The 56,508-nt window shown below is 58.8% G+C and carries 54 protein-coding genes (2 of these 54 running past the window's edge); 19 read left to right on the top strand and 35 right to left on the bottom strand.

Translation table 11 applies throughout. The features are described 5' to 3' along the window. Positions 1-698 carry the 3' portion of an efflux RND transporter permease subunit gene (locus ACVWXF_RS00530; protein ID WP_457473350.1) on the top strand. It extends 2,512 nt beyond the left edge of the window, so 698 of the gene's 3,210 nt are visible here — the last part of the coding sequence; its start codon lies beyond the left edge, outside the window; its stop codon occupies positions 696-698. Between the two features lie 246 nt (positions 699-944). Here ACVWXF_RS00530 and ACVWXF_RS00525 read toward each other — a convergent pair whose 3' ends face one another. The 4 genes from ACVWXF_RS00525 to ACVWXF_RS00510 form a co-directional block, all read right to left on the bottom strand. Continuing rightward, positions 945-1,202, bottom strand: a complete 258-nt coding sequence (locus ACVWXF_RS00525) for a DUF2949 domain-containing protein (RefSeq protein WP_414381293.1) — start codon at positions 1,200-1,202, stop codon at positions 945-947. Between the two features lie 193 nt (positions 1,203-1,395). Beyond that, the gene (locus ACVWXF_RS00520) at positions 1,396-2,190 is read right to left on the bottom strand and encodes a hypothetical protein (protein ID WP_414344360.1); all 795 of its coding nucleotides are present in this window, start codon (positions 2,188-2,190) and stop codon (positions 1,396-1,398) included. A gap of 128 nt (positions 2,191-2,318) precedes the next feature. Beyond that, positions 2,319-3,062, bottom strand: coding sequence for a low-complexity tail membrane protein (locus ACVWXF_RS00515; protein ID WP_414330836.1), 744 nt, complete (start codon positions 3,060-3,062; stop codon positions 2,319-2,321). Between the two features lie 34 nt (positions 3,063-3,096). Beyond that, the gene (locus ACVWXF_RS00510) at positions 3,097-3,321 is read right to left on the bottom strand and encodes an NAD(P)H dehydrogenase subunit NdhS (RefSeq protein WP_011432364.1); all 225 of its coding nucleotides are present in this window, start codon (positions 3,319-3,321) and stop codon (positions 3,097-3,099) included. A gap of 214 nt (positions 3,322-3,535) precedes the next feature. On the opposite strand from ACVWXF_RS00510, the gene ACVWXF_RS00505 reads away from it, so the two are divergent. Continuing rightward, positions 3,536-4,123, top strand: a complete 588-nt coding sequence (locus ACVWXF_RS00505) for an FHA domain-containing protein (RefSeq protein ID WP_457473349.1) — start codon at positions 3,536-3,538, stop codon at positions 4,121-4,123. A 1-nt stretch (position 4,124) separates the two neighbouring features. Here ACVWXF_RS00505 and ACVWXF_RS00500 read toward each other — a convergent pair whose 3' ends face one another. Both ACVWXF_RS00500 and pth read right to left on the bottom strand, forming a co-directional pair. After that, the gene (locus ACVWXF_RS00500) at positions 4,125-5,624 is read right to left on the bottom strand and encodes a cation:proton antiporter (RefSeq protein WP_457473348.1); all 1,500 of its coding nucleotides are present in this window, start codon (positions 5,622-5,624) and stop codon (positions 4,125-4,127) included. Positions 5,625-5,910: 286 nt separating this feature from the next. Next, on the bottom strand, positions 5,911-6,585 hold the full coding sequence (pth, locus tag ACVWXF_RS00495) for an aminoacyl-tRNA hydrolase (RefSeq protein WP_457473347.1): 675 nt from the start codon (positions 6,583-6,585) through the stop codon (positions 5,911-5,913). A 187-nt stretch (positions 6,586-6,772) separates the two neighbouring features. Here pth and ACVWXF_RS00490 point away from each other — a divergent pair, with 187 nt between their 5' ends. Both ACVWXF_RS00490 and ACVWXF_RS00485 read left to right on the top strand, forming a co-directional pair. Continuing rightward, positions 6,773-7,990, top strand: a complete 1,218-nt coding sequence (locus tag ACVWXF_RS00490; protein ID WP_457473346.1) for an HD domain-containing phosphohydrolase — start codon at positions 6,773-6,775, stop codon at positions 7,988-7,990. A 282-nt stretch (positions 7,991-8,272) separates the two neighbouring features. Continuing rightward, the gene (locus ACVWXF_RS00485) at positions 8,273-9,394 is read left to right on the top strand and encodes a methyl-accepting chemotaxis protein (protein ID WP_457473345.1); all 1,122 of its coding nucleotides are present in this window, start codon (positions 8,273-8,275) and stop codon (positions 9,392-9,394) included. Between the two features lie 60 nt (positions 9,395-9,454). On the opposite strand, the gene ACVWXF_RS00480 is transcribed toward ACVWXF_RS00485, so the two are convergent. Next, positions 9,455-9,778, bottom strand: coding sequence for a DUF4359 domain-containing protein (locus tag ACVWXF_RS00480; RefSeq protein ID WP_414419846.1), 324 nt, complete (start codon positions 9,776-9,778; stop codon positions 9,455-9,457). 247 nt (positions 9,779-10,025) lie between these two features. Continuing rightward, positions 10,026-10,148: a hypothetical protein gene (locus tag ACVWXF_RS00475; protein ID WP_457473344.1), complete on the bottom strand. Its 123-nt coding sequence runs from the start codon at positions 10,146-10,148 to the stop codon at positions 10,026-10,028. A gap of 245 nt (positions 10,149-10,393) precedes the next feature. Here ACVWXF_RS00475 and prfB point away from each other — a divergent pair. Continuing rightward, positions 10,394-11,525 (top strand): peptide chain release factor 2 gene (gene prfB, locus ACVWXF_RS00470; protein WP_414406725.1). Its coding sequence is split into 2 segments (ribosomal slippage): positions 10,394-10,465 and positions 10,467-11,525, totalling 1,131 coding nucleotides; the frame shifts between segments, so codons are not numbered across the junction. On the opposite strand, the gene ACVWXF_RS00465 is transcribed toward prfB, so the two are convergent. Then, a complete protein-coding gene (locus ACVWXF_RS00465) occupies positions 11,522-12,562 on the bottom strand; it encodes an o-succinylbenzoate synthase (RefSeq protein WP_457473343.1) in 1,041 nt (346 codons plus the stop codon). The genes prfB and ACVWXF_RS00465 overlap by 4 nt on opposite strands. 316 nt (positions 12,563-12,878) lie before the next feature. Between ACVWXF_RS00465 and cynS the strand changes: the two genes are divergently transcribed. Further along, the gene (gene cynS, locus ACVWXF_RS00460) at positions 12,879-13,325 is read left to right on the top strand and encodes a cyanase (protein WP_457384078.1); all 447 of its coding nucleotides are present in this window, start codon (positions 12,879-12,881) and stop codon (positions 13,323-13,325) included. 3 nt (positions 13,326-13,328) lie between these two features. Here cynS and ACVWXF_RS00455 read toward each other — a convergent pair whose 3' ends face one another. The 3 genes from ACVWXF_RS00455 to ACVWXF_RS00445 all read right to left on the bottom strand — a co-directional run bounded on the left by ACVWXF_RS00455 (position 13,329) and on the right by ACVWXF_RS00445 (position 17,392). Continuing rightward, the gene (locus ACVWXF_RS00455; protein WP_457473342.1) at positions 13,329-14,618 is read right to left on the bottom strand and encodes a M16 family metallopeptidase; all 1,290 of its coding nucleotides are present in this window, start codon (positions 14,616-14,618) and stop codon (positions 13,329-13,331) included. Positions 14,619-14,678: 60 nt separating this feature from the next. Further along, positions 14,679-15,983 carry a M16 family metallopeptidase gene (locus ACVWXF_RS00450; RefSeq protein WP_457473341.1) on the bottom strand — a complete coding sequence of 435 codons (1,305 nt, stop codon included), beginning with the start codon at positions 15,981-15,983 and terminating at the stop codon, positions 14,679-14,681. Between the two features lie 194 nt (positions 15,984-16,177). Next, positions 16,178-17,392 (bottom strand): site-2 protease family protein, encoded by a 1,215-nt coding sequence (locus ACVWXF_RS00445; RefSeq protein ID WP_414418684.1) that lies wholly within the window; start codon positions 17,390-17,392, stop codon positions 16,178-16,180. 391 nt (positions 17,393-17,783) lie between these two features. Between ACVWXF_RS00445 and nrdJ the strand changes: the two genes are divergently transcribed. Next, entirely contained in the window at positions 17,784-21,170 is a 3,387-nt protein-coding gene (nrdJ, locus tag ACVWXF_RS00440) for a ribonucleoside-triphosphate reductase, adenosylcobalamin-dependent (RefSeq protein WP_457473410.1), read from the top strand. A 133-nt stretch (positions 21,171-21,303) separates the two neighbouring features. Further along, positions 21,304-22,305 carry a phenylalanine--tRNA ligase subunit alpha gene (gene pheS / locus ACVWXF_RS00435; protein WP_011432376.1) on the top strand — a complete coding sequence of 334 codons (1,002 nt, stop codon included), beginning with the start codon at positions 21,304-21,306 and terminating at the stop codon, positions 22,303-22,305. 61 nt (positions 22,306-22,366) lie between these two features. Here the strand turns inward: pheS and ACVWXF_RS00430 are convergent, their stop codons facing one another. From ACVWXF_RS00430 to ACVWXF_RS00370, 13 genes are all read right to left on the bottom strand, one after another. Further along, entirely contained in the window at positions 22,367-22,663 is a 297-nt protein-coding gene (locus tag ACVWXF_RS00430; RefSeq protein ID WP_414407870.1) for a PipX family protein, read from the bottom strand. Positions 22,664-22,854: 191 nt separating this feature from the next. Next, complete coding sequence (locus ACVWXF_RS00425; protein WP_457473340.1) at positions 22,855-23,430, bottom strand: TIGR04376 family protein; 576 nt, start codon at positions 23,428-23,430, stop codon at positions 22,855-22,857. Positions 23,431-23,626: 196 nt separating this feature from the next. After that, the gene (locus ACVWXF_RS00420) at positions 23,627-24,382 is read right to left on the bottom strand and encodes an ABC transporter ATP-binding protein (protein ID WP_011432379.1); all 756 of its coding nucleotides are present in this window, start codon (positions 24,380-24,382) and stop codon (positions 23,627-23,629) included. Between the two features lie 54 nt (positions 24,383-24,436). Next, a complete protein-coding gene (locus tag ACVWXF_RS00415; protein WP_457473339.1) occupies positions 24,437-26,224 on the bottom strand; it encodes an MBL fold metallo-hydrolase in 1,788 nt (595 codons plus the stop codon). A 256-nt stretch (positions 26,225-26,480) separates the two neighbouring features. Further along, positions 26,481-27,953 carry a cellulose synthase gene (locus ACVWXF_RS00410; protein WP_457473338.1) on the bottom strand — a complete coding sequence of 491 codons (1,473 nt, stop codon included), beginning with the start codon at positions 27,951-27,953 and terminating at the stop codon, positions 26,481-26,483. A gap of 244 nt (positions 27,954-28,197) precedes the next feature. Next, positions 28,198-28,467 carry a 50S ribosomal protein L27 gene (rpmA, locus tag ACVWXF_RS00405; protein ID WP_011432382.1) on the bottom strand — a complete coding sequence of 90 codons (270 nt, stop codon included), beginning with the start codon at positions 28,465-28,467 and terminating at the stop codon, positions 28,198-28,200. 76 nt (positions 28,468-28,543) lie between these two features. Continuing rightward, entirely contained in the window at positions 28,544-28,969 is a 426-nt protein-coding gene (rplU, locus tag ACVWXF_RS00400) for a 50S ribosomal protein L21 (RefSeq protein WP_011432383.1), read from the bottom strand. Positions 28,970-29,227: 258 nt separating this feature from the next. Next, positions 29,228-29,977 (bottom strand): PRC-barrel domain-containing protein, encoded by a 750-nt coding sequence (locus ACVWXF_RS00395; RefSeq protein ID WP_457473409.1) that lies wholly within the window; start codon positions 29,975-29,977, stop codon positions 29,228-29,230. Between the two features lie 43 nt (positions 29,978-30,020). Next, positions 30,021-30,302 (bottom strand): chaperone modulator CbpM, encoded by a 282-nt coding sequence (locus ACVWXF_RS00390; RefSeq protein WP_457473337.1) that lies wholly within the window; start codon positions 30,300-30,302, stop codon positions 30,021-30,023. Next, positions 30,299-31,234, bottom strand: a complete 936-nt coding sequence (locus tag ACVWXF_RS00385) for a DnaJ C-terminal domain-containing protein (RefSeq protein WP_011432386.1) — start codon at positions 31,232-31,234, stop codon at positions 30,299-30,301. Before ACVWXF_RS00385 ends, ACVWXF_RS00390 begins: the two co-directional genes overlap by 4 nt. 153 nt (positions 31,235-31,387) lie before the next feature. Next, positions 31,388-32,149 carry a ChaB family protein gene (locus tag ACVWXF_RS00380; protein WP_457473336.1) on the bottom strand — a complete coding sequence of 254 codons (762 nt, stop codon included), beginning with the start codon at positions 32,147-32,149 and terminating at the stop codon, positions 31,388-31,390. 244 nt (positions 32,150-32,393) lie between these two features. After that, positions 32,394-33,248, bottom strand: a complete 855-nt coding sequence (locus tag ACVWXF_RS00375; protein ID WP_457473335.1) for a M28 family peptidase — start codon at positions 33,246-33,248, stop codon at positions 32,394-32,396. Continuing rightward, entirely contained in the window at positions 33,245-34,027 is a 783-nt protein-coding gene (locus tag ACVWXF_RS00370) for an HAD family hydrolase (protein ID WP_457473334.1), read from the bottom strand. The genes ACVWXF_RS00375 and ACVWXF_RS00370 overlap by 4 nt, the downstream gene beginning before the upstream one ends. 125 nt (positions 34,028-34,152) lie before the next feature. On the opposite strand from ACVWXF_RS00370, the gene lpdA reads away from it, so the two are divergent. From lpdA to ACVWXF_RS00345, 5 genes are all read left to right on the top strand, one after another. Further along, positions 34,153-35,535, top strand: coding sequence for a dihydrolipoyl dehydrogenase (gene lpdA / locus ACVWXF_RS00365; protein WP_457473408.1), 1,383 nt, complete (start codon positions 34,153-34,155; stop codon positions 35,533-35,535). A 197-nt stretch (positions 35,536-35,732) separates the two neighbouring features. Then, entirely contained in the window at positions 35,733-37,028 is a 1,296-nt protein-coding gene (locus ACVWXF_RS00360) for a class I SAM-dependent methyltransferase (RefSeq protein ID WP_457473333.1), read from the top strand. A 233-nt stretch (positions 37,029-37,261) separates the two neighbouring features. Further along, positions 37,262-37,399 carry a hypothetical protein gene (locus ACVWXF_RS00355; protein WP_011432392.1) on the top strand — a complete coding sequence of 46 codons (138 nt, stop codon included), beginning with the start codon at positions 37,262-37,264 and terminating at the stop codon, positions 37,397-37,399. Between the two features lie 85 nt (positions 37,400-37,484). Continuing rightward, positions 37,485-38,570 (top strand): A/G-specific adenine glycosylase, encoded by a 1,086-nt coding sequence (gene mutY, locus ACVWXF_RS00350; RefSeq protein ID WP_457473332.1) that lies wholly within the window; start codon positions 37,485-37,487, stop codon positions 38,568-38,570. An 87-nt stretch (positions 38,571-38,657) separates the two neighbouring features. Beyond that, entirely contained in the window at positions 38,658-38,933 is a 276-nt protein-coding gene (locus tag ACVWXF_RS00345; RefSeq protein ID WP_099812344.1) for a hypothetical protein, read from the top strand. A gap of 325 nt (positions 38,934-39,258) precedes the next feature. Here ACVWXF_RS00345 and ACVWXF_RS00340 read toward each other — a convergent pair whose 3' ends face one another. Beyond that, positions 39,259-39,591 carry a hypothetical protein gene (locus ACVWXF_RS00340; RefSeq protein WP_457473331.1) on the bottom strand — a complete coding sequence of 111 codons (333 nt, stop codon included), beginning with the start codon at positions 39,589-39,591 and terminating at the stop codon, positions 39,259-39,261. A 154-nt stretch (positions 39,592-39,745) separates the two neighbouring features. Between ACVWXF_RS00340 and rnc the strand changes: the two genes are divergently transcribed. Together rnc and ACVWXF_RS00330 are read left to right on the top strand one after the other, a co-directional pair. Beyond that, entirely contained in the window at positions 39,746-40,468 is a 723-nt protein-coding gene (gene rnc / locus ACVWXF_RS00335; RefSeq protein ID WP_457473330.1) for a ribonuclease III, read from the top strand. Further along, positions 40,465-40,692 (top strand): hypothetical protein, encoded by a 228-nt coding sequence (locus ACVWXF_RS00330; protein WP_457473329.1) that lies wholly within the window; start codon positions 40,465-40,467, stop codon positions 40,690-40,692. The genes rnc and ACVWXF_RS00330 overlap by 4 nt, the downstream gene beginning before the upstream one ends. A 72-nt stretch (positions 40,693-40,764) precedes the next feature. Here the strand turns inward: ACVWXF_RS00330 and ACVWXF_RS00325 are convergent, their stop codons facing one another. The 3 genes from ACVWXF_RS00325 to ACVWXF_RS00315 all read right to left on the bottom strand — a co-directional run bounded on the left by ACVWXF_RS00325 (position 40,765) and on the right by ACVWXF_RS00315 (position 43,728). Continuing rightward, a complete protein-coding gene (locus ACVWXF_RS00325) occupies positions 40,765-42,018 on the bottom strand; it encodes an AI-2E family transporter (protein WP_457473328.1) in 1,254 nt (417 codons plus the stop codon). Positions 42,019-42,163: 145 nt separating this feature from the next. Further along, entirely contained in the window at positions 42,164-43,276 is a 1,113-nt protein-coding gene (locus tag ACVWXF_RS00320; RefSeq protein ID WP_457473327.1) for a hypothetical protein, read from the bottom strand. 119 nt (positions 43,277-43,395) lie between these two features. Further along, a complete protein-coding gene (locus tag ACVWXF_RS00315) occupies positions 43,396-43,728 on the bottom strand; it encodes an OmpA family protein (RefSeq protein WP_414389111.1) in 333 nt (110 codons plus the stop codon). Between the two features lie 26 nt (positions 43,729-43,754). Between ACVWXF_RS00315 and ACVWXF_RS00310 the strand changes: the two genes are divergently transcribed. Beyond that, positions 43,755-44,285, top strand: a complete 531-nt coding sequence (locus ACVWXF_RS00310; RefSeq protein WP_011432401.1) for a hypothetical protein — start codon at positions 43,755-43,757, stop codon at positions 44,283-44,285. Positions 44,286-44,388: 103 nt separating this feature from the next. Here ACVWXF_RS00310 and ACVWXF_RS00305 read toward each other — a convergent pair whose 3' ends face one another. The 4 genes from ACVWXF_RS00305 to ACVWXF_RS00290 all read right to left on the bottom strand — a co-directional run bounded on the left by ACVWXF_RS00305 (position 44,389) and on the right by ACVWXF_RS00290 (position 50,097). Next, on the bottom strand, positions 44,389-44,592 hold the full coding sequence (locus tag ACVWXF_RS00305) for a hypothetical protein (RefSeq protein ID WP_041436260.1): 204 nt from the start codon (positions 44,590-44,592) through the stop codon (positions 44,389-44,391). A 178-nt stretch (positions 44,593-44,770) separates the two neighbouring features. Beyond that, on the bottom strand, positions 44,771-46,174 hold the full coding sequence (locus tag ACVWXF_RS00300) for a 1-acyl-sn-glycerol-3-phosphate acyltransferase (protein ID WP_457473326.1): 1,404 nt from the start codon (positions 46,172-46,174) through the stop codon (positions 44,771-44,773). A gap of 139 nt (positions 46,175-46,313) precedes the next feature. After that, positions 46,314-46,766, bottom strand: coding sequence for an AbrB family transcriptional regulator (locus tag ACVWXF_RS00295; protein WP_011432404.1), 453 nt, complete (start codon positions 46,764-46,766; stop codon positions 46,314-46,316). Positions 46,767-47,331: 565 nt separating this feature from the next. Beyond that, positions 47,332-50,097: a cation-transporting P-type ATPase gene (locus ACVWXF_RS00290; protein ID WP_457473325.1), complete on the bottom strand. Its 2,766-nt coding sequence runs from the start codon at positions 50,095-50,097 to the stop codon at positions 47,332-47,334. A gap of 394 nt (positions 50,098-50,491) precedes the next feature. Here ACVWXF_RS00290 and ACVWXF_RS00285 point away from each other — a divergent pair, with 394 nt between their 5' ends. Beyond that, a complete protein-coding gene (locus tag ACVWXF_RS00285; RefSeq protein ID WP_457473407.1) occupies positions 50,492-51,823 on the top strand; it encodes an NAD(P)/FAD-dependent oxidoreductase in 1,332 nt (443 codons plus the stop codon). 54 nt (positions 51,824-51,877) lie between these two features. Here the strand turns inward: ACVWXF_RS00285 and ACVWXF_RS00280 are convergent, their stop codons facing one another. Together ACVWXF_RS00280 and ACVWXF_RS00275 are read right to left on the bottom strand one after the other, a co-directional pair. Beyond that, entirely contained in the window at positions 51,878-53,482 is a 1,605-nt protein-coding gene (locus ACVWXF_RS00280) for a serine/threonine-protein kinase (protein WP_457473324.1), read from the bottom strand. A 66-nt stretch (positions 53,483-53,548) separates the two neighbouring features. After that, on the bottom strand, positions 53,549-54,790 hold the full coding sequence (locus ACVWXF_RS00275; RefSeq protein ID WP_457473323.1) for an HhoA/HhoB/HtrA family serine endopeptidase: 1,242 nt from the start codon (positions 54,788-54,790) through the stop codon (positions 53,549-53,551). Between the two features lie 198 nt (positions 54,791-54,988). Here ACVWXF_RS00275 and ACVWXF_RS00270 point away from each other — a divergent pair, with 198 nt between their 5' ends. After that, positions 54,989-55,522: a nucleoside deaminase gene (locus ACVWXF_RS00270; RefSeq protein ID WP_457473406.1), complete on the top strand. Its 534-nt coding sequence runs from the start codon at positions 54,989-54,991 to the stop codon at positions 55,520-55,522. A 273-nt stretch (positions 55,523-55,795) separates the two neighbouring features. Next, positions 55,796-56,508: the 5' portion of a SpoIID/LytB domain-containing protein gene (locus ACVWXF_RS00265; RefSeq protein ID WP_457473322.1), read on the top strand. It continues 472 nt past the right edge of the window; only the first 713 of its 1,185 coding nucleotides appear in the window; the start codon lies at positions 55,796-55,798; the stop codon falls past the right edge of the window.

The raw sequence follows: 56,508 nt of genomic DNA, 5'->3' as shown, positions 1-56,508 counted from the left end.
TTAGCTCAGGGCAAGCGATTCGGGCTATGGAAACTCTAGCCGCCCAGTTGCTGCCCCAGGGGTTTGGCTTCGAGTGGTCGGGCCTGTCGCTGGAAGAAATCGAGTCGGGAGGACAGGCGCCGCTGATCTTTGCTTTGGGCTCGGTGTTCGTCTTCCTGGTGCTGGCGGCGCAATTTGAGAGCTATGTGGATCCCTTGATCATTTTGTTGGCGGTGCCGCTGGCGGTTCTTGGGGCTCTTTTGGCGCAACTGCTGCGGGGCTTGACCAACGACGTCTTCTGCCAAGTCGGGTTGGTGATGTTGATCGGGCTGGCCAGCAAAAACTCCATCTTGATTGTGGAGTTTGCCAACCAGTTGGTTGCCCAAGGGATCCCACTGCTCAAAGCTGCCACCCAAGCAGCCGAGACGCGCTTCCGCGCCATTCTGATGACCGCCCTGAGCACTATCCTGGGTATTTTCCCTCTGGCAGCGGCCACGGGCGCAGGGGCAGCCAGCCGTCAGTCGCTGGGCACGGCGGTGATCGGCGGCATGTTCGTCTCGACAATGCTCAGTTTGCTGGTGGTGCCGGTGCTCTATGTCGTGATCAAGGGGATCCAGGTGCGAATTTTGGGGGGATCCCCTTCGCCTGTGGATCTGGCGCATCTGCCCCCACCGGAGGATCCCAAGGATCTGCTGCCTGGTGGCGACAGCGTTGGGTAGGTAGCCAGGGGAATCTGCTTGATGCTTGTCTTTTGGCGGAAAAGTTCCGTTGCCTTGCTTCCTAGCTCTCCCTTCGGGAGAGATTGGGGGTGGTCGCGGAAGCGGCGCAGGGCGTTTGGGCGGCACCGCGGAGCAGTTGAGAAGTGTCTTAGTCTAACTTGAAATGACTGTACACCTTGGTTCCGTACTGCAAAGGACTTCCAGCGCTTTTGCACAGGTTTGGGGAGGCTCTCGTTCATCGCTTTCTCATCCACCGCAGGCCCTGTCTTCGAGCAGTTCGGACTCGGCTTCGCTGGGCATTTTTTCCCAGAACTGAGCCAGGTGTTGCAGGCCCACAAAGCCCAACTGCCAGAGGATCAAGGCTAGAGGGCCGTGCTGCTGCCGCTGGATCTTCAGGGCCAAAGCCAGTTGTTTGGGCTTGAGGAGCTGCTGCTGGGCAGCAAACTGGCAGAACTGTCGATCCCATTGGCTAAGGGCTTGTAAATCCGGCAGGGTCGGTTCCATAGGTTTGGCCAGGCAGGAAAGGATTGAATGTCGAGGATCGGGATCCTCGTACTGATTCTGGGGATCTTCTTGCGGATCCCTTGCAACAGGTTTCTTCCAGGGTATGTGACCACCCAGGCCCTCCCAAGGCCGGTTAGGGCAGAGAGGACTGAGCTTTGTCGCAAAGCTGGCTTATAGATCCTGGCAGGACGGTCTATCCCCAGGGGTCGTCGTCGAAGGGACTATCTGACCAATAGCCACTCTGCTGGGATGGGGGGGGCTGTTGGGGGAGAGGAGGCGTGTAGGCAGGGGGTGGCGTTGGGATGGGGGTGGGTTTTTCCAGATCCTCAAGTCGGGGCAGGTCGGCGGGCTTGGGCTCGACACCAAGGCTTCTCAGCTTGGCTTGCGTTTCTTGCACTTGCGCATTGAGCTCTTCCAGGTAGGCGCGGTAGTGGTTGGCAGCTTCCAGGTACTGCTTGGCTTTCTTTTCGTTTTCCCGGACGACCGCCTCCAGTTCTTTGGTGCGAACGGTGTAATCGGCCTCTTGATTGGTGAGGTTTTCGATGGCTTGGTTGAGTACAGCCCGCCGTCGCTCCAGTTGGGCTACAATTTCCGACAACTGTCGTTCTCGCTCGCTAAGGCTGCGTTCCCGGTTTTGAGTTTGTTCCAGTTGAAAGCTGGCCTGGCTGAGCTGCTCTCGCAAATACATCACCTGGGGCTCCGTCTCGTTGCGTTCCTGTTGCAACTCAAAGACCCGCGCTTCCAAGTGATCTTTTTCCTGCTGCAACACTTCCCGCTCGTTCAAAAGACGGGTGTAGAGCTGGTTGAGAAAGTCCACCTCCATCACCACTTGGCTAAGCTGAGTGGCGTATTCCCCAACCAAAGCCAACTCCCGAGCGAGGTTTTGGGTTTCACTGGTGGCTTGATCGGTGAAAAACTGGGGAAGTTGGGTGGTTTCTCTGAGGCGTTGGGTAAATTGCTTGAAGCGGAAAGAAAAGTTGCTCGCCATTGCCGGTGCGGTAGCCTCGAAGATCAGGGGAATGCCGATGGTTGGATTTCACAGGGCTTGGATTGCTTCCAATCTACTTGGATTGCTTCCAATCTAACATTGAGCTACAGCTTTTGCGGAAGCTTGCCTTAGGTGGGATCGGGGGGAGTTTCAGGGGCCGGCATGGCAACTTCCCCAGAGGGATCCCGCTTCTCGGATTCCGGCTGGGGGTTTTCTGCCGCTCTGTTTTTAACCTTGTCTTTTTGGTCTTTCGAGGTGCCTTCTGAATCCTGGCCGGAGATGCGGCGCAGCAGCCGTTGCAGGAGTGGGCTGCGGCGATTGCCGAGGACGGAGAAGCGGCTTTCAATCTCCTCGACGGGGACGGGATCCATTTGGGCCAGCTCCGGCTCGCTGAGGAGGAGTACCCGTATCGTTGCAATGGGGATCTGCAAGAATAGGTTGGATCCCCAAAATCCAAAGGCAGCTATGGCTAGGCCGGCCAGGCGGGTGCCGTTGCCAGGGGTGAGCGGGGCAAAGAGGGGGGCAAAGTCGTAGAGGCGCTCACCGACTTCCAGCATCAGGATTGCCGCCAACAGCGTCAAAATCTTATGTTCGGGGCTGAGGAAGGCGGCCAAGATGCGGCGCTGCTCGAGGGTGAGTTCTTCTGGGGGGACAGAGGCCACCCACACGCTAAAGATGTCAAACGGTTTGCGCCACTGCATAGCAAAGACCGGCCCAATGCCCACCACGGCCACCCAGGCCTGCTCCGCCCCCACCGGCAGGAGGGGATCCCCTGTGGCCAGCCCGATCAGGGTCAGCCCCACCCACAAGGGGAAGAGGAGGATGCCGGCGGCATGGATCCAGAGGAAAGGTTCCTGCCAATGGCTGCGCATGGGGAGATGCCAAAAGGGACGGGGGAGAGCAGGGCTAGGGGCGGGATTTGTCCACCACTTCCAATTCTGTGAGGCGGAAGGTGACTAATTTGTCCCAGTTGCCGCCTTCAAAGAGGACAGCGGCATGGTTGTCGGTAACCCGCTGTACCTGGCCCTCAAAGCAGTAGTAGGTGTCGTTGGGGTTGATGACCCGCACGGCAACGCCGGGGTAGATCGGGGGAAGGGCTTCGAGGAGGGTTGGGGTTGGAGTCGTGTTCACGTTTCAGCTATCCTCTTTTTTTGCAGAAGCTCTGCCTTACTATTATGGGGGAAAGCCCCTCTCTTGCCGAGTCTCCCCCTCGTTGAGCTTCTTCCCACAGCGGTTCGCCGAGGGTTAGGCAATGGCTGAGGTGTGGCTGCCAGCCCGCTAACGGGAAAGGAGCCTGTACTGCAACTTCGACGGTCAACCCAGCTCCCCCTCAAGGCCCCAGACCATGGCTACCGGCGCACAGTCTTCCCCCTCCCAAATCTGGCATGTGTTGGTGATCGATGATGAGCAGGGACGGCGGGCTGTGGCCCTCAGTGCTGCCACCTATTCGATTGGCAGGGATCCCAGCAATGCGATTGTCATCGATTCGGCGGCGGTTTCCCGGCAACACGCGCTGCTGCTGCGGCTACCCCAAAAAGATGGCCAGTATACCTACCGGCTGCTGGACGGCAATATCGAGGGCAAGCGCAGCACCAACGGCGTCTCGGTGAATGGGCAGAGATGTTTGAGCTGGGATCTCAAGGATGGGGATCAGATCCTGTTGGGGGATCGGGTGCGGATGCAGTACTGCATTCGTCGGTTGTCGGACGAAGATTTTCAGCGGTATCTCCAGTCTGTAAGCTTTCGCAGCGTGAAGGCGGAGGTGGTGGATCGGCGCTCCACAACCATGCAGCGGTTTGATCCGCCCTCGATGCAGGCAATTTTGCCCCAAGAGGAGACGATGGAGAGAATTGACGTGAAGCCTCAACGCCGCAATCCGCTGCGGCTGCTGTTGCAGACGCTCTGGGGGCGTTTGAGGGGAAAGCTGAGATAATTTAGCCCTCAGGAATGCCCACCCGTTCTGAGTCTGGGAGGTCTGGGAGCGATGACGCGGTCTCGTCGGCGCCGCCTTTGCGCTCTTGCTCTGACGCTTCTGCCTGCAAGTCCAGGAGGGAGGGGGGGGAGTTGGCTTCCCCAATCAACACTCCCCGCAGCCAGAGGGGAGCGACAAAGGTGGTGGCAATCACCATGACGATAATGCTGACATCGAGGGCATCGGAGAGAACCCCACTGGCGGCCCCCACACCGGCAAACACCAGGCCCACCTCACCCCGGGGAATCATGCCCACTCCGATGGCGTAGCGGTTGATGCCCGGCTTGCCAAAGGCCCCCAAGCCCGCTGCTAGCTTGCCCACAATGGCAACTCCGATCAAGAAGACGGCAATGATCAGCCCCTCTCGGTTGACGGGGAGGGTGGGGTTGAGTACGGCAAGGTTGGTTTTGGCCCCGACGCAGACGAAGAAGATGGGCACCAGTAGGTCGGAAATGGGCTTGATCTGTTCTTCCAGCTCTTGCCGTTTCTCGGTTTCGGCCAAGATCAGGCCAGCGGCAAAAGCGCCCAAAATCGCTTCTAGATGAATGATTTGCCCCACATAAGCCAGCAGAAAGGCCAGCACGAGGGCGGGCAGAAGGGGGTTACCTCGGGTCTTCAGGCTGTTGAGAAGGGCAACAAAGTAGGGGCTGAGAAGGCGCCCCAAAACAATGGAGCCGACCAAGAAGAGGATGGCACTGAGGATGATGATGCCGATATCGGAAAGGTTGACTTCTCCGTTTTTGGCCAAGCCCGCCACCACGGCCAAGATGATGATGCCCAACACGTCATCCAAGACGGCGGCGCCGATGATCACCTGTCCTTCTGGGGAGGTGAGTTTTTGCAGCTCGGCCAAGACGCGGGCGGTGATGCCGATGCTGGTTGCTGTGAGGGCAGCGCCGGCAAATATGGCGGGGATAACGGGCACATGAAACAGGTAGAGCAAGCCCAGGGTTCCGGCCAGGAAAGGCACAGCGACCCCGATGACGGCTACGGCTGCGGCTTGAGGGCCGACCCGCAACAGCTCGGCCAGATCCGACTCGAGGCCGATTTCAAACAAAAGGACGATCACCCCGATCTCGGAGAGGATGTCGATGATCTGGCTTTGGGAGGAGAACACCTGTACCAGGGATCCCTCGTCGAGTCCGGCAGTGGCTCGCAGAAATTGCATCAGTGCTGAGGATTGAGCCAAGGTGTGCAGCTCTTGGCCGGAAACTTGTCCTTCTGGGAAGACAAGCAACCCCAGAGCGGAGGCCCCTACCGCGACGCCCCCCAGCAGTTCTCCCAACACGGGGGGAAAACTCAGGCGAACGGCGATTTCTCCGGCAATACGGCTGGCCAGATAGATGACCACCAGAGCCATCAGCACCGCCGCCAAGATCAGGGGTAAAAGATTGGCAGCCCCTTCCGGTTCAAGGGGGGCAGCGGCTTCAACAGCAAGCAACACTGAATCTAGGTTGTTCAACAGCAAGATCTCACCCTCAAATGATGAACAGCTTTTTGTCTCGGGCCGGCCCTGGTGGGAACGCTGCCGTTCCCATTCCTTTCGCCCTTCTGCTGGAAGACTGTTACAGAAGCTAACCTCCCTTGGGAACTGTTGGCAACGCCCAGGTAGGCACTCTTATACTCCAGATAATTGATACTTATCTGGAGTATTGTCTCCACAGACGTTCCCATGAGCAGGACGAAGCCCTTACCACTTCCTCTCCTGGAAAACCCCTCAGAACCGGCAATCCAGGACAAGCTGCTCCTCAGGAGGAAGCCTCGCCTTGGCCCGGTGCAGGGTTGGATCCATCCAAATCGGACGATGGCCCAGACAGATCCAGAGGATTAAAGCGGTTCATGGCTGTCCTCAGTCCCTCTTGCCAGCAGCACTCCACGGCCTCTACCGCCGTATTCAACACCCGCTCCAGCACCTCTTGTTCTGCAGGCGCAAATCCCCCCAACACATGCCCGACCACATCTTGGCTGCCCTTGGGTTTGCCCACCCCCAAACGCAGCCGCGGAAACCCTTCGCTCCCCAAGTGCTGAATGATGGACTTCATGCCGTTGTGCCCACCGGCAGAACCGGATCCCCGCAGGCGCAGACGACCCAGCGGCAGATCCATATCGTCGTACACCACCAGCACAGAGGCGAGATCTAACTTGTACCAATCCAGCACCGCCCGCACCGATTGGCCGGAACGGTTCATGTAGGTTTCCGGCTTGAGCAAGCGCCGCTTCCCCCCCAGAGCCAAACCTTCTCCGTAGCTACCTTGGAATCGCTTCTCCAAAACCAACGGGATCCCCCAGCGCTGCGCCAGCCGATCCACCACCATAAAGCCGCAATTGTGGCGGGTATTGGCGTATTGAGGGCCGGGATTGCCCAGGCCCACAACGAGCTGCAGGGAAATCTCATCGGTTCCCTTGGGCTTGACCTGGGTCACAACGTTTCTCGCCTCCTCGAGCTAAAGTAAGGCATCGCTGCTTGGAGTGGTGTTGGCGTGTTTTCGGGCTGCTGATCGCCCCGGAGGTTCGGATACCCAGCCGGCGGCAGGAGAACTCTTGGGGGCGAATGACTCCGCCATTGTTTATTGTGAACGCTTAATGTGAACGCTTCTGACCAACCCTGCTATGAGCCTGCCCACCCCCTTCGGTCTTCACCCCAGCACAACCGAATTCGATGCCTCGGATGCCCTGCGCCTCAGCCAGCGTCTGATTCAAGTGGGGATCGCCCTCTCCTCAGAAACGGATCTGCAGCGGCTGCTGGAGTTGATTGTTGCTCAAGCCCGAGAACTGACCCACTGTGATGGGGCCAGCCTTTTTGTCCGAGAGGGGGAGGAACTGCGCTTTTTCGTGGTCAACCGCCATGAGGAGCTGCGGGATCTGCGCCTGCCCCTCAGCCCTTCCAGCATTGTGGGCTATGTGGTGCTCACCGGGGAGAGCCTGAATCTGCCAGATGTCTACCGCCTGCCCGCCGACCGGCCCTATGCCTTTAACCCACAGGTGGATCGGCAGACCGGCTATCGCACCCGCTCCTTGCTCACTGTGCCCATGCGGGATCCCTCAGGAAAGATCCTCGGCGCCCTACAACTGTTGAACCGCCTAAAGCCGGATCACCCCACCCCCCTAGCTCCTGACCAGGTGGCTGAGTGGAGCCAACCTTTTTCTGAGCTGGAAGTTAGCGTGGCAGAAGCCTTGGCCTCCCAGGCGGCGGTTGCCTATCAAAACGTCCAATTGCGGGAAGAGCTCAAATCTGCCCACTTCGAGACCATCTTCTGTCTGTCTGTGGCCGTAGAATACCGGGATCAAGATACCTCTTTTCACCTGAAGCGGATGAGCAACTACTCTCGCATCATCGCCAAGCACTTGGGCCTATCCAGCCATGAGCAAGAGCTGATCTTCTACGCCAGTCCTATGCACGATGTGGGCAAAATCGGGATCCCGGATGCCATCTTGCAAAAGCCGGGGCGTCTGACCCCAGAAGAGCGGCAGATCATGAACCGCCACCCTGAGATTGGCTACGAAATTCTCAGCAAGTCCGACTCCGAGCTGATGCAAAAGAGCGCCATCATCGCTCTGACCCACCACGAGAAGTTCGACGGCAGTGGGTATCCGCGCGGCCTCAAAGGAGAAGGGATCCCTCTAGAGGGACGGATTGTGGCCTTGGCCGATGTCTTCGACGCCTTGGCCAGCCGTCGCCCCTACAAAGAAGCCTGGGCTTTGAATGAGGTCTTTCAGTTTGTAGAAGACAACAGCGGCAGCCATTTCGATCCGCAAGTGGTGGCCGCCTTTAACCGAGGACGCAGCGAAATTCTGGAAATCTACCACCGCTATCCAGAAACCCGCTAAATCCAGCTCCAGATCAATCAGGGATCCAAGATACCAACCCAGAACATTCAGCTCCAAAGGGATTCATCCCCGCAAACTGCAAAGAAGGGATCCCAGGCCATCCTTCCCGCACAATTCTGCAAAATCCTATGGGCAGGAGATGGGATCCCAGGGCAAACTGAAGGTGGTCGATTTTCTGCAGGAATCACCCCATCAAAGGCCGATTTAGGGCCGACTTTTTGTGTTGCTCTACACATTAGCATCCAACCCATCTGTACCCAACGTGTGCCGAGGATCCCTGTGATGGCTACCCTGACAAATCGACCCACTCCTACCCTATCGATCAACACCAAGCTGCGCGATTTGGCCTTGGTGGAGTTTCAGGTGAGCGAGTCCACCCCTTGTGAGAACGTGGTGCGCCGCCTAGAAGATGACAGCAGCCTTTCAGGAGTCATCGTGCTGGACGAGCGGTCACAGGTGCGGGGAATGTTGACCCGCCGCGCCATTCTGGAGTGGATGCTTAGCAAGCCCTACGGCCTGGATGTGTTTTTGAAGCGGCCCATCAGCTCCATGGTAGAGTTCCATAGCCGGGATTTTCTCTTGCTCCCCGGCGACTGCGATGTCATCCAAGCAGCCGACCGAGCTTTCCAACGGCCCGAAGAGACCATCTATGACCCAGTGGTGGTTCAACTGGGATCCCAGGACTACCGCCTTCTCGATGTGCCGGTGTTGTTGGTGGCCCAGGCCCAGGTGCATCTGGCCACCCAGCGCAAGCTACAGGAGCAGCAGGAAGAGATGAAAAGGATCTTGGCAGAGCTGGAGCAGGAAAAAAACCGCAGCCTCCAGTATGCCCGGGATCTGGAGCGACAAAAAGCCGAGATCCTCAACCAAAACCTGGCCTTAGACATGGAACGTCGCCGGGCCCAACAGCGCTCCGAGGAGTTGGCTCGCCTTAACGCCCGCATCATTGAAATCAGTTCTGTGCTCTCTGAGAGAGGCAAATCCACCTTTGCCGCTACCTTTGAAGGCGTGGAAGCCGTACGCGGCCTAGTTCAGGAAATTGCCGACAACAGCCAGGAGTTGTCGCGGGAGCTCAAGGAGATCAACACCATCGTGGATTTGATCGTGGAGGTGGCAGGATACATTCGCCTGCTCTCCTTTAACGCGGCTGTAGAGGCCAACCGCAGCGGTGGTGCCGGTGGCTTTGGAGCCATTGCCCAGGAGATCCGCAAATTGGCCGGGCGAACCACTGAAGCCAGCAACCGCATTCGCGGCCTAGCAGAGCGTATCCAGCGCCAGAGCCAATCCACACTGCAATCGGCCCAGAGCAGCGCTGAGGTGGTGCAATCCCTTTACCAGCAGGCCCAGTCGGCCCAGTTGGCCCTGGAAGAGCTGCAAACCCTGTTGGAACAGGCCCAGATCTAGCCTCCCTTTTGGGTTTGAGATTCTTTTGGATCTGTCTGATCCCTAAGGTTGCCATGGTGGCTAGGGGTCAACTTTCCCCTCTCGAGTCTCATAAGTATAAAATTGCCCAGCCACGGCAAGGGTTTCAAAGTGGTAGGTGGGCAAGGAGATCCCCAGCGGGCCAAAGTTGAGCAACGACAAATCGGTGGTGTAGAGGCTGAAAAGGATAAAATTCTGCCGGCGGGTTTGGCGCATGAACAGAGCTTCTAGTTCGGGCTGGAGCTCTCGGACAAGGGCATGACATTCCTCAATCAAAGTGACCAAGAAAGACGGGATCTGAGCGCAGTATTCTCGCGTAGCGTAGGCAGCCAGTTGTTGCCCTGCATGGGTTCTGTACTGATACATTCACGCTGAACTCTCCTGAACATGGTTCAGGAAAGAAGCGATCGCATCCTGCCTATCTCTGTTCGCGTCAGCGGGACGGAGTCCAAACAGGAAGGCGGTATCCCGCAAAGCCCTGAGGAATACCCCCCGAGCGCTTTCCCCCTTCACTTCCCGGCAACCGTTGCGGTGGACTCAAGGATCAGGGGGAAACTTGGTCTACTATATCCCTCTCAATGACTTTTGCCAAACCGCCTAAAGCTCAGTAAATTCAGCAAAGTTCAGGGTTTTGGGGGTTAGAGGCATACTCTTCTAAGGTGGGATTGGTGATGGCCAAAGCAGCCACTCCTCCCGCCAAAACCAGCCCGGAAAGCAAGGAAAAGACCTTCAGCATCGCAGCCTCCGAAACCGAACTCTTTATTCTGCTATAGGCTTGAGCCACCTCAACAGGGATCTTTCGGCAGAAGCCAAAGGACTCCGTCCTGCCTCTGGCGGGGTTGTTGCTATGGACAAGGGATCGCAATGCTGTTGCAATGGGAACGGCCAGGAACTGCCCCACAGAAGGGCTCCATCCCTTGATTGAGTTGCCGGCCCACAGGTTAGGATGGGATCCGACGCGCAAACAGCTTGCTGCTCTCTATGGAACTTGCCGATCTAAGACGCACCCTAGAATCGCTCACCTTGCGCCTGAGCAACGCTCAGGACTATCTTTGACCTGCCCCACTTGGAGCAACAGATTGCCATCCTAGAGCAAGAAGCCTCGCAGCCGCAGTTTTGGAATGATGTAGAGGCAGCCCGCCGCCACCTGCAAAAGCTCAACAGCCTCAAGGCCTCCTGGGATCAGGTGCACCGCTGGAAGGATCGCCTGGAAGATGCCGCCAGCGCCCTCGAGCTGCTCCAAGAAGAGCCCGATCCAGAACTCCTAGCCGAGACAGCAGGATCCCTGGCAGCGGTGGAGCGGGAGTTGGGCCAGTGGGAGCTACAGCAACTGCTCTCCGGCCCCTACGACAAAAACGGTGCCATCCTCACCATCACCGCCGGTGCAGGGGGAACCGACGCCCAGGACTGGGCGGAAATGCTCCTGAAAATGTACACCCGCTGGGCCGAAAACCAGGGCTACAAGGTCAGCCTCTCGGAATACTCCGAAGGTGCCGAAGCCGGCATCAAGTCCGCCACCCTGCTGATCGAAGGCCCCTACGCCTATGGTTATCTCTCTGCCGAGAAGGGTAACCACCGGATGGAGCGCATCAGCCCCTTCAACGCCAACGGCAAACGGCAAACCAGCTTCGCCGGCGTAGAGGTGATGCCGATCCTGGAAGAGGAAAGCGAGTATGAGCTGAAGATGGAAGATCTGGAGTTCGAGACCTCCCGCTCGGGTGGAGCAGGTGGCCAAAACGTGAACAAAGTGGAAACAGCAGTGCGGGTGATCCACAAGCCCACCGGCATTGCCGTGCGCTGTACCGAAGAGCGCTCCCAACTGCAAAACAAAGAGCGGGCCATCCAGATCTTGAAGGCCAAGCTGATCGAGATGGAAGAAGAAAAACGCAGACAAAAGCTGGCCGAGATTCGCGGCGAGATGGTGACTCAGGGCTTTGGGGGGCGTATTCGCACCTACACCTTCGATCCCTACAAGCTGATCAAAGATCATCGCACCAACGCCGAAACCTACAATGTCGAGGCCTTTATGAACGGCGAGCCGGAGGAGCTGATGCACTTTATCCAGGCCTATCTGCGGCAGGAATACGCCAAACAACAGGCCGCCGCAGTCTAGGGCCGGCTGTAGCGCTCCCACACCGCCTGCATGAGGGCAGCCCGCTCCTGGGCTGAGAGCTGGGTCAAGGTCAGGGGATCCCCTTCCTGGAAAAACTCCCCTACCCCCCATCCCACGGCCCGGGGAGAGGCGGTTTTGGCTTGCAGGGATCCCGCCCAAGCCAACCCGTGCCAGGCGCCGATGGGAGTCTCCAGCGCCGAAGAAAAGACCAGATCCAGGCCGGGATGGCGGCTGAGATACTCCCGCAGCGCGATGCAGGAGCCCACCAAAGATGGCTTCACCACCAGGATCCCTTTCCATCCTGACCGATGGATCGCTTGCAACTGCTCCAGGCAGGCCACCGATTCATCCAAAGCAACGGGGGTTTGGTACTGGCGGCTGAGCTCCACCAAATGGGCGTGCTGATCCGGCGGCAGAGGCTGCTCCAAAAACTCAATCTTGACCGGCGAGGCCTGGTTGAGCCGATCACAAACCATCAGCCACCGGTGGGCCTCCGCAAGCCCTAGTCCCCCATTGGCATCCAAACGCAGATGGGATCCTGGTGGCAACCGCTCCAGCCATTGCTCCAGCTTCTCCAACTCCTGCTGCATGGGATCCCTCCCCACCTTGAGCTTGTACACCGACCGCGTGAGTGGGACGGAGTCCTTGTAGGAGTCCTTGTAAGATTCCGGCGGCAGGGTCTCCCCCAAAAGTTCACAGAAAGAGAGTAGAGAGAGATCCTTGTTCAACCAATCGGGATCCCGACAGGCCAGCCAAGCGCCTTCCAACCCAAACCGGCAGGCCGGCAGTGCTTCTGGGATCCCCAAAATATACGCCTCCGACAAAAGAGGGGGCAACTGCCGACAAAACGCCAGAGCCTGCTCTAAGGTCTCGCTGCCAAACCAAGGGATGGGAGCAATTTCCCCATATCCCTGACAGCCTGTCTCCCGATCTGTAAGTCGGATCAGGATCCCTTCCCGGATAGACCACAGGCCGTGGTGGGTGCGCAGGGGCTGCCGAAGGGGGCGCCGATACAGGCAGAACGCAAAGCCTAGCACCTTTTTCTCCGCTTCCAAGGATCCTCAGAGTGAGGAGCTACAAGTAGAGCATCTCAAAGATTAGAGAAATGTTGCAAGCGAGATAGCGGGACTGATGTTCTTGCTGTAGCTGAAACTACAGAATTGAGTTGAAGACATAGCGTATCTTCCTGCCCTAAGAAGTGCTTCCTTACGTATGATTAAGGAAAAAAGCAGCAGATTCTGAATAGAGCATCACTTTTCCCAATAAACCTGTGCCACTGAGGAATCGCGGGTTCGGGTTTGGGTGGTAAATCCAGATTGAGTTGCCTGCACAGCTAAAACTTAGGAGTCGATGATGAGTACAGCCATTCCCGAAATCACCAAAAAGCTTTTGGAAGCCAAAGCTGAAAGGGGATTAACTTTTGCTGACTTGGAAGAGAAAATAGGCCGGGATGAGGTGTGGATTGCAGCGGTCTTCTATCGTCAGGCCAGTGCTTCCGCAGAAGAAGCAAACAAAATTGCCGAAATCTTAGGCTTGGACGCCGCTGTCGCTAAACAATTGACCGAATGCCCACTGAAAGGCTTAGGGCCAGTGGTGCCGACGGATCCCTTAATTTACCGCTTTTACGAGATTGTTCAAGTTTACGGCATGCCAATCAAAGCCGTGATTCATGAAAAGTTTGGCGATGGAATCATGAGCGCTATTGACTTCACCCTAGACATAGAAAAGGAAGAGGATCCTAAAGGAGATCGTGTTAAGGTGATTATGTCTGGTAAGTTCCTGCCCTATAAAAAGTGGTAGCAGTTAAAACATCGGCTCTGCTTCTGCCAAGGCCGCTTCCGGCCCCACCAGAGCGATGGCCGAGTTGGTCAGGTAGGTTTTCGCAGCTTGATGGAGCTGCTCTGGGGTGAGCTCCTTGACCCTTTGCAAATACTGCTGGTCGAACTCCATGCCCAAACCCAAAATCTCGTACCAGCCCACCAGTTGGGCCACCTGGGCATTGGTTTGTTTGCTGAGGGCGTATTGGCCCAGAAGTTTGCGCTGCGCCATTTCCACCTCTGCCAGGTCGAGCGGATTGGCCTGCAGACGGTGGATTTCTGCTTGTAGGCGTTCCAGAGCCACCTGGGTGTTCTCTGCTGCAGTGCCCATGTAAACCCCAAAAGGGGCGGGGTCCCGGCGGGCGGCAAAAAAAGCCGAGACCTCATAGGCCAGGCCACAGCGCTCCCGCAGTTCCACAAACAGACGGCTGGATAGACCGCTCCCCAAGTAGGTGGCCAACAGTTTCAGGGCCGGATAATCCGCAGAAGCAGCAGGGGATCCGCGAAACCCAATCAAGATTGTTGTCTGCTGAGTGGGCTGGGGCAACCTCAGCAGTTGGGGATCCCTCAGAGGGGGTAGGGGAACATCCCGATCCTCTGGAGAGGGGCCAGGAACAACCCAGTCCCCCAAAGCCGCTTCCACCTGGGCAGCCATTTGCTCCGGCGGCTCTGGGCCGATCACCACCATCACCATTCCATTTGGACGACAGTAGGCCGCGTGATAGGCTACCAAATCCTCGCGGGTCAGGGATCCCACCGTTTCCAGCCGTCCCAACCCCGGCAGGGCGTAGGGATGATCCCCATAGAGGGCCTGTCGCACCTGATCGAAAGCCAGGCTGAAAGGCCGTTCCTGCTGGGCGCGAATGGCTTGCAGCATCAACCCCTGCTCTCGCGCCACCTCCTCTTCAGGAAAACTGGGATCCCGCAGCGTCTCCGCAAGCAAATCCAGCAACTCCGGGAAATCGGCAGCCACACAGCGCAGGCTCACCTCGAAATAGTCGGCAGAACTGTCCACCGATAGCGAGGCTCCCAGCGATTCCACCGCAGCAGCAATGGCCTGGGAGTTGCGCCGATGCGTACCTTTGGTGAGGACAGCCGCCATCAAGTGGCTCACCCCCGCCTGTTGCGGCCGCTCTGCCCGGCTACCACCGCGGAAAAAACAGTGGGCAGCTAAGATCTCCACCGTTGGGTTCTGGCCCAGCAACAGCGTGATGCCATTGGCCAAAAGGACGCGCTGTAAACGGCCACGTTGGGTGGCAAGCAGAGCAGAGTTCATGCAGGCAAGGGATCCCGTCCAAAATCCGAAAATCAAGAGTCCGGAGCGCCAAGGCGGCGCTTAACGGCAAGCCAGTTGCAGCTCCGAAGCCGCCGCTGTACCCAGGGCAGTCGGCTTGAGAACGGTGACCACATAGGCCTCCAAAGACAAGTACTGCTGGGCCAATTCCCGGATCTGAGCAGGAGTAAAGGATTGCACCAGCTCCAGGTACTCTTGAATGCGTTGCACCCCGCCCAACGTCTCGTAGTAGCCATAGATGCCCGCCAATTGGCTGGGGGACTCGGCGGAGAACAGGAACTCATGGGTGAGCATACGCCGGGTGCGATCCAACTCCGCTTGGCCGATGCCATCCTGCTGCAGCTTTTCAACCTCGTGCAGGATCGTCGCCTCCACCCGCGCCACATCCTTCGGCTCCAGCTGAGCCCCAATACAAAACAGTCCCCCCTCCTTCAGCACCAGCGAAGAACAGCCAATGGCCCTCACCCAGCCCCGCTGTTCCCGCAGCAGATGCACCAGCCGCGAAGTACGGCCATCTCCCAGCAGAGAAGCCAACATCTCCAGGCCACAGGCTTGTTGCCAATCGTCAATGCCAACGGTAGGCCAGGCCAATTTCAGGCGGGCTTGCTCCAAGCGGGCATGGTCGCTCTCCCGGCGCAGGATCCCTTGGGGACGAGGCTGGGGCGGAATGGGGGGGCTGACCGGTGCTGGCCCGGCGGCAGGGCCGCCAAACTGCTCCTCCACCAAGGCCAACGCCTGCTCAGGATCGATGCCACCCGTCACCACCACCGTCATGGATTCAGGCCGATACCAAGCGCGGTGGTAAGCGCGCATCACCTCAGGGGTCAGTTGCATCAAGCTTTCCGGTGTGCCCAACACCGGTCGTCCATAGGGATGCTCCCCATAGGCGGTCTGCATCAAAAGCTGATAGGCCGTGTAATCAGGGTTGTCGGCGGCGCGGCGAATTTCCTCCAGAACCACCTGCCGCTCCCGCTCAAACTCTGGATCCGGGATCCCGGCCCGCAAAACCACCTCTGCCAAGTAGGGCAAGGTATCCGCTAGGTCAGCAGCAGCCACCGTAATGTAGTAATGGGTGTAGTCTTGGCCGGTGGCAGCATTGGTAACTCCGCCCCGTCCTTCGACGGCCCAATCCAGCTCACCAGGGGCCAGCCGCTCGCTGCCCTTAAACACCATGTGTTCCAAAAAATGGGATAGGCCCAGCCACTCCGGCGGCTCATGGCGTCCACCTGTCCGTACCCAGACGTCAACGGTTACAGAATCGGCAATGGGGATGGGATGAAGGATAACGCCCAGCCCGTTGCTCAGTCGGTGGGTGTAGGCGGGCAAGAGACGAGGAAAGCGGTTCAAAATTCTTAATTGATGGAGAACAGTCTTAATTGTAGATGGAGAGGGTCTCCCGGAAATAGTATCTGAGACTACTTTTCTTGGTCTTCTCTCCCCGGCTTGCGGAGGCAAAACGCTCCGCCCCTTTTGGGGAACCTTTTGTGGAAGAGGAAGAACCTAGGCGCCTTGGGCCGCCCCCTGTCCACCCATCTCCCCAACTAAGGCTCTTGATGGAAATCCGGGGATCCCTGCCAAGCCAGACTGGGGGATCCCTCTCCGGCCAGATTGTCCTCCACCTGAAATCCAGGGGGCCATTCTTCGCTATCGCGCACCCGCTGCACCACCTCTTGGGGCAGCACGACCCCCAACTGCCGGGCAGCCATGGCCACCACATCCCCCCGGTCGATCAAGCCAGCAATGGCGCCGGTGGGCGTGAAAACCAAAATGCGGCGGGGTTCTGCCTGGCGCATCATCTGAATTACCTGGGGAATGGGGGTCTCTTCTCGTACCCCCTGCAGTTGCTCCATCGGCTTGAGAATAGCCTTGAGGGTGAGGCGATCCCACTGGCTGCGCTCGATGTCGTTGAGCAATTCTGGCCTGACCAGCCCACGGTAGCGGCCATCTTCCTCAGCAAAATAAACGTCCGCCGGCTGAGTTGGAGCTTCCGGCCTGAGAGAAGAAGGCACCAGATAGCGATCCACAAACTCCCGCAGGCTCATGTTCGCGTCCAAAACCCGAAACTGGCGGGTCATCACATCTGCAGCTTTCAGGCGGGCCAGCACCTGCTGCAGTTGCGCGTACTGGCTGTAGCGGCGGGCGGTGTTCAAAATAAACAGGCCGATCAACCCCACCCAGAGGCCGTTGAGGCTCCCCCAAAATACCACCAGCAGACCTAGCCCCACCAAACCCCAGCCCACCCCCTGGCCGGCTCGGGCCGCCCACAGCATACCCTTTTGCCGATCCCCTGTCCAACCCCAGATGGCCGCCTTGAGCATTTGCCCCCCATCCAGAGGCAGGCCCGGCAGCAGGTTAAACAGGGCAATCGTCAGGTTGATGGCAGCCAAGCTGGTGAGGGTTGAGGCCAGCATCGACTCCGGCACAGCCCAAGCCCGGGCCACGCTGAAGAAAACAAACAGACCCAAGCTGAGGAGAGGGCCTGCCACCGCCACGCAAAAAGCCCCAAGGGGGCGGGGAACTTCCCGCTCAATCGCCGCCATACCCCCAAAAATAAATAGGGTTATCGAGTTAACCCGTACCCCATAGGCGCGGGCCACCAAGCTGTGGGCCAACTCATGGGCCAGCAGAGAAAGAAACAACCCCATCGCCGTCAACACCCCGTAGGAGAGCACCAGCAGGAGGGCCGCCGGGAACCAGGTGTAGTCGATGAAAAAGGGGATCCCCCACAAGCTACCGATGCGCAGGCGACTGGTCATGACGATACAACTCCTTACACAGCTCTCACTGGGGAGAAGGCCCAGGAAGGTGCCGTTGAAGACGACAAGCAGCCCCTTAACTTGGGATCCCTCTTCTCCACTGTAGCCCTTCTGCCGGGCCTTCCGTTCCCTTGCGGCTCCCCCGGCAGACAGCGGGCCTGCCCTATCCCTAGAGGCTCTTAAAGATCTTCTCAGAGCACAACACTACCTACAACACCAGACCCCCGAAGATTGTGATAACGTGGTTGGACATTGAGTCGGCGGGGTTGCCAACCGGCGCTCAAGAGTCGGAACTACCGAGCTTTGCAGAAGAGGTGTGACTATGGTGTGGACTTCGTCCCACTCAGGCGAACAGAGCGAAGAAGTGCAGGGACTTGATCCCGCCCAGACGATGGGAGCCGCGCCTCCAGGCGAGTTTCCGGCCACAGCCCCAGCGGCCAGCCCGGTGTTCTACCGCACCTACAGCCGTCGCCGCCCAGATGGCAGCCGCGAGACTTGGAGCGAGGTTTGCGATCGCACCTTGGCCGATATTGCCCGGTTGGGGCGCTTCACCCCTCAGGAGCGGCAGTTGGTAGAACGTCTGCAGCGGCAGTTGAAGGCGTTGATCTCCGGTCGAGCCTTGTGGGTGATGGGCACCGACTGGATCCAGAAGCCGGAAAACTTCTCCGGTGCCTACAACTGCACCAGTTTGGCGGTGGTGGACTGGCGGGCCTTTGGCCTGATGATGGATCTGGCCATGATGGGCTGCGGCACGGGAGCGGTGCTGGAACCCCAGTTCATCCGCCAGTTGCCCCCCATTGTCAACCGCCTGCGGGTTCACGTGAAGGGATCCATCGGCACCACCCCTCCCGAAGAGCGGCAGGAGCACACCCGCATCCAACGGCAGGGATCCCAGGTGCACATCCAGGTGGGGGACAGCCGCCGCGGCTGGGTGGAGTCCTACCAAGCGCTGCTGGAGCTGGCGTCGGATCCCAGCTTTGGGGGCCAGGTGGAAGTGACAGTGGACTTGAGCGATGTCCGCCCGGCTGGGGAGCGGCTGAAAGGGTTTGGGGGCGTAGCCAACCCCATTAAGCTGCCCGGCTTGTACGAGCGCTGTGCCGCCATCCTCAACAGGGCGGTAGGTCGGCAACTGAACTCGGTGGAGTGCTGTTTGCTCATCGACGAGGCGGCGGTGGTGGTGGTGGCGGGAAACATTCGTCGTAGCGCTGGCATTCGTCAGTTTGCTGCCGACGACCAGCTGGGATCCACCGCCAAAGACAACCTCTGGCAGCAGGACGAAAACGGCAACTGGAGAATTGACCCCGAGCGAGATGCCCTGCGCATGGCCAACCACACGCGGGTGTTTCACCGCAAGCCGACGCGGGAAGAATGTGTTGAGGCCGTGCGGAAGCAGTTTTACTCAGGCGAGGGGGCCATCCAGTGGGCCGGGGAAGCCGTAGCACGGGCCAATTGCGACCTTATCCCACCCGACCTAAAACCCGACTTTCTCAAAGCCTATGAGGCAGGAACGGCCCGAGAATGGCTAAAGGGACGGGATCCCTCCCTAGGGGAAGAGGAACTTCAGGATCGCCTGTGGCGCTATGGGCTGAATCCCTGCGTGACAGCCGATACCTGGGTGCACACGGGCGATGGGCCGCGCCAGGTGAGAGACCTGATTGGGAAGCAGCACAGCACCTATGTCAATGGAGAACTATTCAGTACCACACCGGAGGGGTTCTTCTACTCCGGTACCAAGCCTGTGCTGAAGCTTTTGACCAAGGAAGGGTTCTCTCTGCGGCTGACAGGCAACCATCGGGTTCTCAAAGTCACCGCTCAAACCCAAAAGGCACAATACACCGAGTGGGTACCGGCAGAAAGCCTACAACCGGGCGACCGCATCCTGCTGCACAACCATCGCGATCTCACCCCGTGGGATGGGGCGGGTACCTGGGAAGAAGGCTGGCTTTTGGGGAATTTGCTGGGTGACGGTAGCCTTACGGCAACCCCGTGGAACGACACGGCTTTATTACGCTATTGGCAAGATACCCAAGCCGAAATGAGCCAGTATGCGATTCAGCTTTTGCAAACGGCAGTGGGTTACGAGCCCCGCCAGCCAGAGGCATATCACTATGCGCAGCTTGGGTTGCGGGTTATCGGCTCCAGGGGGTTGGCAAAACTGGCGGCCCAGTTCGGCATGAGGCCCGGACAAAAGCAGATGACAGAGGCGCTCGAAGCCACCAGCTTCCAGTTTCATCGAGGCTTCTTGTGCGGGCTCTTTGATGCGGATGGCAGCGTGCAAGGTAATCAGGAGAAAGGGGTTAGCGTGCGGCTCTCTCAAAGCCATCTGGGTACCCTCAAAGCGGTTCAGCGCATGCTGGCGCGGCTGGGCATCATTGCGGTTTTGTATGAGAATCGCCGTCCTGCTGGATATCGCCTGCTGCCGAACAGTGCTCGCCAACCTGCACCATACGCTTGCAAAGCCCAGCACGAATTGGTTATTGCCAACGACAACTTGCATCTGTTCCAGGAATGGGTCGGCTTTCGGGAACCGCACAAAGCCCAAAAGCTAGAGGCACTGCTGAATGGCTACAAGCGCCAGCTCAACCGAGAGCGGTTTGCTGTGACGGTTGCTGCCCTTGAGGCAGACGGGGTAGAGCCGGTGTATGACTGTACTGTCCCCGGCCCAGCGTGCTTTGATGCCAATGGGTTTGTTGTCCACAACTGTGGCGAGATTATTGGCCACACATTCCATTGCAACTTGGCCGAGATCCACCTCAACCGTTTGGATCCCCACAACCGGCAAGAGCAAGAGGAAGCCTTCACGGCGGGAGCCCTCACGGTGGCAGCCCTACTCCACCACCGCTTTGTGGAACCCCGCTTTCAGCGTTCGCGGGAATGGGATCCCATCGTCGGCGTCTCGTTCACAGGCCTGTTCGACTTTTGCGTCAAAGCCTTTGGGGTTGAATGGCTGCGCTGGTGGCAGGAAGGGAGACCCGATACCCCCATCGGGAAGGAATTCAAGCAGCAGGAGCGGGAATACCTCAGCCGCTGGAAGGAGATCGTCCACCGCGTGGTCTGGGACTACTGCGACCGCCACAGCCTGCGCCGCCCCAACCGCTGCACCACGGTTCAGCCCGCCGGCACCAAGTCGCTGCTCACCAACGCCTCTCCCGGCTGGCACCCGCCCAAAGCCCAACGCTACATCCGCCGCATCACCTTTGCCAAAAATGACCCGGTGGCGCTGGCCTGTCTGGACTATGGCTACTCGGTGGTACCTGCTCAGGCGGACAAAGATGAAAACGGGAACTTGCTCAACGACCCCTTTGATCCCCGCTGTACCGAATGGCTGGTGGAACTGCCTGTGGAAGTAGAATGGGCCAACCTGCCCGGTGCTGGCCAGATCGAGATCGAGCAATTCTCGGCCCTGGCCCAGTTTGACTTCTATATGCAGGTTCAGAAGTACTACACCACCCACAACACCTCCGCCACCATCGAGCTGCGGGAGGACGAGGTGGAAGCTCTGGGATCCCGTATCTACGAAGCCATCCGCGACGACGAGGGCTACATCAGCGCAGCGCTGCTGGCCCGCTTCGATGCCCCCTTCCCCCGCCTGCCTTTTGAGAAAATCGACAAGCCCACCTACGAACGACTGGTGGCCGAGGTCAAAAAGAGACGGCGGACAGATAACTTCTTCGCGGCCCTGGCCCGCTACGACCGCAACTTTACCTTGGCAGCAGAGGGACCGGCAGGGTGTGACGCTCTGGGGTGTCTGTTGCCAGATTCGGCGCCTCAGAGCTAGTTCCCCAAAAGGGTTCCCCCTGCTGCCGACCAACCCCATCGGATGCAAAGGCGCGACCGAGCTCCCTGCTGTGATACCTTTGTAGGGACTCCTCACAACCCCAGGGATCCCTTCTGCCCTTGGAATCGGCCCCATGCAAGACGAAAAAGACACGCTTCGCCAACAGCTTCTCACCCTGCAAAGCGAGGCCCTCGCCCAAGTGGAACAAGCTGACGGTCTGGAGGCTCTGGAACAGATCCGCATCGACTACCTGGGCAAGAAAGGTAAGCTCTCCAAAATCTTGGGGGGAATGGGGAAGCTGCCCCCAGAAGAACGGCCTGCCATTGGCGCTTTGGCCAACACCTTTAAAGAGGCCCTCCAATCCAGTCTGGAGCAGCGCAAACAGGCCCTTGGTGAAGCTCAACTGCTGGCCCGCCTAGAAGCAGAGCGCCTGGATGTCACTATGCCCGGGCCCCGTCGGCCTCTGGGGCGGATCCATCCGCTGCAGGCCACCATCGACCGCATGCTCGATATCTTTGTGGGCATGGGCTACACCGTGGTGCATGGGCCTGAGCTCGAGACGGAGTACTACAACTTCGAGGCCCTCAACACCCCTGCCGACCATCCGGCGCGGGATATGCAGGATACCCTCTACCTGGCCAATGGCTATCTGATGCGTACCCAAACCTCCTCGGTGCAGGTGCGCTACATGGAGCAACACCAGCCGCCGCTACGCATTGTGCATGCCGGTCGGGTGATGCGCCGCGATACCGTGGATGCCACCCACTCCGCTGTGTTTCACCAGATGGAAATTTTGGCGGTGGGCGAGAACCTCACCTTTTCCGACCTGAAGGGCACCCTCAACACTTTCATCACCCGCCTATTGGGCAAGCGAGAAACCCGCTTTCGGCCCAGCTATTTTCCCTTCACCGAGCCTTCTGCTGAGATGGACGTGCGCTTTGGCTCGAAATGGCTGGAAATCTTCGGCTGCGGCATGGTGGATCCCAATGTATTTCAAGCGGTGGGCTACGACCCGGAGCGCTACACCGGATTTGCGGCAGGGATCGGCATTGAGCGGATGGCCATGCTCCTCCACGGCATTCAGGATATCCGCCTGTTTTATACCAGCGACCTGCGCTTTCTGTCTCAGTTTTAGGTGGCTATTGGGGGACGAAACCCTCACCCTCAGCCGTGCCAGACCTTCGAAAAAACCTCTGTCAGGAAAAGGTTTGCTTGTAGATCAACTGCAATTGTTCTAGCTCATCTTGGCGGGCAGCACGGCGCAGCAGGCGCATTTGCTCTTCGATGAGCTGGCGAGCCTCATTACGGCTAATCGGATCGAAGACCAACTCCTCCATGGCAGCAGGATCCCCGCTGTTATCCGGCGGCCTGAAGTAAACCCGAAAAAAGAGCCTTTGGGCGTAAAGGGTCGTGAAGAGAGCCTGATTTTCGCCGACCTGACACAGGCTGTAGAGCAGACCAAATGTGGGGTGATTCAGATACAACTCATTCATGCCCAATAGCGTATCACTCTTGGGGGAGAGGAGAGACTTTTCTTCCCGGTCGGTGCCAGAGAAAGTTCTGGAAATGATGTGGCTATGGCTCTTGAGACCAAGGGCTTAAATCACAAGTTCCGCCCAGCTCGATTTTGGCTGTTGCGACTGGATTCAACATTAGCAAACTAACAAGATTTTGGGTCAGGCTGTTACCGCCGCTGCTGTTCCTGCACCTTCCTCTTCGTGTCATTCAATTCGTTTTCCACCTCTAGCTGACGAAATTGCTCTTCCAATTCATCCCAAGCCTCGAAAGGTTTTCCCCAAGGGCTGAAATTCCGGTCCGGGTTGTCGATGCCTTTGGCTTGCGCGGCTCTTACCTCCTGCAGCTTAGCCTTCACTTCTTGGCGGCGCTGGCGAATCTGCGGCAGCAGGGCTTCCATTTGTTGGATTTTCTCCTTTTGGGCTTTCATTTGACCCCATAGCTGGCTGCCCCTCTCCAACAGCTCAGCCTCCCGGCGTCGCGCTCCTTCGGCCAGATCGGGGCGATTGGCCCGCTGCGCCTTCTCAATGCGAAAGTGCCAGGTTTTGATCTCCTCAGCCAAGTTGAGAATGCTTTTTTGGAGAGCTTCCTCTTGGGCGCGGCTTTCCTGCAACAGCCGCAGGGTATCCGATTCCTGCTGGCGCAACTGCTCATCGAGGGCTTGCAGCTCGATCTCGGGGTGGGCCCTGAGAAATTCTTCCAGGCGGGTTTCCAAAAACCGGATGATATCTTCGATCAGTTTCATGGACGGATCCTCTTCCCAAGCCCTCAGTTGCGTTTAGAGTAGCCCAAGCTGGGCCATCCTAGATAGGGTTATCCCATGCCCGTTTAAGACATTCCCTTCGACCTTCACCCAAAGTGAGGCCAGGGATCCATCCGGCACGCCAGTTCACCGCAACTGGGAACTCTCCTGAACCCAACTGCCCCCAGGCGGATCCCTCTCAATCCAGCAAACGGCCATCTCCAACCCGGATAATGCGCTGGGCGGCCTGGGCTACTTCAAGGTCATGGGTGACCACGACCAGGGTGATGCCCTGCCGGTGGAGCTCCGCAAAAAGGTTCAGCACTTCCTGGCCGGTATGGCTATCCAGAGCCCCAGTCGGCTCATCAGCCAGCAACAGTTGGGGTCGGTTGACAATGGCACGAGCAATCGCCACCCGCTGCTGCTGGCCGCCGGAGAGTTGGGCCGGACGCTGCTGCAGTTTGCTCCCCAAGCCCACTTGTTCTAGGGCTTGCTTGGCCCGCCGGCGTTGCTCCGGCTCCGGGATCCCAGCATAGGCCAAGGGCAGCATGACGTTCTCCAGCGCTGTCAGGACGGGCAGGAGATGGAACTGCTGGAAGACAAAGCCGATTTTTTGGTTGCGAATGTGGGCCAAATCGCGATCGGTCAGGGTGGAAACTTCCACCCCATCCAGCCAGTAGCGCCCTGAGCTGGGCCGATCCAAACAGCCGATGAGGTTCATCAGGGTGGATTTGCCGGATCCAGAGGGCCCCATAATGGCGCAATACTCTCCCGGCTGGATCGCCAAGTCGATATCGTAGAGGGCCTGAAAACTGCCCTCCGGCAGTGGATAGACTTTGTTCACCCCAACCATCTGCACTACGGGCGGGCTGGCCGCAGCCAAGGCCTCGGCTGGGCGCTCCAGGGATCCGACCGGCCCACGGCGATGATTTGCCCAGGAATCTTGCTCAAGCATGGTTGGCACCGCGACTTGCCCCATTCTAGCCTTTGGGCTTCCCTGGCTTGACGGCTAACCGGAAGAGCGGATCTCCTGCGGCTGATGGTAGGGGCAGCTCCCCTGGGGATCCACCCTGAGGCGGTAGAGGGGAGAGCGTTCCTGATCGCAGCGAAAGGCTTGGGCTTGGGAAGTCAAGATCTGGCGGGCAAAGCGACAATTTTGGCACTTTTTGCCACCGTGATGACTGGATACAGAAGGCTGTTTTGGACGCGGCACGATCCCTGCTGGAGAAGGGGCAGCCTCTGCCGGGCGGATCAGCTCCCGTGGAGAAAGGCCGCGCAGCACCAGTTCGGATCCCTGCCAGCGGGCTTCCACCAGGCCGGTATCGGCCCAGGCCGGCCAACGGGGATCCTGGGTAATCTGGGGGGGCAGACGCACCTGTACCCCCGCCAAAGTCCGCGGCGACCCCTGCTCCTGCCAAACTTCTTCCACCTCCCCCTCATAGCGCAAAGGGGGATCCCTGATCTCGGCGGGGGAACCGGCCTTCAGCTCCGCGAGCCTAACTGGGGTTTGTAGGTGCCCATCGGGCAACTCCAGCCAATGCCCAGGCTGAGGGCAGTGGACATGGTAGCGATTGCACAGCTCCGGCAGATCCGCCAGATCCTGAGCCTGCTTGGGGTCGGCGTGAACCAAGACCAAATGCTGGGGGCGAAAGGTGTGGATGATCTGGGTGAGATGCCCGACATCGTTGTGGCTGTGCCAGGTTATCCATTCAACGGCAATGCGGGAGCGCAGCGGCGCCGGCCAACGCTCAAACGGGGTAGCCAGTTCCACCTCTGGCAGCCGCACCAGCAGACAGGAGCGCTGCGGTTGGGCCAACAACCTCGACCAAATTGGATCCCAAGCCTCAGGCCCGGCATCGGCGTCGCACAGCAGCAAGCCTTGGGGCAGAGGATCCGCTTCGGTAAGGGGCTGAACCCGCGGCTGCAGGCGGTCTTCCCAGAACAAGGGCTGGTAGGTGGCGAAATTGCGCACCGGCTCCGGCAGGTAGGTGAGCAAGCGCTCGTAGAGATTGCAGCCTGCCGCCAGCCCCGGCGCCACCCATATCTTGAGCTCTTGGGGGGCTTGGGTAAAGCGGTGGTGGGCTTTGAGGAGAAAGATCAGCTCCTGCCCCAACCCCAACACTGGCAGGGGAAACAGCACCGTTTGCCCCGCTTCCAAGGCGCTGAGCAACCGCTCCACCAGGCGATTTTCCAGGTGACGACGGGGTGGATGGCGGGTGGATCCCAGCGAAGCCTCGATGAGCAACACGTCCGGCTGCCAGTGGCGCAAAGCAATGAGATCCAAGCCGGGGGCAAAGCGAGTTGAGGCCAGGGAACAGTCGCCCGTGTACACGCAGGCTTGGGCCGGAGTGGTTTGGGTATTTTGCAGCAGGGTTGCCGCCGCTCCCGGCAGATGCCCAGCCGCAAAGAAAGTGAGCATCAGATGGGGCAAAATCTCTCGCGCCCGGCCCAAAGGCAGCGCCCGAAAGGGGGGAAAGCGAATGTCCCGGTCGTAGCCTGGCCAAACGCCACACTCCCACAGACCAGCGGCCAAATGAGCAGTCACCGGCGTGGCGTAGAGAGGTACCTGAGGGTAACGACGATGAAAAGCAGGTAGCCCTTGCACATGGTCAAAGTGAGCATGGCTGCAGATTACCGCATCCGGGATCCCTGGCAGAGCCTTAAAGAGGGCAGGAGCGGGCAACCCGCAATCGAGAAGCAAACGGTGGCATCCGATCTCCACCCAATAGGCACAGCCCTGTTGACGGGGATCCGTACCCAGGGGGAGCAGTCGAAGGGGGGGTCTCTCTGACTCCACAGGTGTGTCGTTCTGAACCTAGAAGACCGCGTTCAATCCTGCAAACAGGAGGGGCGACTTGGCCAGGGATCCCCCCTCTCCACCGGTACACCTCCCCGGAGAGTTGGAGACAACCTGTGCCGATCCACTTATCCTACACTTCTCACAGCATAGCGTTTGCCCACCATCTGCCGCGGCAGCCTGCCATTTCATCCATGCAGCAGCTGAATGGATGTGGGGATTTGGTTTTGCGATGAACTTGTCTTGGCTTGGCAGCCTATGGGTCGGCGCTCTCTTCTGTCGCCGCAGCGGCGCTGCTGCTGAGAAAAGCAAAGCCGGCAAAATCGTGATCGTCGGGGCGCACCGTCAGGATCATCAGGTTGTAGAAGGCCCAGACCAAGCCAAACAGCAGCTCAGGCCAAGAGGGATCCCAACTGCCGGCAAAACGCAGGGATCCCACCCCCATAGCCAGAAAAGTCAGCACAATAGCCAGAGCCTGAGGTCCTAAGGAGAGCTGGGAAGGCTGCTCGGGATAGGGGGGCACTCCCTGCAGACTTTGCACCAGCGCCTGGATGGACTGAAAAAACTGGCTGCCCGTCTGCCGTTCCGACTGCCAAGCTGCCCCCCACAAATGCGGGGGAAAGGCCAAGAGCCAACTGATGCGCCCTAGGAGAGCATAAGGCAAAAACCACGCGAAGAAGACCCGGTCAAAGGCCGGCACCGGCATCCACCCCGTGCAGAGAAAGACCATCGGCACCGCCAAGTAGACCAGCTCCGCCATCCCACCGGCAGCCCAGAGGGCCAGCCACAGGTATTGAAAGCGCTGCTGCTGTGTGGTCGGCTTGCCCCAGAAGGGATTTTCCCTCAAGGCCGAAAACAAAGCCAGCAAAGCAACGCGGCGGTTGCGCAAGGGCAACAAAACACCCGTAACCTGGGTTTGGCGAACCAATTGAGACTGCCAGCCGCGGCAGTGCATCTGACACCCCAACTGCACAGGGCGACGAATGTCGATCCGCGGGATCCCTTCCAAAGCCTTGCGCCGGATGAGACAGCCAGAACCCAACAGGGGTGCCGCCTGGTAGCCCTGGGATCCCACCGCCAAGAGCTGCTGCAGTGGGTGAACGGCTCTGGGCTGGCCTAGGGTGCGCAGCATTGCCTGCACAAAGCCAGTTCGGTTGACAATTGGAGCCCGCTCCGGCGAGTCGTAAAAGTGGGGCAAGGTCTGCCACAGGAAGTCCCGCTCGAGAAAATGGCCCGGCTGTACTAGGAGGAGATACTCCCCTTGGATATGAGGGGATCCCATCGCGTAAGCCAGGGGGTCGGCTGTGGGGCTAGGGCAGGCCCAGTATTCGCAGGGAATGGCCCGGGCCGCCTTGGCCATCTCCTCATCCTCTACCCGATCCACAATGTGGACAAACAACCGCTCCCAAGGGTAGTCGAGGTGCAGAGCCGAGAGCACCGTCTGCCGGGTTGCCTCCAGAGAATCCCACTGGCGCATCACCAGCACATCCACTCGCGGTAACTGGAAAAACGACCGCCGCAGGACCTCTGGGGATGGGATCGTCTCTCTCGGCACTTGGGGATAGCGGCTGAGGGTGAAGCCCACCGCCGCCAGCCAAACATACAGCTCTGCCCCCCAAAACAAAAGGGATCCCAAATCCATCAACCCGGCTGTCAGTCGCCAGTAGAGGTACATCACCCCGGCAATGAGGTGAAGCAACCCTGCCCAGCGAAACAAATACACCCGCATCAGCTTTCTGCCTTCCGTGCTTTTGCCATTTTCGCCCCTAAGTGGTCAGGGATCCCTAGCTCCTCTTCTCTTCCGGCTGGCCCCAATCCTCAAGAACGAAAAAAGTTCAGGAATCAGCAACAGCAAAACCCTGTCTGCTCTGGAGCAGACAGTTTTCAGCCCGGCAAGCAGCTTGGTCGACAGAAGCGAGAATCTTCTCTTGCGGAAGAAACTTTCCCAGGCAGTTTCAAAGCTGGGCCTTTCCCTACTGGGCAGCCACCTCAGCTGGGTAGACACTCACCTTTTGCCGCCACTTGCCATAGCGCTCAAAAGTCACAATGCCGGTGACCACAGAATACAAGGTGTCGTCGCCGCCGATGCGCACGTTCACCCCTGGGTGAAACTTGGTGCCCCGCTGCCTGACCAGAATGTGGCCGGGATGCACCAGCTCGCCCCCATAGCGCTTCACCCCCAGCCGCTTGGCATTGGAATCTCGACCGTTGCGAGTGCTGCCCGTTCCCTTCTTATGAGCCATAACGCCTCCTATGCAACTGCGTGATCAACAGAAACGAGATAAAAAAATCGGGATTCGGGACACCTGAGTTCAGAGTTTATTCCTCATCCGCAGGGATCCCTGTCGCCGCTGCCGAAGGGGCTGCCTCTGGGTTAGACTCTGGAGCCGCTTCCGTACGGGATGGTGCCGTGGCTAGGGGCACCCCATTGAGTTCAATAGACTCGATCAGCAGACGGGTCAGCGGTTGCCGATGACCCCTCTTTTTGCGGGTCTTTTTCTTTGGCCTCATCTTGTAGACGATGATTTTATCGCCGCGCCGATGCTGTAAAACCCGTGCCCTGACGACCGCCTCCGAAACGTAGGGATGCCCCAACGTGATTTGTCCCTCGTGGTTGATCAACAGCACACGAGACAAATCGAAGGGGCTGTTCTCCTCCACTTCCGCCAGGCGATCGACCTCGTAAAAACGCCCCGGCTCCACCCAAAGCTGCTTACCGCCGGTTTCCACAATTGCGTAAGTCATCTTTCTCCCTGCCGTACAGGTGCCCTGCGGGGGTCTTGAAACCTGATCCGAGCATTGACAGCGATCTTAGATCGTAGCCGAAAAAGCCGCCGTCCGTCAGCTGGGTTTGGTCGAGGACTGGCTTGCAACAGTTCCGGTCGAGCAGTGGGACAGAATCCCCCTGCTGCTGACCCTCACCCCCAGCCCCCTTAGAGGGAGAGGGGAGTTAAGAATCAACTTCGCAGCATCTGTAGCGACCGTAGGCTAGAGGTTGAAAAATTATTCGGTCAGCTTCTCCCAAGCAGCCTGAAGGGCAGCCTGCATGCGCTGAGCGGCGCGGCTGAGGCGATGTTGCCAGGTTTCCCACTTGTGTTGCAGAAACTCTACCGCCTCGTCCAGTAGGGAGAGATCGAACTTGCCCCCTTTGGCCAGCTCGTCCCGCACCTGCTTCACCTTGACGCGCACCACCTCGGGCGGATCCTGGGGGCCAACCAACGCCTTGAGGCGATCCCCCATGCGCTGGATAAGCTGTTTCACCTGCCGAGATTTTTCGCTCCAAAAGTTCTTCAAGCCTTCTGCTTCCGATTTCAGCCGCTGCGGAGCATCCTCCTTGACCACCACCGCGTCCACATCAATGGCTTCCACGTCCTCAGGCAGGAGAACAGCCCGCCCCCCCCAAGGCTCGGCAATGCTGCCACCCAGAATATAAGCGGCAATGGATCCGGTCTCCCAGTCAAAGAGAAAATCCTCAATCCAGCCGACCTCTCGATTCCCAATGCGCACTGTGCGACGGTAAAGAGAGCTGATGGGGGTTAGGGGGGTAGCAAAAACGGTAGAGTAGGTCAGCAGCGCGTCTGGCCCGATGAGAGAAATCTGCTCCAGGGGGGTGTACCCCTGCTGGCTGGTGAAGTAGCATACCCGCCCTGTTGGGTCAACCCAGACTTCTTCTACAGTGCCCAAGGCGGTAGCAGTGCTGCTATCGAGGGCCAGCAGGCCCACCACTTGGCTACGTCGGATGATCTGTTCCATAGGGTTCATCGAGTTATCTCCTTGATGGGTTAGCTGGGCAGCCTCAAAATCCGCGGTAGTGGCGCAGTTGCCCCCTGAGCCGGGCAATTTCCTGAGCCATGTCCAAGACCATCGCCGCCCCCGTCCAGTTAAGCCCCAAGTCTCGGTGTAGGCGGCTCATTTGCAACAACCGCCTGAGCTGTTGGGGGGTCAGGTAGCTGCTCTCGGCCTCCACTAAGCCCTGATCCAGCAGCCATTCCAGCAGGTGGGGAGGGATCCCCAGCAGTTCCGTGGCCTGCTCGAAGGTATAGAGCCGTTCTTCTACCCGCACAATGGCCAAACTCATAGACTCACCTCCTGCAAGTGGGCGCGGGGATCCCAGCTACGGCTTTGCCGCAGCTTTTCGTAGAGATCCCGTTCGGTCTGGGAAAGGGATTTGGGTGCCACCACCTTCAGCCGCACCAGCAGGTCGCTCCGCTGGCCTTGGGGATCCCGCCAGCCTTGGCCGCGCAGCCGCAGGGTTTGGCCGCTGTCTACCCCGGCAGGGATCCTCAGTTGCACGCGACCCGTAGGGGTGGGAACTTCCGCCGTCCCTCCCAAAGCCGCCTCGTCAGGAGTAATGGGCAGCTCGCAGAGCAGGTTGTCTCCGTCAAAGCGGAAGAAGGGATGGGGGGGCAGCTCCAAAGTGAGGTAGAGATCCCCTCTTGGCCCGCCAAAGGGGCTGACCTGGCCTTTGCCCTTGACGCGGATGCGACTGCCCGGCTTAGCGCCGGGGGGAATGCGGATGGTTAGCGTTTCTCCATCTAGGTTCAGCCGTTTCTGGGTGCCGTGGAAAGCTTCTGCCCAGCTGAGACCCAGAGTGCCCTCCACATCCTGCCCCGGCAAATCCACCGAAACAAACGGCCCAAAGCCGCCGGCGAAGCCCTGGAACCCGCTGCGGCGGGAGCCCATACGGCCCAGCAGCTCGTTGATAAACTCCTCGAAGCTGGCGTATTGGGCGAAGCCCTCCATGCCCGGCATTCCAGCAGCAGAACCAGTACCCACCCGCTGCCAGTACTGCCCAAACTGGTCGTAGCGCCGCCGCTTCTCTGGATCAGAGAGCACCTCGTAGGCTTCGTTGATCTCCTTAAAGCGTTCCTCTGCCGCCTTGTTGCCGGGGTTCACGTCGGGGTGATACTGGCGGGCCAACTTGCGATAGACGCGCTTGATTTCCTCGGCAGAGGCATCTCTGCTGACGCCCAGGATCTTGTAATAATCCTTGAAGTCACTCGCAGCCATAGGCTCACCCCTGCAAGGTTAGGTTAGAGTTTTTCGGGCTATTCTCAGGATATAAGGTTGCAGCTAAAAAATTGGAGCAGACCCAGAACACGTACAGGCAGAGCGGCGAGATGGCGCTTTACTGTGCTCTCGCTACTTCGGAAACTTTTTGGGCTAGGGCTTGCGTTTGGAGAAGATCCCTTTCTCATCTCGTGTGAAAATTTGCTTGACCTTTTCCCAAGCTTTGAGGAGTGCATGGGTGGAGTTATTGCTCTCTTGTTTGGCTTGGTTGTAGGCTTCCACAAAGGTTTGCTGCGCTTCTTCCGAGAGGTCAGCGCGGATTTCCGGCGAGATGCTCTCTGGGGTTAAGTCTCCCTCTGGCTCACCGGGCAAGTTCAAGTCGGCAATGGAAACTTCCTCTCCGCCAGCACTCTGCAGCAGCCAGTAAATTTCGCCCGACTTCTCTTCCGGTACTTGCACCACCAACAAGAACTCGCCCGCCTGTACCCGGGTTTGGTAGATGGCGGCTTTCTCCTGCGGCATACCCAAGGCAATCAGGGCGGATCCCAGGCCCGCTCCCAGTGCTCCGTACAAAGCGCCGCCCGTTGCCCCCAACAAAGCGGCTCCCAGAGGCCCAGCGGCCACCACTGCCCCCAAAAAGGGAATGAACAGCACCCCCACGCCAGTGAGCAGCCCCAGCAGGGATCCGAACAGGGATCCATAGATGGCCCCATTGGTCAGACCGTCCAGAACCACCTCTTTGCGGGTGATAAACCCGGTAATTTTGGCTTCGGTTTGAAAGTTGCGGCCAATAATGGAGATGCGATCGTTGGGAATGCCACGGTTCAAAAGCCGCTGGATACACTCTCGCAGCTTGCTCTCTTCTTTGAAGGTGGCGGAAACACACTTTTTGGGAGCTTGGGCAAAAGCGCTCATACGCAATCTCCTGCTGAGTTTTACAGTGCCAAGGCAGGTTTTTTAACCTTTTCCCTGCTACTACTCTCGTCTATTGTCTCCCCTCTTCAGCAAAGGACTCGGTCGCAGAATCGCGAACCCCCTGGAGAAATCTCCGTACTGAGGATGCCAATTCCATCCTTACCCCTGGCCTCCTTCCAGGAGAGGGGAGTTGGGATTCAACGCATGCTACTTGCTGCCGGAACGACTGTGGTGTTTGGAAGAGCTACAGCGAGCGGATCCCGGCCATCAAGCCCTGGCAGACCCCCGTCAGGAAGTCTTGATCTAGGGTTTCGAGGGTGTCGCTTGGCTTGTGGTAGTGAGGGTTGCGCAAGAAAGCGGTGTCGGTAACCATAACGGCAGGGTAACCCGCATCCCAAAAGGGGGAGTGATCGCTCAGGCGAGTGGCAGGTAGGATCAAGCCTCGCTGCCCGGCCAGCAGCCAGCAACAAGGGATCCCCGCTTTTTGAAAATCACGCTGCAGCTTGAGCAGATCCCCCCAGGTGGGCCAGTTGCCGATGAGACCGATGTAATCTCCCCGGTTGGGGTAGAGCTTCTCAAGGCCAGCGGGGTAGCGTTGGGATCCGGGGGTGGGATCCCGGTAGCCCAGCATTTCCAAAGACAGCATCAGCCGTAGGGATTGCCTCTGACGTTGAAGAAACTGGGCGTAAGCCCCACTGCCCACCATTCCCCGCTCCTCCAGGTCAAAAGCCACCAGCCACAGGGGGGAAGGGGCAGGGTTGGCGGCAAAATGGCGGGCCAATTCCAGCAACACCGCTATGCCGCTGGCGTTGTCGTCTGCTCCAGGGGTTGCCGGGGCAGCGTCAAAGTGGGCTCCGATGAGGATGGGTTGGCGGCCAGAACGGGATCCCGGCAATTTCAAGATCCAGTTGCGGTGCAGGCGGCCACCGGCCTCAAAGGGGAAGGACTCCAGGGATCCCCACTTAGAAAGCTGCTCTTGGATGTAGCGCTCCACTTGGCTATGGCCCAAGGGCGACCAGTCGGGATCCCGGGGCTGGGCCACTTGCTGCAGATGAGCCTCTAGGCGCTGCCGCAGGTCTTGGAGATCTGACGCCATCATGAGCTTCCCACTCCAGACCGGGCAACTTGAGCATGGATCTGTCGGGCCAACTCCAGGGTGAAGTAGCGGTGGGATCCCACCGTTCCCGCCAACACCCGAAACGGATCCTCAGGCTCCCCCAGGTGATCCAGCACCAGAGCCGCCCCGGAAAAATCCTGATCCCGGGTATAGTCGTTTACCGTCACCACAGTGGGAATACCGGCCTGCTGGGCCGAGCGCAGCCCATTCTCCGAGTCTTCAAAGGCCAGGCAGGCTTGAGGGGGCAGCCCCATTCGCTCCAGAACATAGTGGTAAATATCGGGAGCAGGCTTTTTGGCGGGGACCACATCTCCGGCAGCAATCACTTCAAACCAGCTTAGGCTCTCCGGCAGTGTGTGCTCCAAAAGGGCTGTTACATTTTCCGGCGTGGTGGTGGTGGCAATGGCCAAGCGGATCCCAGCAGCTCTGGCCTCCTGCAGGAGGCGCTTCACCCCTGGGCGGAGTGGGATCCCCCCTTGGGCCAATAGGGCAGTGTAGTGGCGGGTTTTGGCCTGGTGCAGCCGGGCAATGAGGGCATTTAAATCTTCACCAGGGGGTAGCGGCGGCTGGCAGGTTGCAACGAAATGGCGAATGCGCTCTTTGCCCCCCGTAATGGCCAGGAGTTGGCCGTAGAGCTCCACCGACCAGTGCCAGTCCAGCCCTGCCTCGGCAAAGGCAGCGTTAAAGGCCACGCGATGGCCATCCCGCTCCGTGTCCGCCAGCGTGCCGTCCACATCGAAAATCAAAGCTTGCAGTTCCATGCGTACCCCCGCTCCCCCCCAGCTACAAGCGACCCTATGCTACCCCATGGTTTGGGTGCTCTCAGCCTGGTTTCTGGGAAGGCCGACAAGATGAGAGAATGAAGCACCGGTTATCCAATCTCGCCATGAGCTTCGATTTTGACTTGATCATCATCGGTGCCGGCGTCGGCGGTCACGGCGCTGCTTTGCATGCGGTCGAATCCGGCCTGAAAACCGCCATCGTCGAAGGTGCAGAAATGGGCGGCACCTGCATCAACCGCGGCTGCATCCCCTCCAAGGCTCTCTTGGCCGCCTCAGGACGCCTGCGGGAACTGCAACATAGCTCTGGGCTGGGCATCCAAGTGGGATCCCTTCAGGTGAACCGAGAGGCTATTGCCAATCATGCTGCCCAAGTGGTGGAGAAGATCCGCGCCGACATGACCCGCTCCCTGGAGAGGCTGGGGGTAACAATCCTGAGAGGGCGGGGCAAGTTGGTGGCACCCCAGCAGGTGGAAGTCCAGGAAGAGAAGGGATCCCACACCTACACGGCACAGGATGTTATTCTTGCTACGGGCTCCCGCCCCTTTGTGCCCCCTGGCATCGAGGTGGATGGCCGGACGGTGTTCACCAGCGACGAGGCGGTGCGGCTGGAGTGGATCCCGGAGCGCCTAGCGATTATCGGCAGTGGCTACATTGGCCAGGAGTTTGCCGACATCTACACTGCCTTGGGATCCCAGGTCATCCTCATCGAAGCCCTGGAGACCCTGATGCCGGCCTTTGACCCCGATATTGCCCGCCTGGCCCAGCGGGTGCTGATTAAGCCCAGGCAAATCCAGACCTACGTGGGGATCACGGCCAAGCAGGTGATCCCTGGCCAGCCAGTAACGATTCACCTCTCCAACGGCGAGACGCTGCAGGTGGATGGCTGCTTGGTGGCTGCCGGTCGGATCCCGGTCTCAGAGGGGCTGGGCTTGGCCGAGCTGGGCATCGACACCGGCAAACGGGGGTTCATCCCCGTCGATAGCCGCATGGCCACCGATTTGCCTCACCTCTGGGCCATTGGGGATGTGACCGGCAAGATGATGTTGGCTCACGCGGCGGCAGCTCAGGGGAGAGTGGCCGTGGAAAACATCTGTGGCCGTACTGCCTACATGGACTACCTCAGCATCCCGGCCGCGGTGTTCACCCACCCGGAAATGGGTTTTGTGGGGCTGACCGAACCTCAGGCCAAGGAGGAAGGCTACAGCGTGGGCACGGTGCGCACCTACTTTGGCGGCAACTCCAAGGCCATTGCTTCGGGAGAGACAGAGGGCATGGTCAAGCTGGTCTTTGACAAGAGCACCGGCCTACTGCTGGGATCCCATATCTTCGGGCCCCATGCGGCGGATTTGATTCACGAGGCAGCTCAGGCCATTGCTCGCCGGGCCACGGTGCGAGAACTGGCCGGCTTGGTGCACGTTCACCCCACCTTGGCAGAGACGCTGGAGGAAGCCTACAAGCGGGCAGCTCACGCTCTGGCAGGGCCTTAGCCAACGGCTCGGCAGAGGGTCGCCTGCCTCACTCGGTTTTGTGAGGACTCCGTCCCGCCCGCTCTGCCTCCGGCGGGGTTTACAACCAGGCTGTGAAGGGCCAGGTTCTCAGACGGGCAACCCAGCAAGATCTCCCGGCTCAAAGCGTCAAGAAGACCTTAGGATGGGGGGGGAACGCGTGGGAGGAAGTGCTTTTGGTGAGCGAAGCCGAGATTACCCAGGCAGTGCAGGCCCAGTACGAGACTTTCCCCTATCCTCCTATTCCTTACGACCGGCCCTTTGAGGGCTTCTCCAGTCTGGGCAGCTATACCTTGGCGCAGTACGCCCGCACCCGCACCTTGCAAGAGCCCACAGGATCCAGGTTTTTGGTGGCCGGGTGTGGCACCGGCTGGGAAGTGCATGGCATTGCCGCCAGCAACCCCGGCTATGGTTCGGTGGTCGGGATCGACATCAGCCGCCCGGCCCTAGAGATTGCCCAAAAGCGAATTAAGCACCACGGCCTGCGCAACTGTTCGGTGCAGTACGGGGATCTGATGGATCCCTCTACTTGGCCCGAAGGCAGCTTCGACATGATCAGCTCCTACGGCGTGATTCACCACACTGCAGATCCGGTGAAGGCTTTGAGCAATCTGGCATCGCGGTTGGCTCCCGATGGGGTGATGGCGCTGATGCTCTACAACCGTTCAGGCCGTTGGCATCTGTACCGCATTCGGCGAGCCTTGGAGTTGTTGGGCATCACCCCACCTGCAACCCCAGAAAAGATCGAATTTGTGCGGCAACTGCTGAAGGGAGCCAGCCCCAATTCCCTTTTGGCCAAGCACGCCAAGGCTCACCAAGAATACTATGGACAAGATGAAAACATTGTCGATAATTTCTTCCATGCCAATGATATTCCTTTCGACATCGGCGAGATTCCCGACTTGCTTGCCCAAGCCGGGCTGGAGTTTATCGATGTAGCCCCCTACTTGGACTATTGGAATGCCAGGCCGTTGATTGCCGCCACCCACCCGGAGTTCCATCGCCGCTACGAGGCCCTTGCTCGCATCGACCAACTGCGGGTCATGGAGTATCTGGAGCCTCTGTATCACACGCAAAATCTCTTCTGGTGTTGCCATCAAGGGAAAAAGGTGGACCACTGGGATCCCTTTACAGTCGAATTTTTTAAGAGCTCCCGCTGGCAACTCAACCCCTTGTTCGTCCGCTATGGCAGCGTGCGCTACTGGGATCAAAAAATCCCCTTTTCAGATCTGTTGGGCAAGCTGGATCCGGCCCAGATCCTGACCCAGAAGATGGATATTTTCTGGCCTATCGCCCGGATCCCGGGCAAGATGATAGCCTCTACCCGCTACCAAGTGGTGGAGCTGCTGCTGCCCTTGGCCAATCAAGCCCGTTCTGGCGCTGAGATCCTGGCTGCCCATGAAGAGAGAGCCGACCACCTTCTCAACCTATTTCGACAGTGGGAAGCAGACCGGTTAGTCCTGCGGGTTGCCTAGCTTCTGGTTATTCCAAACAGTCCAAATCACCAGGGTCAAAGTCTGTTCCATGCTAAGGTTGTATCATGCATGACCGAGGACGGTGCTTCTCCCCAGGCATGTTTGCGCCGGCGGTGCGGAGCACCTCTACTGGGACATCTTCGCCACAGCTTTCCCTGTGAATAGAGCTGGCAGATCTGGATCCCGATCAACATCCCTGACAACCCCAACGCCAGAGCTGGTAGGAGGCAAGGATGGCTGACTACAATCGCGGCATTATGAAGTTCAAGGGGGCAGATAGCCCAATTGTCGTTTTGATCTCGGCAGGAATTGTGGCCGGTGTGGTTTCGGCCCTGATCTGGTGGGCTTTGCACTTTGCTTACGCGGCTTGAGTCTCAGCCCATATCAGAAGCCGAGGTCAGTTTTTCCTACATTGCCAGCCTTCCGAGCAAAGGAGGGGAGTGGGACGAGGCTTCTTTGCAACGCTTGCGGCAGTCTCTTCAGCGTTGGTACCGTGAACACGGGCGGGATCTGCCCTGGCGCCGCACCCGGGATCCTTACGCCATTTGGGTTTCGGAAGTGATGTTACAGCAAACCCAGGTGGCAACAGTTATCCCCTACTTTCAGCGCTGGATGCAAACCCTGCCCGGGATCCCAGCATTGGCGGCAGCCCCCCAGCAGCAGGTGCTGAAACTGTGGGAGGGCCTAGGCTACTACCGGCGGGCCCTGAACTTGCACAAAGCCGCCCAAATCCTGGTGCGGGAACGGAACGGCGAGTTCCCCAGGGATTTGGAGCAGGTGCTGGCTCTGCCGGGGATCGGGCGCACCACGGCTGGCGGCATTCTCAGCGCTGCCTTCGATCAGCCTTTGCCCATTTTGGATGGCAACGTCAAGCGGGTGCTGGCTCGCTTGGTGGCTTTGCAGCAGCCTCCGTCCCAGTGTCTGTCCCTGCTGTGGCAGCTTTCCGAGCAATTGTTGGATCCCGTGCAGCCACGGGCTTTTAACCAAGCCCTGATGGATTTGGGAGCTACCGTCTGTCGTCCCAAAAAGCCTCACTGTGGCCGGTGCCCTTGGCAAGCGGATTGCAGCGCCTACAATCGAGGTCAACACCAACAATTGCCTATGTCTGCACCCCGTGCCTCTCGTCCTCACAAGCAAATCGCGGTTGCCATTGTTCTGCGGGGAAAAGAAATCCTTATCGATCGACGACTGGAAAGCTCGATGCTCAGTGGGCTGTGGGAGTTTCCCGGAGGCAAAATCGAGCCGGGAGAAACGGCTGCCGAGTGTGTAGTACGGGAGGTAAAAGAAGAAATCGGCATCGATATCGAGGTGGTCGCACCGCTGGCCACCATCGAACATGCCTATACCCATTTCACCGTTACTCTTATTGCTTTTATCTGCCGCTACCTGGGCGGAGAAGCCCAAGCCCTGCAATGTAGTGAGGTGCGCTGGGTCAGCCCGGCGGAGCTGTCGGAATTTCCCTTCCCGGGAGCCAATCAAAAGTTGTTTCCCCACTTGCATGCTTGGCTGGCGGAGCATGGGAACACCTTTGAACACACCTAATCTGCCAAATGGCTTGGGCCCCTCTGGAGCAGTTGCCCCAAGACATTCGATAGGATAGTAGATGTCCTGCTGCCGTGAGCTACGGATATGCTTGTCACTCTGGAAAAAGCGGGGGAGATTCTGGCTAAGGGATCCCATACAGCCATCACAACCACAGATGGCAAGATCGCGCTGGTGCCCAAAGGAAAAGAAACCCTCAAACTGACGGCCAACGAAGCCATTAACCTAATGTTTTATGTCGTCCGCTCCGCTGAACCGGCAGAGACGGTGATGGCCCAACTGGAGGAGGCAGTTGCCAAAGCTCAAGCCCCCGATCCAGCCGAGGAACGGGCCAGAAAATATCGAGAACTTCGTGGCGTCTAAAGGGGTGGCATTCGTGGCGGGTGGAGCCTTTCGCCAACTGGAGAGCATGCCTCTAACCCCCAAAACCCTGAACTTTGCTGAATTTACTGAGCTTTGGGCGGTTTGGCAAAAGTCATTGAGAGGGATATAGTAGACCAAGTTTCCCCCTGATCCTTGAGTCCACCGCAACGGTTGCCGGGAAGTGAAGGGGGAAAGCGCTCGGGGGGTATTCCTCAGGGCTTTGCGGGATACCGCCTTCCTGCTCAGAGATAGGCAGGATGCGATCGCTTCTTTCCTGAACCATGTTCAGGAGAGTTCAGCGTGAATGTATCAGAGACTCCAAAACTTAAAAGCAGGAGGAGCTGAGGGCGACAAACTTCCCATCGGTGGTCCACCCCAGCAACATTGGCTCCTGCGGTTGAATGGCCCGTCCGGTGAGAGCGCAGCATTGGGCTTGGTGGGCCGTGGCCGGGAAGCTGGCCCGAATATCCTCAGGACTGAGGGCAGCAGCCCCTTGGGAGTGGCGTAGGACATAGCTCCAAAGAATTTCCCGTATGAGGGCCTGGTAACCCTGATTTCCGGCCAACGCCTTCAGTCGCTGCTTCAGCTCACGTTCCAGCCGAATGCTGGTCACTTCCATCTGGGTCGTGGGAATGGGGGAATGGGCGCGAACGGGCATGCAGGGATCCTCCCTCGAAAAGCCTATACTACTCCTGTAGCATAGCTGGCTTACCGCCTGAGCGGGGATCCTGGCCTGGGTGAGATGGCCCAGGTCAAAATGGGCCTAAGCTGTGCAGCTCTAACCGCTGAGGCAACGTCAGTATCCTGATGGTATGGTTGAGTTGATCCCGTCCCGCCGTCGTGCCTTGGAGCATTTGCTGGCTCGTCTTGGATTCAGGGATCCGGCTTTGCTGGAGCAGCTGCGTTGGGATCTGCTGGATCAGGCTCTGATTCACCCTTCTCTGGATGGCCGACGGAACAACGATCGGCTGGAGTTGTTGGGGGATTCTGTCCTGCGGATTTTGGTTACGGAATTCTTGTTTCAGTCCTATCCCCATCTGTCGGTGGGAGAGCTGACCGCGATTCGCTCCGACCTGACCAGCGATGCTTACCTGGCAGAACTGGCGGATCTGCACGGCTTGGATCGCTACCTCGAGGTGGGATCCAGCTCGCAAAACGACTTGGCCGGACGGGGTCGGCGGCTGGCGGATGCTTTCGAGGCTCTGCTTGGGGCTTTTTATCTCAGTTGGGGTATTTACACGCTGCCCAGGCTGCATCCCTGGCTGGATCCCTACTTACACCGACGAGTGGAGCAGTGGTTTCAAGACCCCACTCGGCGCAACCCCAAAGCAGCCCTGCAAGAACTGACCCAACGCCTTTGGGGCAGCCTGCCGGAATACCGCCTGGTGGCCGCCCAGGAACATCCCCCCCATTTCACCATGGAAGTTTGGGGGCAAGGGCGGTGCTGGGGCCGCGGTGAAGGTCGCTCGAAAAAGGCTGCGGAAATGGCCGCCGCTGCCCAAGCCTACAAACACTTGCAGTCGGAGCAGACATGAGAGGCAACCACCGCTACGAGTTGGCCAGTTGGTTGTTTTTGCTGGGGAGCAGCCTGTTTGCGGTGAGCGAGGTGATGACCTTGGGCAGTGAACCCTCTCTGTGGGATCCAGCAGCTCCAGCCTTTCTCAATCTCAAGGTTGTCCAAACCCTGCTGGGGATAGGAGCCAGCCTCCTGTTCGTCGTAGGTAGTGCTCTGTTCATCCTCGATGCCCGTCACCGCTGAGATGTGCACCCTACCCAAAACCACAGCAGCCCTTCTCCGAGAGCGGAGAGAGGCGAATAGATGAGAAGCTTGCTAATAAGGACTTCTTCCGGCTACGGGATCCGCAGGCGAGAGACTTTCTTCCTGTGGCAACTCTTCCGGCTCATTTGAAGAGCCATTCGGACCAGAGGAAAAAGATGGCTCTGGGTTGCTCGCGTCGGCAGAATCCATCCCCGGCAAAGCCAAAGAACCAGCAGCCTCGGTGGCCCGAGCATACAGCCTGGCTCGAACCTCTGCCTCCTGCTTGGGCTTCAGATAGAGGTTCTCCAGCAGCACCGCCATACCCGCCACCCACGGGGGGACGATCACCGCCCCAACAATACCCAACAACTGGGTGCCCCCCAGCACCGCCAGCAACTGATACAAGGGCTTCACCCGCACCGAGGATCCCACCAACAGAGGATCCAACACATAAGTTTCCAGGTTTTGAACGGCAACATATAGGATCAGCACCCACAAAAAAGTCCAGCCCCCCTGAACGATTGCCACCACCAAGGCGGGCAGGGATCCCAGTACTGGCCCGATAAAGGGAATCAAGTTGGTAAACCCGGCGATCACCCCCAGCGCCAGAGCAAACTCCGACAGGCCCAGAAAGCGAAGCGAGACGGTGATCATCACACCCAAAATGGCAGAGACCAGCACCCGCCCCTGAATGTAGCCCCCCATGCGCTGGGCCATCGGGTGTACCTGCTGAGCCAGCCGGTCATTCCAGGGATAAGGAAACAGCTCCACCAAGCCCCGCACCAAGTCAGAGCCGCTCACCAGCATGTAGCCGGAAATGAAGAGGGTCAGCACCGTGGTTAGCAGACCGCCCAGCAAACCGCGGGTGAAGTCGAAAGACTGCACCAGCACCCGTTGTCCCGAGCGAACTGCCCAGCTCATCAACGACTGAGGATCGAGCAACTGGTTTAAGTAGTCCAGCGCCGCCGGATCCACCCCCGCCAGATCTGCAATCCAGGTGTCCACCAACAGTTGCAACTGCTCCAGATAGAAAGGCAGCCTCGTCAGCAACCGCTGGGTCTGAGTCGCCACCGTCGGGCCAATAAGCAGAGCCAAGCCGGCAATCCCGGCAATTAAGCTCAAATACACCAGCACAACCCCCAGCCAGCGGGGGATGCGTAATCGCTCGGCCAGATCCACCAGGGGAGCCAGCGCTGCCGCCACCACCACCGCGATCATCACCGTCAGCACCAAGCTGCGCAGTTGCCACAGCAGCAACAACAGCATCCCTGTCGCCACCACCAGGGCTACAGAGGATACGGAGATGGTCAGTTGTCTTCGGCTCATTACTTGGCTGGGTTCTCTTCAGGGGGCTAGGTAACAGATGGCTCTACCATCCTGGCCTGGCTTGGACGAACTTGCCAAATGCTCCTGGGCAAAGACCCCAAACCCAGCGCTTCAGATCCTCAGCAAAAACCCCGCCAGAGCTGAGCTACCGCAACAGTTCCCTCCGCACCGCTTCTACATATTCCAGCAGCCCCGGGGATCCCCCGCCCGAAACCTGCCACAACATCAAAGCGCTACCCAAATCGGAAGCGGCACCAGCCCTATCCTCTCCCTGGTAAGCGCGCGCCATACCGCGGTGGTAGTAACCTTCAGCCCGCTGGGGCTGCACCTCGATAGCCCGGCTGAAATCCTGAACGGCCAAATTGAAGTCGCAGATGCTGGCCCACATCAGGCCGCGATGGACATAGGCCTCGAAAAGATCGGCAGCACTTTGATTTTGCTTGGCCAGCTCAATCGCCAGATGCGACACATCAAACGCCGATTCCAGATGGCCTTGTTCGGCCCAGATGCGAGAGCGGATCAAGTGCAGTTGCGGGTTGTGATAGGCAATCCGATCCAGAGGAGACAAGGTTGCCAGAGCCTGCTTAGGTTCTTGCAAACGCTCGTGTTGGATTTTGGCCTTGAGCAAATAGGCTTCAGCCAGGTAGGGATCCAAAGCAATGGCAATATCCAGATCCCGCAGAGCGGAGCGCATCAGGTAAGCAATGGCAGAAGCATGCTCCGGCTGCGGTAAAGCAGCAGGATCTTCTTGAGACTGACGCCAGAAGTATTGCGCCCGTTGCAGATAAAGCTGCGCATTTCCCGGCTCCTGTTGGATGGACTGGGTTAGCCGCGCCAGCTCATTGGGAAGATCCGCCGGAGCAGAGGATTGAGAGAGAGTGGGATCCTGACGCCGAGGCCGTGCCGGCACGGCAAGGCTTGGGTTGGAACGGCCAACAACCCCGGCGGGCTGGGGATCTGCCTGTTGCGCAAGCCATTGATAGACCTGCTGCTGGTGAGCGAGAGAGCGCTGCTCAAGCTGTTGTACCCGTTCTTGCAGTTGGGCTTGCCGCCTGAGCCAAGATTCAGAACCTGGTTCATCTTCAAACAAGGTCTGGGATGACGGCAGAGAGTGCTCCCAAGCTTGCAGAGAAACCTCAGTGGCCGCACTCCGCCCTTTCCGAGACGAGGCCAACCAGCCACATTCGCCGATCAAAAACGGCAAGGACAGCAAACCCAACAAAGCCGAGCCGGAGAACAGAAGACTGGGCCTAAGCATGGATCCCACCCCTTGAAGTAGCTTAGAAGTAAAGAGTTGCCTCTAAACTAGTTCGCTGCAGCCGCAGTGTCCAGAGTTTCGGCGATGCTTGCCCTGAGCCAAAACTCAGAAACTCTCCCCTAGGGGATTCTGCCACCCGCCAGATCCACCAACTCCACGCGGCGATTCTTCGCCCGGCCTTCCTCAGTGGTGTTGCTGGCCACAGGAGCAGAGAACCCCACACCAACCGGATAGAGTCGACGTTGCTCGATACCCAGCTGAACCAACCGGTTGACAACCGCCTCGGCCCGGCGTCGCGAGAGACCCAGATTATAGTCGAAGCTGCCGGTCGCATCGGTATGACCGACCACGAGGATGCTGAGGTTGGTGCGCTCGCGCATCAGCTTGGCGATCTCGGCAAGGGTGGGCTCGGCAGCCGCTTCGATTTGATCCGAGTCATAGGCAAAGAGAATGCCGTAGAGGAAGTGCCACCCTTACCTTGGTTCAGTTCGACTCCCAGGATCCCTATGAAGTCATTCACCGCTTCAAGCCAATTGCCGAGGTCCCTGAGCTGACCCGCGAGACCTACGTGCCGCGAGCTTCTACTCCCTTGCTGGATGCTATGGGGCGCGGCATCATCGACCTAGAAAAGAGCCTCAGCGAACTCAGCGAGGCAGATCGCCCGGCCAAGGTTGTGATGGTTGTGGTAACCGATGGGCAAGAGAATGCCAGTCGCGAGTTCCGCAAAGAGCAAATTGAGAAGATGATCAAGGAAAAAACCGAGAAGGAGAGCTGGCAGTTTGTCTTCTTAAGCGCCGATCTGGCTGCCATTGGGGATGCCCAAACCGTTGGCTTCGCTCCCAGCGCGTCCTTGCTATATCAGAAGTCTAAATTGGGCAGCGCAGGAGCGTGGACTTCTCTCTCTCGGCGCACCTCCGAGTACCGATTGGCTGTTCGCCAGAGGCTTATGTTCCTTGATGAAGACCGACAGCATCCCGACGATCCGAACAAGGGCAAGGAAGAAAGCTAATCCCTCTGCGGATAGGGCTTTGTGGGCAGGTTGACACGGGAAGCCCCTCGGATCCAGGGAAAGGGGAAGTATCGCAATGACCTCTGGGCCAGGGGGGATCCCTTCAGCGCCGTCGTCTGGAGCAGCGACGCAGTAACCAACTGGCGGCGGCCCGGTCGCCTTCATCCCATGCCAACCGCTCCACGGCCACCATCACCATCGAGGTGATCACAGCTTCACTTAAATGGCGAGAACGCAAATGCTGCACGGCTGAAGTGGCGGCCTCCAGGTCGCGTCTGCGAATGGCGCGGAGCAGCTCATCAGACATAGACCAAGCCAACGAGCCTCACTTCCTTTCTGCCCCCTTTCTACCCCAAGAGCCAAAAATTTCCCTTTTCCTTCACCTGCTTGTCAGATAATGCAAAAGTTCGTTTTACTTTCACGAAATATCTCACAAAATGTCTTAGGAATTGTTATACCTTTTGCCCCTGAGCCGACCAGGCATGTTAGGCAGCAGGAAGAGCCACAGGAGAGCACGGGATCCCTTTGATAAGCCGCTCCATTTCTGCTTGTAAATCTTGGGTGAGGGCTTGTACGGCTTGTCGGCGGTTGGCCTGGTAGGCGGGCCAGCGTTCGGAAACCGAGAGGGGATCCCCAATGCTGAAACGGGCCAGGCGGGGGCCCAAGCGGGGGGGAGCAGTTCCGACGGGATTTTCTCCTTTGATCCAAGCCAGCAGACTCCAGAGGCGCAGGGCGGTTTCCGCCAACTCGTCTAGACTTAGACTGGGCTGCTCGGGCATGGGGCGCACCGCAAACACCATCAAGGTTTCCGCCAAGCGCATGTGCCAGAGGTGAAAACTGGCCTCAGCAGCCACTCGATTGGCCAGCCCCCTCTCCAGAGCCGAGAGACCAGCAATATCGGCAATATCTTCGCGGTAGATCCAGGCCCAGCCCGCCTGTTCGATGCGGTGCCGCCGCTCGATGAAGTCTCCTTGAGGCTCTAGGCCGAAATGTTGCTCGGCCACCCGCAGGGCCAGATCTGACAAGCTTTGAAGACGCGCCAACAGATCCCCCTCTTTAACTTGGGCTCTATCTGCAGCAGGAAGAGCAGGGGCATAGAAGCGCTCATAGAAGGTCTGCATGACCTGGAGCAGGTGTTCTCCCAAGCGAAGGATACGGGCCAGCAAAAAGGCTTGACCGGCGTGAGCCGAGCGCGTGGGCGGCAGCTTGCAATCGGCCTCCATGCGGCTGAGCAATCTATTCAGAGCGGCACTGGGATCCCGCAGGTAGGAATAGCGAAGGCCTACCGGCAAGATCAGCACCTGCTCTGGCCGTCCCGCCTTGTGCAGATCCTCCACCGCCCAAAAGCTCATCTGGGCTACCCCCGGCTCCAACGGGTTGAGAAGACTGCTCATACCGTTGATCGTTCCTTCTGGAGCTACCGCCAGCGGATATTGGCCCGATACAAACTGCTCACGAGAACTTTTTAGCCCTGCCCGATCCAGACGGCCTCGCAAAATCGGGATCCCGCCCAAGCGCGGCAAGCCCCAACGGGCAACGGATCCCAGCCACAGAGGTAGGCCGCGGTCGTAGACAAACAAAACGTGGGGCCGGCCCCGAAAGCGGATCCCCTGGCGTTGGGCCACCTGCGGCAGAAGATGGGCGAACAAGTACATCAAGCAGGGGGGATCATCCAGGGTCGGGTGTCGAAACGCCACCAGCAGGCGAATCTTGCCCGCCTCAAACTGCTGATAAAGCTGAGCCAAACGCTCTCCCCCCTCTACTTCAACGCGAGGGATCCCTTTGGTCCATCGCAACCAAAAGGGCAAGCCTGCTTGAGCAAAACGAACGACCCAAGGCGTCAATCGCGGTGGCAAAAACTTGAGGGGTGGCTGAACCTTCTGTTGCATAGGGATCCTTATCTAGGGTCAGAAAGAGGGTGAACCTAGGCTTTGGATCCCATCTTAAAGAGGGCAAGGCAAGAAGAAAGCCACACAGTGACAGTTCGTCAACTGGATCCCTTCTCCTCACTCCCGGCCCGGCAGCGGCTCAAGCCCCAGCAGTTTTTTTCCGGCGACCGCGAGTCGCTTTGGGGGAAGCTTCTTTACTTGGGGTTGACTCCTCCACCACCTGGCCGTTTAGCACTTGCTTGAGGTGAATGTGCTTGTAACCCAGCTGAATCTCGAACTCATCCCCGGGTTTGAGATTCATTTTTTCGGTGTAGGCCGACCCAATGATCAACTGCCCATTTTTGTGAACGCTGACCCGAAAGGTTGGCTCACGACCGCGCTTGTCCCGGCTGGAACTTGGGCTGAGGCTCAGACCTTTTGCTGCCAGCACCGCGTCATAGAACTCATTCAAGTTGACGCGAGGCTTGTTGGTCTTGGTCATGGTTACATAGCCACATCGCTTTGCCGTTTCTCGGCGCGGAAGATGCCCCAAAGCTTCGACCTTCTGCAGCAGAGCCTTCCCGGTTAAAGGTTGTGGTGGTATATCTGACATTTTTTAATGTCCTACATCCTTCTCTTAAGATCATACCCTTGTGATGTACTCCTGCAACCGAAAGTCTGAGACTTTTTTGAAGACAGGTTTTTCTCTTGTTCCTTGAGCCAGCAGCTCCGAAGGAAAAACCTCGTCTCCCTCAAGAGGTGTTCCTGCCCTTGCCAAAAGGTGATGGGGGCAAAAAGAACTCAAGCCCTGAAGAGTGCTGGGGCTTTTGTGGATGGAGCTGACAAAAGATCGCCTTGGGGGTAGTACCGCGGTGTAGATCCGACTCACCGCTTTCTACAGCCTCATCCCCACTCGTCGGCTGCCCCAAACTCTGATCACAGCCAGAAAACAGGCTCGACTTTCCAAAAAACCGCCGCTGAGATGGTGATTGCCTTGCGCAAATCGGTCGAAAAGACAGCCAGAGCGGTGTGAAGCTGGATGCCATCAGACCTAGGCCAGCAGGCATTTTTATCTCTTGGCAGAGGCCGGCTACATCTGAGTAATGGCTGAGGGATCCCCTCTTCGGCACTTCTTCAGATGGGAGCGCAGTGAGCGCGAGTTGCCCAAAGCAAGTTATTCATTCAGGATCCACTCGATTGGCTGCCGCTGAGACAACGATGAGTGGCAAGCTCACCAGCAAACAAAAGCCCCATTGCTCCCAAGACAGGGGTGCTGTGTCGAAGATAATGTTGAACAGGCTCCACTGGCTGAAGAGGATCTGCAGCAGGATGGCCGCCCCAATGCCGATGGCAATGGCTGCTGTATCCATGAGGCGCTCATGGCGCTCCAATTGGCTGGCACGTCCACGGCCCAACAGGGTAGGAATGGCCTGGCTGAGGCTGAGCAAGTAGAAGATGCGCCCGATCACCAACGCTTGGATGGCCATGGTGCGGGCCAGGTTAAGGTTGCCGGTGGTTTGTTCGATGTATTCAAAAACCCCGAAGATCAAGATCCAGTTGAACACGGACACCAGCAGGATGCGCTGCAGCAGCCTAGGAGAGAGCAAGTTGGCGTTCGGATCCCGCGGTGGGCGAGTCATCTCTCGGCCTGTGCTCGGCTCAAAGGCAAGAGGCACCGTCATGGTGATGGAGTTGATCATGTTGAGCCACAGCACTTGAATGGCCAGAATGGGGAGCTCGCGGTTGAGCAGCACGCTGAGGAGAATCGTCATCGATTCCCCCCCGTTCACCGGCAGGATGAAGGCAATGGCTTTGAGCAGGTTGTTGTAAACCGTGCGCCCCTCCTCAACGGCTGCCTCAATGGAGGCGAAGTTGTCATCGGTCAGGATCATGTCGGCAGCAGCTTTGGCCACTTCGGTGCCGCCTCGCCCCATGGCAATCCCCACATCTGCTTGCTTTAGGGCCGGAGCGTCGTTGACGCCATCGCCGGTCATGGCCACGATCTGCCCCCGCGCTTGCAGAGCTTCCACCAGGCGCAGCTTTTGCTCTGGCACCACCCGTGCGAAGACGGATCCCTCATTGGCGGCTGTAACAAACTTCTCGGGGCTGAGCCGCTCCAGATCCTGGCCGCTATAGGCTTTGACTGGTTTGCCACCGCCCAAGCCCATCTGCTCGGCAATGGCCTGAGCCGTGAGCACGTGGTCGCCGGTGATCATCTTCACCTGCATCCCAGCCGTTTGACAGGAACGCACGGCGGCAATGGCCTCCGGCCGCGGCGGGTCAATCATTCCCTGCAAACCGAGGAAGATTAAACCCTCCTGCAGATCTGGGTGATCCACCCGAGTTTGGCTGCTGGGGACAGTTTTTTGGGCAAAGGCCAGAACTCGCAGCCCCTGCCGTGCCAAGGCCTCCACCTGCTGGCGAATCCGCTCCTCTTCCAGAGGCTGGATCTCCCCCTGGGATCCCATCTGGCTGCGGCAGCGGGGCAGCAGGGCTTCCACCGATCCCTTGACATAGAGGCAATGCTCTTCTGGCCCCAGCCGGTGCAGGGTGGCCATGTACTGAAACTCGGATTCAAAGGGGATGCTGTCCAGGCGAGGGCGGCGGCGCTGCAGATCGTCCATATCCAAACCCGCCTTTTGGCCCGCCACAATGAGGGCAGCTTCGGTGGGATCCCCTACCACCTCCCACTGGCCGTTGTCTTTGGGTTGCAGACGGGTGTCATTGCAGAGGCAACCGGCCAAGAGACAAGCCTGTAACGCCAGCAGCCGCTCCACTTCCACTGGATCACCCCCCTCCTGGGCCAGGATTTGTCCCTGAGGACTGTAGCCACTGCCAGTAACTTGGTAGAGCTGGGATCCGGCGTAGATGGCCTGCACCGTCATCTGGTTTTCCGTGAGGGTGCCGGTTTTGTCAGAGCAAATTACCGTAGCACTGCCCAGGGTCTCCACCGCCGGCAGCTTGCGGATAATGGCGTGGCGTTTTGCCATGCGGGAAACCCCAATCGCCAAGGTTACAGTGACTACCGCCGGCAAGCCTTCGGGGATAGCACTCACCGCCAGCGCCACTGCCGCCTCAAAGACACTGGCCGCCCCCTGTCCCTGAGCCAATCCCACCAAAAAGGTGAGCCCGGCCAAGCTGAGGATGATCCTGAGCAGCATGAGGCTGAATTCCTCGAACTTGCGTGTTAGGGGAGTTTGCAGGGATCCCCCCTTTTCGACCAACTCCGAGATACGGCCTGTTTGAGTCTGGTTGCCAATGGCCACCACCACCCCTGCTCCTTGGCCGAAGGTAACAAAGCTGCCGGCATAGGCCATGTTCTGGCGGTCGGCTAGGGGTGTGTCTTCCGCCAGGGATCCCAGCCGTTTTTCCACCGGCACCGACTCCCCTGTCAGGGCCGATTCATCCACCTGTAAGTTGCGCACGCTTAGCAAGCGCAGGTCGGCGGGCACCTTATCTCCCGAGCTCAAGAGCACCACATCCCCCGGCACCAGCTCCCGCGAGGGCACCCGCAGTTTTTGCCCCTCCCGGATGACAGTAACCTCCGTCACCACCGACCGGGCCAGGGCGGCGATCGCTTCCTCCGCTTTGGACTCTTGGATGTAGCCGATGAGGGCGTTGATCACCACCACCGCCCAGATCACGATGGCATTGCGCCAGGATCCCAAAAACGCCTTGACCGCCCCGGCAACCATCAAGATGTAGAGCAAGGATTGGTTGAACTGCTGCAGAAACTTCACCCAGGCCGGGGTAGCCGCCTTGGCCTTTAGCTCGTTGGGGCCATATTGCTTCTGCCGCTGGATCACCTCAGCTTGAGACAGACCCCGTTCCAGAAGCGCCGCCAGAGGCAGATCCACTGCAACGATTTGGCGGGCAACTTCCTCTTCGGGCAGGGCGTGCCAGGGAGCTGCCGGCAATGAGTCAGGGGAGACGGATTTTGCCATCGCAGGTCTCTAGTTGAATCGCAACAGAACTTGAAAGCCAGCCGTGAATTCAACGGCAAATCCCTCGTACAGTCCACAGCCTAGCCGACGCCGCCTACCCCCCAGAAGTGCCGCTGTTCCCCCCAGCGTCAACAAAGCCTAAGTCCTAGGCTAAGATTTGCCTCAAATTCTCGACAGCTTGAAAAAATGTCTATATTCTTATCGGGTGTTATGATTACGCTTGTTTCCCAGCTGCAGCTCCTGAAGGCTGGCAATTTGCAGAGTCTTCTACGGATTGCCAGTTCGGGGTTGTTGGCTGTCATTTAACAGGTTCTTCCGCATTAAACTAAACAGCTTCTTGAGCTCAAGTTCAGTTCTGTTTGAGGAAACTGCTGTGTCAACGACTACTAAGCCAATGGAACTCAAAACCCAATCCCCACCCGCCTCCACCCAAACGAACGGGCGCCCTGGCGTGGAGGGATCCACCTCCAGAACTTCGCAACCTGTCATTCACCATCAAATTGTTGTAGTGGGAGGAGGGGCTGCCGGCATCAGCGCAGCGGCCCAGTTGCTGGAGCGCAAGCGCAATCTTGATATCGCGATTGTCGAGCCCTCCGACAAGCACTACTACCAGCCCGGCTGGACATTGGTAGGGGGAGGTATTGCCCCCCTGGCCAAGTTTATCCGGGACGAAAGGACTGTGATCCCCAAGGGAGCCACCTGGATTCAAGCGCGAGTGGCAGAGCTGGATCCAGATCACAACCGCGTCATCACCGAGACCGGCCAGGTTATTCAGTACGACTACCTCATAATGGCCCCCGGGATCCAAATCGACTGGCACTTGATCGAGGGCTTGCCGGAGGCGCTGGGCAAAGGAGGAGTAACCAGCAACTACTCCAAGGACTACGCCCCCTACACTTGGGAGACCATCCGCAACTTCAAGGGGGGAACAGCCATCTTCACGTACCCGGCTACCCCAATCAAGTGCGGTGGCGCCCCCCAAAAAATCATGTACCTGGCCGACGATGTCTTCAAAAGCAAAAGTGGGGTTGGCGTCAACACCAAGGTTCTCTTTTGCACAGCCACTCCCACTCTCTTTGCCGTGCCGGAGTACAGTGCTGCCCTGGAGAAGGTGGTAGAGCGGCGAGGGATCCAGGTGAAATTCAAGCACAACCTCAAAGCCATCCGGCCTGAGACTCAGGAAGCCATCTTTGAAGTCACCACCGACAATGGCAAAGAAGAGGTGAGCCTGCACTACGACATGATCCACGTGGCTCCGCCCATGAGCGCTCCGGACTTTGTCAAGCGCAGCCCCCTGGCCGGGCCGGGAGGATGGGTGGATGTGGATAAGGCAACGCTGCAGCACACCCGCTACCCCAACGTGTTTTCCTTGGGAGATGCCTCTTCTCTGCCAACGTCCAAAACGGCGGCTGCCGCCCGCAAGCAAGCGCCGGTACTGGCGGAAAACCTCTTGGCCGCCATGCAGTCGAAGCCGCTAGTGGCCCGCTACGACGGCTACACCTGCTGCCCCTTGATTACGGGCTACAACTCCCTGATCATGGCTGAGTTTGCCTACAATGCAAAGCTAGCTCCCTCCTTCCCCCTGGACCCAACGCGGGAGCGCTACTCCATGTACCTAGCCAAGGTGCATCTATTACCCTGGCTCTATTGGAACCGCATGCTCAAGGGCAAAAAGTTTGAGGCAGACATCTTCAAGCCCATCAACAAGCTGGTGCACCGCTACTAGGGCTTTCTATCCCCTCACTCCCCAGCCCCTCTCCCTTTGGGAGGGGGGAGTTTTTTACAGGCAAGCTTTGAACTTTTTCAATACCGCCCGATCCAGCATCAGCAGCGCCGCACGTAGGCCACCTGAGTAGCCCCAAAAAAAGCCCACCGGCAGATGACCCTTAGGCGCTGCCAGACGGGTTGTGAGCTCCCCATACCCCAGCCAGCGGCCCTGCACCTGCCAGCCGACTCTTTCCCCCATGCAGTCTTCGCGGGGCAAGGCTAAGAAGGAGCCCGAACGGATCCCTCCTCTTCCCTCCAAGTCACACTCCTGCCAAAGTTGCTTCTGGACGGTAAAGCCAAAGCGCCCATGGCTGGCCCGCACCCACAGTTGGTCAATCAGCCGCAGCATGGGGCAGGGGAAGGCCTGAACATCCTTGGGATCAAAAAAGCCCACTTGCGAGCGCCCAGCAAGCTTCAGCATCAGGGCTGTCGTCCAGCGATCCGCCTCCCCCCACTGCCCCGCTCGCAGCCGATCCCACAGACCTTGCAAGGCAGGGGCTGCTTCCCCCACCCACTCTGGCCAAGAGAGAGTTCCGGGCAGGGATCCCCCCTTCCCTCTCTCCTCTGGACAGACCTCAGGAAAAATCAGGGATCCGGATCCCTCTTCTCTTCCAGCTTTTTTGGCAGTGGCAGGGGTGGGAGGTGCCACCAGTTGCTCTAGCTCTTCCGCCGAGTGCCGGGACAGGAGCTGTTCCAGCTCGTCTTGGGGTTCTGGAGGCTGGGCCAAGATCTGCTCCAGCTCCCTCAGCTCTTGGGTGCGGATGGCTGGCTCAAAAGCAACCGGCTTCCTCCCTTGTTGAGAGGCTTCTGCCGGTAACAGTGCCAGCCACTCGGCCATGGTTTGCGGGCGCTCTTCTGGGTGGAGAGCCATCCCTTTGAGAATGGCAGCCTCCACAACCTCGGGAATGTTGGGGTTAAGGCTGCGAGGGGTATCCAACTGGCGGCCTGTGGCCCGCACTGGCGCACACATAGGCACCATCCCCGTCAGCGCCGTGTAGAGGGTTGCTGCCAAGGCGTAGACATCGGTGAAGGCGCCGCGGCGGCGCAAGCTGTCGTATTGCTCTAGAGGAGCATAGCCATCGGTGCCGTAGGAGGTGTGGCGTTGGATCAGACCTTGGGTGTAGCCGCGAGCTAGGCCAAAGTCGATCAAAACTGCCTGCCCGGATCCCTCCCGCACCATGATGTTGGATGGCTTCACATCCCGATGCAGGATCCCCTGTTCGTGCAGGGCCATCAGGGCGGATCCCACCTCCCGCGTCAGGCGCAGGGCTTCCGGCAGGGGCAACGGCCCTTTTTGCCGCAGAAGCTGGTGCAGAGTCTGGCCGCGGATGTACTCCATCACAATACACCAGCGCTCCTGCTCCCAGATCACTTCTTCCACCTTCACCACATGGGGATGGTGGCAGCGGGCCAGTTGCAGCGCCTCGTTCATGAAGTTCTGCTGGAAGCGGGGATAGTCGGGATCCTCACGAAGGCTGTCGTTCAAAACTTTGATAACCACCTGGTCGGCACGGACGTTATCCCAGGCCCGGTAGGTAATGCCGAAGCCCCCCTCTCCTAAGATGGCCTCAATGCGGTAGCGCCCCCCCTGTAGTCTTTCGCCGACTGCCCAAGCCATACCTGACCCCCGCCTCTAGGGCCATTGTGTCACGGGGATCAGTAAATTGACGGCACATAAAACTGCTTAGAAGTCTACGGGCAGCACTCCAGTTTTCACCTGGAAGGTGCGCGCCTGTCCATCGCGGATGACCCGCAGCGTCAGCGTATTGCCCACCCCAGCGGCTTCCACCAACTGCTGCACCTGCTCGGCATCGCGGATGGCCTGCCCATTGATTTCAGTGATCACATCCCCCTCCCGCAAGCCAATCTCCTCAGCCGGGGATCCCGAAATCACCTGCCCGATCAAGACCCCTTCTTCCACTGTCAGCGTGGTGGGACGAGCGGGGTCGCGGTTGAGGCGCGCCACAATGTCGGGGTTGAGGGTGATCATGCGAATGCCCAAGAAAGCGTGCTCTACCCGACCATTCCGGATCAATTGCTCGGCAATGTCTATGGCGCGGTTGATGGGGATGGAAAAGCCGACGCTCTGAGCTCGCTGGAAGATGGCCGTATTCACCCCAATCACACGCCCTTCCGCATCCAGCAACGGGCCGCCCGAGTTGCCGGGGTTAATGGCCGCATCCGTTTGCAGGAAAGTCACCCGCTTGTTGACAGCTCCAATTTGCCCGGAGGAGCGCCCGACGGCGCTGATGATCCCAGCAGTCACGGTATTGTCTAGGCCCAGCGGGTTGCCAATGGCAATAGCCCAATCCCCTGGTCGCACCAAGTCAGAGTTACCCAGGGTAACCGTGGGCAGATTCTCCCCCTCAATTTTGATCACTGCGATATCGGTAACCGGGTCTGAGCCCTTCACCTCCCCTTCAAAGGTGCGCCCATCCAGCAGATGAACCCTGACTCGCTCGCTGCCTTCCACCACATGGGCGTTGGTGAGGATCAGGCCACTGGCGTCGATGATAAAGCCCGATCCGGTGCCCTCCTGCTGAAACTCCTGCGGCAACTGCGGTATCTGATTTCCAAAGAAGCGGCGAAACAGGGGCTGGTTGAACAGTTCTGGGTTGACCCCCCTCGACACAGTGCGGGTGGCATCGATGCGCACCACCGCTGGGCCGACCTTTTGGGCGACTGCAGCAATAAAATTGGAAGGCCGGACAGCATCGGCGGGAGGAGCAGAATTCGCAGCCTCAGGGCGGGGCTCAGACCAGGGCAAAAGGGATCCCACTCCCTCACCGGCCCGTTGCGTCCAAGTGACCAGAGGAGTTTGCTGTAACCACTCCTGCCCCGCTCGAGACGATAGCCAGACCCCACCCGCGACGCCTCCACCAAACAGAGCCATCGCCAAAAGTGTGTGCCGTAGAATCCGCGCCATGATCCCTCCCAAAGCTAAGCCGTATCGCCAAGACTCAAAAGGCGTGAACCCGCTCCCCCGACTTACGCCATCAAGACCCAGTTCACTCCTGGTCTATTCTATCTATATCTATTCCTACTCTTTACTTTTGGATGTTCGGGGTATGTGTGCTTACCCTAGCAAATCTTGCGGACAGAGGCAGTGCTCGAAACGCCCAAAATGATCGGGGATCCGAGCGAGCTCCATTCCTCCGAGCCGCAAGGGTGGGATCTGTGGCAGCGCCACCGCGCCTGGATGCAGTTGGCCTTGCGAGAAGCTGAGCAAGCGGGAGAAGCTGGAGAGGTGCCGGTGGCCGCTCTGGTGGTGGGGCCAGGGGAAAAGTTGCTGGCTTTGAGCAGCAACCGGCGGGAACGGGATCGGGATCCCACGGCCCATGCGGAGATCCTAGCCCTACGGCAGGCAGGGCAACGGCTGGGAGATTGGCAACTGCGGGGCTGTCGGCTGTACGTCACGCTTGAGCCTTGCCCCATGTGTGCCGGGGCCATCAGCCAATCGCGGCTGGCTCAGGTGGTTTACGGTGCAGACGATCCCAAGGCCGGGGCTTTGCGCAGTGTACTCAATTTGCCTGCCTCCGCTGCCAGCTTCCATTGCCCGGAGGTCATCGGCGGAGTCTGCGAGGCCGAGTGTCGCCGCCTATTGCAGCAGTGGTTTTGCCACCGCCGCGGGATCTCCTCTGAGCCGGCTGAATCCTGACCGAGGGACTGGGGGCGGAAAATTCTGGGTTGAAGTCGTGCATCTGCAGGATGTTTTTGATACTGTCATAACGGGTTCGGCTGGCCCTTGCCCGGGATCCCGCACCAGCCTCAAAAAAGGCTTTCCGAGTGCGGGATCTCTTGAGCCCAACGGTGGCCGCTTGGGTTGTTGAGGGTGCGTCGGCCCTATGCCTGGATTCTCAAAACCCGACTTGTCTGGGATCCCTCGCTGGCTATGCCCAGCGGCGGGTAGTCTTTCACAGAGGATTGGTGTGTGACTATTACCCTCTCCTTCTCTCCTCCGCCATCAGCCTCGATTAGAGGTATTGCCCTCCTGGTTTGGGCTTGGCTGTGCTTGACCTTTCCGGTGCAGGCACGGGTGCTGCTGCGGGTAGGTATTGCCGTCAACAAGCCCCAGGTCACCGTCGGCAGCTCTACTGGAGCCCGCCTGTTGAATGCCCAGGGACAACCCCTGGCAGAGGTGCAGGCCATGCAACCGCTGCAGGCCAGCCGTTCGGGTTCAGCAGTCAGTTTGGCTGGCCAACAGGGAGAACGTCTTTACCTGCAGCCCACTGTCCCCGATGGGTTGGTGTTTATTGACCAGAATTGGTACCGCGGCTGGGTGGAGCTGATCCCTGGCGAGCGCGGGGTGATTGCCATCAACCAAGTTGGCTTGGAGGACTACGTTTCCAGCGTAGTGGGCAGCGAGATGGGACACCGTTTTCCCATGGAGGCTCTCAAAGCCCAAGCCGTGGCCTCCCGCACCTATGCCCTCTACCACCGCAGTCGCCGTTCCCAGCAGCCTTTTGACTTAGGAAACGGGATTGATTGGCAGGTTTACAAGGGAGTGGCTGCCGAATCCAGCCGTACCCAAGCGGCTGCCCGTGAGACCGCCGGGCAGGTTCTCATCCACCAGGGGCAGTTGATCAATGCGGTTTTCCACTCCTCTGCGGGGGGACATACGGATGATGCAGGCAATGTCTGGTT

The sequence above is a fragment of the Thermostichus sp. MS-CIW-40 genome (genome assembly GCF_054058315.1).
This window is presented reverse-complemented; position numbering and strand designations above follow the sequence as displayed.

Coding starts and splice junctions, on each gene's coding strand:
- ACVWXF_RS00525 (WP_414381293.1), bottom strand. CDS start 1,202: ATGGAACCGACCCTGCCGGATTTACAAGCCCTTAGCCAATGGGATCGA.
- ACVWXF_RS00520 (WP_414344360.1), bottom strand. CDS start 2,190: ATGGCGAGCAACTTTTCTTTCCGCTTCAAGCAATTTACCCAACGCCTC.
- ACVWXF_RS00515 (WP_414330836.1), bottom strand. CDS start 3,062: ATGCGCAGCCATTGGCAGGAACCTTTCCTCTGGATCCATGCCGCCGGC.
- ACVWXF_RS00505 (WP_457473349.1), top strand. CDS start 3,536: ATGGCTACCGGCGCACAGTCTTCCCCCTCCCAAATCTGGCATGTGTTG.
- ACVWXF_RS00490 (WP_457473346.1), top strand. CDS start 6,773: ATGAGCCTGCCCACCCCCTTCGGTCTTCACCCCAGCACAACCGAATTC.
- ACVWXF_RS00485 (WP_457473345.1), top strand. CDS start 8,273: ATGGCTACCCTGACAAATCGACCCACTCCTACCCTATCGATCAACACC.
- ACVWXF_RS00480 (WP_414419846.1), bottom strand. CDS start 9,778: ATGTATCAGTACAGAACCCATGCAGGGCAACAACTGGCTGCCTACGCT.
- ACVWXF_RS00475 (WP_457473344.1), bottom strand. CDS start 10,148: ATGCTGAAGGTCTTTTCCTTGCTTTCCGGGCTGGTTTTGGCGGGAGGA.
- cynS (WP_457384078.1), top strand. CDS start 12,879: ATGAGTACAGCCATTCCCGAAATCACCAAAAAGCTTTTGGAAGCCAAA.
- ACVWXF_RS00455 (WP_457473342.1), bottom strand. CDS start 14,618: ATGAACTCTGCTCTGCTTGCCACCCAACGTGGCCGTTTACAGCGCGTC.
- ACVWXF_RS00445 (WP_414418684.1), bottom strand. CDS start 17,392: ATGACCAGTCGCCTGCGCATCGGTAGCTTGTGGGGGATCCCCTTTTTC.
- nrdJ (WP_457473410.1), top strand. CDS start 17,784: ATGGGAGCCGCGCCTCCAGGCGAGTTTCCGGCCACAGCCCCAGCGGCC.
- pheS (WP_011432376.1), top strand. CDS start 21,304: ATGCAAGACGAAAAAGACACGCTTCGCCAACAGCTTCTCACCCTGCAA.
- ACVWXF_RS00430 (WP_414407870.1), bottom strand. CDS start 22,663: ATGAATGAGTTGTATCTGAATCACCCCACATTTGGTCTGCTCTACAGC.
- ACVWXF_RS00425 (WP_457473340.1), bottom strand. CDS start 23,430: ATGAAACTGATCGAAGATATCATCCGGTTTTTGGAAACCCGCCTGGAA.
- ACVWXF_RS00420 (WP_011432379.1), bottom strand. CDS start 24,382: ATGCTTGAGCAAGATTCCTGGGCAAATCATCGCCGTGGGCCGGTCGGA.
- ACVWXF_RS00410 (WP_457473338.1), bottom strand. CDS start 27,953: ATGCGGGTGTATTTGTTTCGCTGGGCAGGGTTGCTTCACCTCATTGCC.
- rpmA (WP_011432382.1), bottom strand. CDS start 28,467: ATGGCTCATAAGAAGGGAACGGGCAGCACTCGCAACGGTCGAGATTCC.
- rplU (WP_011432383.1), bottom strand. CDS start 28,969: ATGACTTACGCAATTGTGGAAACCGGCGGTAAGCAGCTTTGGGTGGAG.
- ACVWXF_RS00395 (WP_457473409.1), bottom strand. CDS start 29,977: ATGGAACAGATCATCCGACGTAGCCAAGTGGTGGGCCTGCTGGCCCTC.
- ACVWXF_RS00390 (WP_457473337.1), bottom strand. CDS start 30,302: ATGAGTTTGGCCATTGTGCGGGTAGAAGAACGGCTCTATACCTTCGAG.
- ACVWXF_RS00385 (WP_011432386.1), bottom strand. CDS start 31,234: ATGGCTGCGAGTGACTTCAAGGATTATTACAAGATCCTGGGCGTCAGC.
- ACVWXF_RS00380 (WP_457473336.1), bottom strand. CDS start 32,149: ATGAGCGCTTTTGCCCAAGCTCCCAAAAAGTGTGTTTCCGCCACCTTC.
- ACVWXF_RS00375 (WP_457473335.1), bottom strand. CDS start 33,248: ATGATGGCGTCAGATCTCCAAGACCTGCGGCAGCGCCTAGAGGCTCAT.
- ACVWXF_RS00370 (WP_457473334.1), bottom strand. CDS start 34,027: ATGGAACTGCAAGCTTTGATTTTCGATGTGGACGGCACGCTGGCGGAC.
- lpdA (WP_457473408.1), top strand. CDS start 34,153: ATGAGCTTCGATTTTGACTTGATCATCATCGGTGCCGGCGTCGGCGGT.
- ACVWXF_RS00355 (WP_011432392.1), top strand. CDS start 37,262: ATGGCTGACTACAATCGCGGCATTATGAAGTTCAAGGGGGCAGATAGC.
- ACVWXF_RS00345 (WP_099812344.1), top strand. CDS start 38,658: ATGCTTGTCACTCTGGAAAAAGCGGGGGAGATTCTGGCTAAGGGATCC.
- ACVWXF_RS00340 (WP_457473331.1), bottom strand. CDS start 39,591: ATGCCCGTTCGCGCCCATTCCCCCATTCCCACGACCCAGATGGAAGTG.
- rnc (WP_457473330.1), top strand. CDS start 39,746: ATGGTTGAGTTGATCCCGTCCCGCCGTCGTGCCTTGGAGCATTTGCTG.
- ACVWXF_RS00330 (WP_457473329.1), top strand. CDS start 40,465: ATGAGAGGCAACCACCGCTACGAGTTGGCCAGTTGGTTGTTTTTGCTG.
- ACVWXF_RS00325 (WP_457473328.1), bottom strand. CDS start 42,018: ATGAGCCGAAGACAACTGACCATCTCCGTATCCTCTGTAGCCCTGGTG.
- ACVWXF_RS00320 (WP_457473327.1), bottom strand. CDS start 43,276: ATGCTTAGGCCCAGTCTTCTGTTCTCCGGCTCGGCTTTGTTGGGTTTG.
- ACVWXF_RS00305 (WP_041436260.1), bottom strand. CDS start 44,592: ATGTCTGATGAGCTGCTCCGCGCCATTCGCAGACGCGACCTGGAGGCC.
- ACVWXF_RS00300 (WP_457473326.1), bottom strand. CDS start 46,174: ATGCAACAGAAGGTTCAGCCACCCCTCAAGTTTTTGCCACCGCGATTG.
- ACVWXF_RS00295 (WP_011432404.1), bottom strand. CDS start 46,766: ATGTCAGATATACCACCACAACCTTTAACCGGGAAGGCTCTGCTGCAG.
- ACVWXF_RS00290 (WP_457473325.1), bottom strand. CDS start 50,097: ATGGCAAAATCCGTCTCCCCTGACTCATTGCCGGCAGCTCCCTGGCAC.
- ACVWXF_RS00285 (WP_457473407.1), top strand. CDS start 50,492: ATGGAACTCAAAACCCAATCCCCACCCGCCTCCACCCAAACGAACGGG.
- ACVWXF_RS00280 (WP_457473324.1), bottom strand. CDS start 53,482: ATGGCTTGGGCAGTCGGCGAAAGACTACAGGGGGGGCGCTACCGCATT.
- ACVWXF_RS00275 (WP_457473323.1), bottom strand. CDS start 54,790: ATGGCGCGGATTCTACGGCACACACTTTTGGCGATGGCTCTGTTTGGT.
- ACVWXF_RS00270 (WP_457473406.1), top strand. CDS start 54,989: ATGATCGGGGATCCGAGCGAGCTCCATTCCTCCGAGCCGCAAGGGTGG.